Source organism: Klebsiella sp. 141153 (assembly GCF_032601995.1).
Lineage (GTDB): Bacteria > Pseudomonadota > Gammaproteobacteria > Enterobacterales > Enterobacteriaceae > Klebsiella > Klebsiella aerogenes.
In genome coordinates this window covers 57,672-115,342 of the sequence record NZ_JAQIRJ010000002.1, presented here as the reverse complement: position 1 = coordinate 115,342, position 57,671 = coordinate 57,672, and the positions used below count along the sequence as shown (strand labels likewise).

The 57,671-nt window shown below is 53.7% G+C and carries 52 protein-coding genes and 7 tRNA genes (2 of these 59 cut by a window edge); 47 read left to right on the top strand and 12 right to left on the bottom strand.

Going from position 1 to position 57,671, the window contains the following annotated elements; all coding sequences use genetic code 11:
- Positions 1-1,282, top strand: partial view of an MFS transporter gene (locus tag PGS10_RS03530; protein ID WP_047049261.1) — the 3' portion only. The gene continues 14 nt to the left of window position 1, outside the view; 1,282 of the gene's 1,296 nt are visible here — the last part of the coding sequence; the start codon falls outside the window, past its left edge; its stop codon occupies positions 1,280-1,282.
- A 52-nt stretch (positions 1,283-1,334) separates the two neighbouring features.
- On the opposite strand, the gene chiQ is transcribed toward PGS10_RS03530, so the two are convergent.
- From chiQ to nagE, 4 genes are all read right to left on the bottom strand, one after another.
- On the bottom strand, positions 1,335-1,667 hold the full coding sequence (chiQ, locus tag PGS10_RS03525) for a ChiQ/YbfN family lipoprotein (RefSeq protein WP_045392989.1): 333 nt from the start codon (positions 1,665-1,667) through the stop codon (positions 1,335-1,337).
- Positions 1,668-1,714: 47 nt separating this feature from the next.
- Positions 1,715-3,115: a chitoporin ChiP gene (gene chiP, locus PGS10_RS03520; protein ID WP_045392987.1), complete on the bottom strand. Its 1,401-nt coding sequence runs from the start codon at positions 3,113-3,115 to the stop codon at positions 1,715-1,717.
- Between the two features lie 434 nt (positions 3,116-3,549).
- Positions 3,550-5,217, bottom strand: a complete 1,668-nt coding sequence (glnS, locus tag PGS10_RS03510; protein ID WP_045381516.1) for a glutamine--tRNA ligase — start codon at positions 5,215-5,217, stop codon at positions 3,550-3,552.
- A gap of 177 nt (positions 5,218-5,394) precedes the next feature.
- Positions 5,395-7,347: a PTS N-acetyl glucosamine transporter subunit IIABC gene (gene nagE / locus PGS10_RS03505; RefSeq protein ID WP_047077885.1), complete on the bottom strand. Its 1,953-nt coding sequence runs from the start codon at positions 7,345-7,347 to the stop codon at positions 5,395-5,397.
- A 314-nt stretch (positions 7,348-7,661) separates the two neighbouring features.
- On the opposite strand from nagE, the gene nagB reads away from it, so the two are divergent.
- From nagB to PGS10_RS03445, 12 genes are all read left to right on the top strand, one after another.
- Positions 7,662-8,462 carry a glucosamine-6-phosphate deaminase gene (nagB, locus tag PGS10_RS03500; RefSeq protein ID WP_015367707.1) on the top strand — a complete coding sequence of 267 codons (801 nt, stop codon included), beginning with the start codon at positions 7,662-7,664 and terminating at the stop codon, positions 8,460-8,462.
- A 102-nt stretch (positions 8,463-8,564) separates the two neighbouring features.
- Positions 8,565-9,713: an N-acetylglucosamine-6-phosphate deacetylase gene (gene nagA, locus PGS10_RS03495; RefSeq protein WP_015367708.1), complete on the top strand. Its 1,149-nt coding sequence runs from the start codon at positions 8,565-8,567 to the stop codon at positions 9,711-9,713.
- Between the two features lie 8 nt (positions 9,714-9,721).
- Positions 9,722-10,942 (top strand): DNA-binding transcriptional regulator NagC, encoded by a 1,221-nt coding sequence (gene nagC / locus PGS10_RS03490; RefSeq protein ID WP_015367709.1) that lies wholly within the window; start codon positions 9,722-9,724, stop codon positions 10,940-10,942.
- A 45-nt stretch (positions 10,943-10,987) separates the two neighbouring features.
- On the top strand, positions 10,988-11,740 hold the full coding sequence (locus tag PGS10_RS03485) for an HAD-IIA family hydrolase (RefSeq protein ID WP_045392984.1): 753 nt from the start codon (positions 10,988-10,990) through the stop codon (positions 11,738-11,740).
- Between the two features lie 279 nt (positions 11,741-12,019).
- The gene (gene asnB, locus PGS10_RS03480; protein ID WP_015367711.1) at positions 12,020-13,684 is read left to right on the top strand and encodes an asparagine synthase B; all 1,665 of its coding nucleotides are present in this window, start codon (positions 12,020-12,022) and stop codon (positions 13,682-13,684) included.
- Positions 13,685-13,909: 225 nt separating this feature from the next.
- Positions 13,910-13,986: transfer RNA gene (locus PGS10_RS03475), tRNA-Met, on the top strand.
- A gap of 8 nt (positions 13,987-13,994) precedes the next feature.
- Positions 13,995-14,079: transfer RNA gene (locus tag PGS10_RS03470), tRNA-Leu, on the top strand.
- A 23-nt stretch (positions 14,080-14,102) separates the two neighbouring features.
- Positions 14,103-14,177: transfer RNA gene (locus tag PGS10_RS03465), tRNA-Gln, on the top strand.
- Between the two features lie 36 nt (positions 14,178-14,213).
- Positions 14,214-14,288: transfer RNA gene (locus PGS10_RS03460), tRNA-Gln, on the top strand.
- Positions 14,289-14,311: 23 nt separating this feature from the next.
- Positions 14,312-14,388: transfer RNA gene (locus PGS10_RS03455), tRNA-Met, on the top strand.
- A gap of 45 nt (positions 14,389-14,433) precedes the next feature.
- Positions 14,434-14,508 (top strand) — tRNA-Gln (locus PGS10_RS03450).
- A gap of 99 nt (positions 14,509-14,607) precedes the next feature.
- Positions 14,608-14,682, top strand: a tRNA-Gln gene (locus PGS10_RS03445).
- Positions 14,683-14,790: 108 nt separating this feature from the next.
- Here the strand turns inward: PGS10_RS03445 and ubiF are convergent.
- On the bottom strand, positions 14,791-15,966 hold the full coding sequence (gene ubiF, locus PGS10_RS03440; RefSeq protein WP_047077887.1) for a 3-demethoxyubiquinol 3-hydroxylase: 1,176 nt from the start codon (positions 15,964-15,966) through the stop codon (positions 14,791-14,793).
- 169 nt (positions 15,967-16,135) lie between these two features.
- Here ubiF and miaB point away from each other — a divergent pair, with 169 nt between their 5' ends.
- The 11 genes from miaB (at position 16,136) to PGS10_RS03385 (ending at position 29,320) form a co-directional block, all read left to right on the top strand.
- Positions 16,136-17,560: a tRNA (N6-isopentenyl adenosine(37)-C2)-methylthiotransferase MiaB gene (miaB, locus tag PGS10_RS03435; RefSeq protein ID WP_045381508.1), complete on the top strand. Its 1,425-nt coding sequence runs from the start codon at positions 16,136-16,138 to the stop codon at positions 17,558-17,560.
- Positions 17,561-17,716: 156 nt separating this feature from the next.
- The gene (locus tag PGS10_RS03430) at positions 17,717-18,763 is read left to right on the top strand and encodes a PhoH family protein (protein ID WP_045392978.1); all 1,047 of its coding nucleotides are present in this window, start codon (positions 17,717-17,719) and stop codon (positions 18,761-18,763) included.
- Positions 18,760-19,233 (top strand): rRNA maturation RNase YbeY, encoded by a 474-nt coding sequence (gene ybeY, locus PGS10_RS03425; RefSeq protein ID WP_042893289.1) that lies wholly within the window; start codon positions 18,760-18,762, stop codon positions 19,231-19,233. Before PGS10_RS03430 ends, ybeY begins: the two co-directional genes overlap by 4 nt.
- A 158-nt stretch (positions 19,234-19,391) precedes the next feature.
- Complete coding sequence (gene corC, locus PGS10_RS03420) at positions 19,392-20,270, top strand: CNNM family magnesium/cobalt transport protein CorC (RefSeq protein ID WP_015704743.1); 879 nt, start codon at positions 19,392-19,394, stop codon at positions 20,268-20,270.
- 22 nt (positions 20,271-20,292) lie between these two features.
- Positions 20,293-21,831: an apolipoprotein N-acyltransferase gene (lnt, locus tag PGS10_RS03415; protein ID WP_047077888.1), complete on the top strand. Its 1,539-nt coding sequence runs from the start codon at positions 20,293-20,295 to the stop codon at positions 21,829-21,831.
- Between the two features lie 427 nt (positions 21,832-22,258).
- Positions 22,259-23,170, top strand: a complete 912-nt coding sequence (locus tag PGS10_RS03410; protein ID WP_015367719.1) for an amino acid ABC transporter substrate-binding protein — start codon at positions 22,259-22,261, stop codon at positions 23,168-23,170.
- Positions 23,171-23,333: 163 nt separating this feature from the next.
- Positions 23,334-24,074 carry an amino acid ABC transporter permease gene (locus tag PGS10_RS03405; protein ID WP_045392974.1) on the top strand — a complete coding sequence of 247 codons (741 nt, stop codon included), beginning with the start codon at positions 23,334-23,336 and terminating at the stop codon, positions 24,072-24,074.
- On the top strand, positions 24,074-24,748 hold the full coding sequence (gltK, locus tag PGS10_RS03400; protein ID WP_045381494.1) for a glutamate/aspartate ABC transporter permease GltK: 675 nt from the start codon (positions 24,074-24,076) through the stop codon (positions 24,746-24,748). The genes PGS10_RS03405 and gltK overlap by 1 nt, the downstream gene beginning before the upstream one ends.
- The gene (locus tag PGS10_RS03395) at positions 24,748-25,473 is read left to right on the top strand and encodes an amino acid ABC transporter ATP-binding protein (protein WP_015367722.1); all 726 of its coding nucleotides are present in this window, start codon (positions 24,748-24,750) and stop codon (positions 25,471-25,473) included. The genes gltK and PGS10_RS03395 overlap by 1 nt, the downstream gene beginning before the upstream one ends.
- Before the next feature lie 340 nt (positions 25,474-25,813).
- The gene (locus PGS10_RS03390) at positions 25,814-27,487 is read left to right on the top strand and encodes a ShlB/FhaC/HecB family hemolysin secretion/activation protein (RefSeq protein WP_316422450.1); all 1,674 of its coding nucleotides are present in this window, start codon (positions 25,814-25,816) and stop codon (positions 27,485-27,487) included.
- A gap of 39 nt (positions 27,488-27,526) precedes the next feature.
- Complete coding sequence (locus PGS10_RS03385; RefSeq protein ID WP_316422449.1) at positions 27,527-29,320, top strand: filamentous hemagglutinin N-terminal domain-containing protein; 1,794 nt, start codon at positions 27,527-27,529, stop codon at positions 29,318-29,320.
- A gap of 44 nt (positions 29,321-29,364) precedes the next feature.
- On the opposite strand, the gene PGS10_RS03380 is transcribed toward PGS10_RS03385, so the two are convergent.
- Positions 29,365-29,847 (bottom strand): zinc ribbon-containing protein, encoded by a 483-nt coding sequence (locus tag PGS10_RS03380; protein ID WP_045393055.1) that lies wholly within the window; start codon positions 29,845-29,847, stop codon positions 29,365-29,367.
- Positions 29,848-30,073: 226 nt separating this feature from the next.
- Here PGS10_RS03380 and leuS point away from each other — a divergent pair, with 226 nt between their 5' ends.
- The 15 genes from leuS (at position 30,074) to lipA (ending at position 45,510) form a co-directional block, all read left to right on the top strand.
- Complete coding sequence (gene leuS, locus PGS10_RS03375) at positions 30,074-32,656, top strand: leucine--tRNA ligase (protein ID WP_015704739.1); 2,583 nt, start codon at positions 30,074-30,076, stop codon at positions 32,654-32,656.
- Between the two features lie 14 nt (positions 32,657-32,670).
- Positions 32,671-33,261: an LPS assembly lipoprotein LptE gene (gene lptE / locus PGS10_RS03370; RefSeq protein WP_047068301.1), complete on the top strand. Its 591-nt coding sequence runs from the start codon at positions 32,671-32,673 to the stop codon at positions 33,259-33,261.
- Positions 33,261-34,292: a DNA polymerase III subunit delta gene (gene holA / locus PGS10_RS03365; protein ID WP_047049285.1), complete on the top strand. Its 1,032-nt coding sequence runs from the start codon at positions 33,261-33,263 to the stop codon at positions 34,290-34,292. Before lptE ends, holA begins: the two co-directional genes overlap by 1 nt.
- Positions 34,285-34,935 (top strand): nicotinate-nucleotide adenylyltransferase, encoded by a 651-nt coding sequence (nadD, locus tag PGS10_RS03360; RefSeq protein ID WP_316422448.1) that lies wholly within the window; start codon positions 34,285-34,287, stop codon positions 34,933-34,935. The genes holA and nadD overlap by 8 nt, the downstream gene beginning before the upstream one ends.
- Positions 34,936-34,986: 51 nt before the next feature.
- Positions 34,987-35,595 carry an adenosylcobalamin/alpha-ribazole phosphatase gene (locus tag PGS10_RS03355; RefSeq protein ID WP_213292696.1) on the top strand — a complete coding sequence of 203 codons (609 nt, stop codon included), beginning with the start codon at positions 34,987-34,989 and terminating at the stop codon, positions 35,593-35,595.
- Positions 35,596-35,838: 243 nt separating this feature from the next.
- The gene (gene rsfS / locus PGS10_RS03350; RefSeq protein ID WP_002894623.1) at positions 35,839-36,156 is read left to right on the top strand and encodes a ribosome silencing factor; all 318 of its coding nucleotides are present in this window, start codon (positions 35,839-35,841) and stop codon (positions 36,154-36,156) included.
- Between the two features lie 3 nt (positions 36,157-36,159).
- Positions 36,160-36,627, top strand: a complete 468-nt coding sequence (rlmH, locus tag PGS10_RS03345) for a 23S rRNA (pseudouridine(1915)-N(3))-methyltransferase RlmH (protein ID WP_015367732.1) — start codon at positions 36,160-36,162, stop codon at positions 36,625-36,627.
- A 27-nt stretch (positions 36,628-36,654) separates the two neighbouring features.
- On the top strand, positions 36,655-38,556 hold the full coding sequence (gene mrdA / locus PGS10_RS03340; protein ID WP_045381467.1) for a peptidoglycan DD-transpeptidase MrdA: 1,902 nt from the start codon (positions 36,655-36,657) through the stop codon (positions 38,554-38,556).
- The gene (gene mrdB / locus PGS10_RS03335; RefSeq protein ID WP_008805635.1) at positions 38,556-39,668 is read left to right on the top strand and encodes a peptidoglycan glycosyltransferase MrdB; all 1,113 of its coding nucleotides are present in this window, start codon (positions 38,556-38,558) and stop codon (positions 39,666-39,668) included. Before mrdA ends, mrdB begins: the two co-directional genes overlap by 1 nt.
- Positions 39,669-39,678: 10 nt before the next feature.
- Entirely contained in the window at positions 39,679-40,824 is a 1,146-nt protein-coding gene (rlpA, locus tag PGS10_RS03330; RefSeq protein ID WP_049061571.1) for an endolytic peptidoglycan transglycosylase RlpA, read from the top strand.
- Between the two features lie 142 nt (positions 40,825-40,966).
- Positions 40,967-42,166 carry a D-alanyl-D-alanine carboxypeptidase DacA gene (dacA, locus tag PGS10_RS03325; RefSeq protein ID WP_015367735.1) on the top strand — a complete coding sequence of 400 codons (1,200 nt, stop codon included), beginning with the start codon at positions 40,967-40,969 and terminating at the stop codon, positions 42,164-42,166.
- Between the two features lie 113 nt (positions 42,167-42,279).
- Positions 42,280-42,543 (top strand): DUF493 family protein YbeD, encoded by a 264-nt coding sequence (ybeD, locus tag PGS10_RS03320; RefSeq protein ID WP_015367736.1) that lies wholly within the window; start codon positions 42,280-42,282, stop codon positions 42,541-42,543.
- Between the two features lie 99 nt (positions 42,544-42,642).
- Entirely contained in the window at positions 42,643-43,284 is a 642-nt protein-coding gene (gene lipB / locus PGS10_RS03315; protein WP_047049299.1) for a lipoyl(octanoyl) transferase LipB, read from the top strand.
- Positions 43,285-43,388: 104 nt separating this feature from the next.
- The gene (locus tag PGS10_RS03310) at positions 43,389-44,363 is read left to right on the top strand and encodes a YbeF family transcriptional regulator (RefSeq protein ID WP_228339439.1); all 975 of its coding nucleotides are present in this window, start codon (positions 43,389-43,391) and stop codon (positions 44,361-44,363) included.
- Positions 44,364-44,544: 181 nt separating this feature from the next.
- A complete protein-coding gene (gene lipA, locus PGS10_RS03305) occupies positions 44,545-45,510 on the top strand; it encodes a lipoyl synthase (RefSeq protein ID WP_015367739.1) in 966 nt (321 codons plus the stop codon).
- Positions 45,511-45,721: 211 nt separating this feature from the next.
- Here lipA and tatE read toward each other — a convergent pair whose 3' ends face one another.
- On the bottom strand, positions 45,722-45,928 hold the full coding sequence (gene tatE / locus PGS10_RS03300; RefSeq protein WP_045381457.1) for a twin-arginine translocase subunit TatE: 207 nt from the start codon (positions 45,926-45,928) through the stop codon (positions 45,722-45,724).
- A gap of 138 nt (positions 45,929-46,066) precedes the next feature.
- Positions 46,067-46,855: a deaminated glutathione amidase gene (locus PGS10_RS03295; RefSeq protein WP_047049305.1), complete on the bottom strand. Its 789-nt coding sequence runs from the start codon at positions 46,853-46,855 to the stop codon at positions 46,067-46,069.
- Positions 46,856-46,944: 89 nt separating this feature from the next.
- Between PGS10_RS03295 and crcB the strand changes: the two genes are divergently transcribed.
- Entirely contained in the window at positions 46,945-47,328 is a 384-nt protein-coding gene (gene crcB, locus PGS10_RS03290) for a fluoride efflux transporter CrcB (RefSeq protein ID WP_045381622.1), read from the top strand.
- 57 nt (positions 47,329-47,385) lie between these two features.
- Here the strand turns inward: crcB and cspE are convergent, their stop codons facing one another.
- Entirely contained in the window at positions 47,386-47,595 is a 210-nt protein-coding gene (gene cspE / locus PGS10_RS03285; protein WP_012542460.1) for a transcription antiterminator/RNA stability regulator CspE, read from the bottom strand.
- A 193-nt stretch (positions 47,596-47,788) separates the two neighbouring features.
- A complete protein-coding gene (gene pagP / locus PGS10_RS03280; RefSeq protein WP_161799856.1) occupies positions 47,789-48,364 on the bottom strand; it encodes a lipid IV(A) palmitoyltransferase PagP in 576 nt (191 codons plus the stop codon).
- Between the two features lie 291 nt (positions 48,365-48,655).
- On the opposite strand from pagP, the gene dcuC reads away from it, so the two are divergent.
- The 4 genes from dcuC (at position 48,656) to uspG (ending at position 52,128) form a co-directional block, all read left to right on the top strand.
- Complete coding sequence (gene dcuC / locus PGS10_RS03275; RefSeq protein WP_045392945.1) at positions 48,656-50,029, top strand: anaerobic C4-dicarboxylate transporter DcuC; 1,374 nt, start codon at positions 48,656-48,658, stop codon at positions 50,027-50,029.
- Positions 50,030-50,122: 93 nt separating this feature from the next.
- Positions 50,123-50,920, top strand: coding sequence for a ribonuclease I (gene rna / locus PGS10_RS03270; RefSeq protein WP_047049309.1), 798 nt, complete (start codon positions 50,123-50,125; stop codon positions 50,918-50,920).
- Positions 50,921-51,100: 180 nt separating this feature from the next.
- Complete coding sequence (rnk, locus tag PGS10_RS03265; RefSeq protein ID WP_015367745.1) at positions 51,101-51,511, top strand: nucleoside diphosphate kinase regulator; 411 nt, start codon at positions 51,101-51,103, stop codon at positions 51,509-51,511.
- A 188-nt stretch (positions 51,512-51,699) separates the two neighbouring features.
- Positions 51,700-52,128, top strand: coding sequence for a universal stress protein UspG (gene uspG, locus PGS10_RS03260; protein WP_015367746.1), 429 nt, complete (start codon positions 51,700-51,702; stop codon positions 52,126-52,128).
- Positions 52,129-52,214: 86 nt separating this feature from the next.
- Here uspG and ahpF read toward each other — a convergent pair whose 3' ends face one another.
- On the bottom strand, positions 52,215-53,780 hold the full coding sequence (ahpF, locus tag PGS10_RS03255) for an alkyl hydroperoxide reductase subunit F (protein WP_045392939.1): 1,566 nt from the start codon (positions 53,778-53,780) through the stop codon (positions 52,215-52,217).
- Between the two features lie 128 nt (positions 53,781-53,908).
- Complete coding sequence (gene ahpC / locus PGS10_RS03250; protein ID WP_004859485.1) at positions 53,909-54,472, bottom strand: alkyl hydroperoxide reductase subunit C; 564 nt, start codon at positions 54,470-54,472, stop codon at positions 53,909-53,911.
- A 402-nt stretch (positions 54,473-54,874) separates the two neighbouring features.
- Here ahpC and dsbG point away from each other — a divergent pair, with 402 nt between their 5' ends.
- From dsbG to PGS10_RS03235, 3 genes are all read left to right on the top strand, one after another.
- Entirely contained in the window at positions 54,875-55,627 is a 753-nt protein-coding gene (gene dsbG / locus PGS10_RS03245; protein WP_045392937.1) for a thiol:disulfide interchange protein DsbG, read from the top strand.
- Between the two features lie 193 nt (positions 55,628-55,820).
- Positions 55,821-56,723 (top strand): DNA-binding transcriptional repressor CitR, encoded by a 903-nt coding sequence (citR, locus tag PGS10_RS03240; protein ID WP_047077894.1) that lies wholly within the window; start codon positions 55,821-55,823, stop codon positions 56,721-56,723.
- Between the two features lie 151 nt (positions 56,724-56,874).
- A protein-coding gene (locus tag PGS10_RS03235; protein ID WP_316422446.1) for a phosphoadenosine phosphosulfate reductase crosses the window boundary here: on the top strand, positions 56,875-57,671 show its 5' portion. 427 nt of this gene lie beyond the right edge of the window; 797 of the gene's 1,224 nt are visible here — the first part of the coding sequence; its start codon is at positions 56,875-56,877; its stop codon lies off the right edge, out of view.

Genomic DNA, 57,671 nt, shown 5'->3' with positions numbered 1-57,671 from the left:
CTCGCGCGCCGGTACCTTCGGCGCAATTCTCCGCGTAACCAGCGGTAATTTTCTCGAGCAATTCGACTTCTTTCTGTTTGGTTTCTACGCCACCTATATCGCCAGAACCTTCTTTCCGGCAGAGAGCGAGTTCGCGGCGTTGATGCTCACCTTTGCCGTGTTTGGCTCCGGCTTCCTGATGCGCCCCATCGGCGCGGTGGTATTAGGGGCTTATATTGACAGGATCGGTCGCCGCAAAGGGCTGATGGTCACCCTGGCGATTATGGGCTGTGGCACGTTACTGATTGCGCTGGTGCCGGGCTACCAAACCATCGGCGTGCTGGCGCCGGTGCTGGTCTTAATTGGCCGTTTGCTGCAAGGATTCTCGGCCGGGGTCGAGCTCGGCGGTGTGTCGGTCTACCTGTCGGAAATCGCCAAACCGGGGAAAAAAGGGTTCTATACCAGTTGGCAGTCCGCCAGCCAACAGGTGGCCATCGTCATGGCGGCGCTGATTGGCTACGCGCTGAACGAAACGCTGGGTCACGACGAGATTGCAGAATGGGGCTGGCGCATCCCCTTCTTTATCGGCTGCCTGATTATCCCGCTGATTTTCGTACTCCGGCGTTCGCTGCAGGAGACCGAAGCGTTTCTGCAGCGTAAGCATCGTCCCGATACGAAAGAGATACTGACCACTATTGTTAAAAACTGGCGCATCATCAGCGCGGGCACCTTACTGGTGGCGATGACCACCACCACCTTTTATTTTATTACCGTCTATACCCCAACCTACGGCAGAGCGGTACTGCATCTGAGCGCGCGCGACAGCTTGCTGGTCACGATGCTGGTCGGTATTTCTAACTTTATCTGGTTACCGATTGGCGGGGCGCTCTCAGACAAGATAGGCCGCCGCCCGGTGCTGATGGGAATTACCATCCTGGCGCTGTTGACCACCTGGCCGGTGATGCAATGGCTCACCGCCGCGCCGGATTTCACCCGCATGACGCTGGTGCTGCTGTGGTTCTCGTTCTTTTTCGGTATGTATAACGGCGCGATGGTGGCGGCGCTAACGGAAGTGATGCCCGTTTACGTCCGCACCGTGGGCTTTTCGCTGGCATTTAGCCTCGCCACCGCTATCTTTGGCGGGCTGACGCCGGCTATTTCCACCGCGCTGGTCGAAATCACCGGTGATAAAAGCGCGCCGGGCTGGTGGCTGATGTGCGCGGCGCTATGCGGATTCGCCGCCACCGCCATGCTGTTCATGCGTCTAAGCCGCGGCTATCAGCCGGCGGAAATACCGCGTTAAAATAGCCACGGGCGGAGTGTGCGCTCCGCCCGTTTTCGCTTAACCGTCTGCTTTACTTCGTGGTGTTGTTACTGCGAATCTCCTGCCAGATTTTATCGCAGCGCGCTTTGACCGCCTGGTCATTACCGGTGCGCGTCGCCTGAATACAGGCCTGATAATCCAGCACTCTGACGCTCTCCTGCGTCGCAAACTGCTGATGCGGTTTCTCTTGTTTCAATACGTTCAGTACGCTCTGGCAGGCTTCGATCTTGTCCGGATTACCTTCCGCCGTGTTGATACAGGCGCTATAGGCATCTTTCAATTTGGAATCTTCTTTCGGCGCTGGCGACTGCGCGCAGGCGACCAGACCCGATGCCATGATGGCGATGAGCAGCAGTTTTTTCATAGTTATTCTCCCGGAGGGGCGGCAGGCTCACGCCCGCCGCGCAGGCATCAGAAAATGGTGAACGGCGCGATAACCATAAACTTCACGTCACGCTCATCCTGGAAGATGTTGCCGTAACCGCCGCTCCAGCTTGGGATGTCGGAGTGGTTGTCGTATTGCGTGAAGTGCAGTTTGAACATCGTTCCTTTCGCGCGGCCTTCCTGCAGGGTGTAGATGGCATCCAGGCTGTAGGCGGATTCTTTCAGACGATAGTTAGGATCGTAGTAAGCATCCGGGGATGCCATTCTGCCAGGCTTCGCATCCCAGGCGTAAACATAGGACGCGCCAAACGCCCAGCCCGGCATATCCCAGTTCTTCATGTCGTACATCGCGCCGAAGAACACCGCTTTCTCGCCGTTGGCGTTAAAGTCAGAGCGGTTATCCCACCAGATATCGAGACGACCGTTAGAGGAGGCATAGGTTGGCGTCATACGCTGCAGGAAGTAGCCCTGCTGGCCATCGGCTTTCACCCAGGTCCCTTCCAGACGCAGATCCAGCACATCGGCCGCTTTATAGCCGAAAGTGATCGCCTGCAGCCACGCGGTACCGTCGTAGATATCGTTGACGCCGCCGTTGCTGACTTTATCGCGGGTACCGTAGAACTGATAGCTGGTGCTCAACGGCGAACCCGCGATATCAAATTTGTAGCTGGCTTTAGCAAAGTACTGATCGATATAGCCCTGGGCCTGACCAAATGCGGCTTCCAGCACCAGATCGTTTTTAAAATCGTACTTCGCGCCAAGAGAGTGCAGATAGTCAACTTTGGTTTTCTTATCGTTCTGGTAAAAATCATCCATCTCGATATGCCACGGCGCTTTATATTCGTTCGTCCACATATAGGAGAAACTCAGCGCGCCGTTATCGCCGTAGTCGAAGTTCGCCCCGGCTTCAGCCCCCTGATAGGTACCCGGCATAAAGCTCCAGTGCGGCGCCAGCAGCGTTTGTCCGGTCGGCTGAATGTAGCCCGCGCGCGCCCACGCCGGGCCGAATTTAAATTTAGCCGCCGCTTTATACAGGCTTATCCCGCTCTTATCGCCGGTATAATCTTCGCTGTAGGCACGGTTGCTGGAGGAGAAAGCAATTTCGTTCGGGTGGCCGCTGTCGCCGTTTTCCGCCATTTCAATCGCGGTGAAGGCAGCAATATCCAGACCAAACATGTCGGCCGCGTAGCCGGACTGGAAATCCAGGTTGGCGTTCCAGGTAGAATGAGAAAGGTTAGTTTCGTATTTGTCGGTTTCTACGTTTTTACGGTCGCGCTCACGCTGCCAGTAATAGATACCGCCGGTTAAGGTAGAATCATCGATAAAACCTGCTGCGCTGGCCTGTGGGGCCACAACCCAACCCGACATCGCGGTGACGGCGGCAATAGCCAGCGCCAGCGTACTACGTTTGCCACTAAACGTACGCATGTGCATATCCTCTTTGACGTTTTAAAATTGCGATTGCCAAAGGCAGCTCGCTAAAAAAATAAAAAAATTTGAAAAGCGGTGCGGTTAAAAGGCCGCGAAACCACTATGGATAGACTATTTTTCGTGACGCGAATTATCAATCTCTTTCGCAGAGCAAAGCTTAAGATTATGACAAAGCGCACATAATTTATGTCGTTTTGTTACAGACTTACTTCTCAGTATTTTTAACGATAAGTCATGGTTATATCGGAAAAAAACTGATAATTGATGAAAGCTGAAACGGTTAAATGTAAATATGCAGGCAGGAAGAGATGGGTAATTATTACTGTGTTTTAATAAGATTAATTCGCATCGAAAAAATATCAGTTTTTAATCCACTGATTCTGCAATAAAAAAACGCCGCAGGGCGCGGCGTTTCATGAATACGGCGAGAATTACTCGCCGATTTTAGCCCAGGTGTCACGCAGGCCAACGGTGCGGTTGAAGACCAGATGGCTTTCGGTGGCATAGCGGCTGTCGAGGCAGAAGTAACCTTCGCGCTCGAACTGGTATGCTTTACCCGCCTGCGCTTTCGACAGGCTCGGTTCCGCAAAACCTTGCTTAATGACCAGCGATTCCGGGTTCATTACCGCCAGGAAGTCATCCGCCGCGCCCGGGTTCGGTACGCTGAACAGACGATCGTAAAGGCGGATTTCAACCGGCAGCGCGTGCGCCGCGCTCACCCAGTGGATAACGCCTTTAACCTTGCGGCCATCGGCCGGGTCTTTGCTCAGGGTATCGGCATCGTAAGTACAGAAGATGGTAGTGATATTACCTTCTGCATCTTTCTCAACGCGCTCAGCTTTGATCACGTAGGCGTTGCGCAGACGCACTTCTTTACCCAGCACCAGACGCTTGTACTGTTTGTTGGCTTCTTCACGGAAGTCCGCGCGATCGATCCAGATCTCAGCGCTGAACGGAACCTCGCGGCTGCCCATTTCCGGCTTGTTCGGATGGTTCGGCATCGCCACCATTTCACTTGCGCCCTGCGGATAGTTTTCGATAACCAGTTTAACCGGATCGATCACCGCCATCGCGCGCGGGGCGTTTTCGTTCAGATCTTCACGAATGCACGACTCCAGCGACGCCATCTCAATGGTGTTGTCCTGCTTGGTCACGCCGATACGTTTGCAGAACTCGCGGATGGATTCAGCGGTATAACCACGACGGCGCAGACCGGAAATAGTCGGCATACGCGGGTCATCCCAGCCTTCAACGTGCTTCTCGGTCACCAGCTGATTCAGCTTACGCTTGGACATCACGGTGTATTCGAGATTCAGGCGCGAGAATTCATACTGACGCGGATGCACCGGAATACTGATGTTGTCGAGCACCCAGTCGTACAGACGACGGTTGTCCTGGAACTCCAGGGTACACAGCGAGTGGGTGATACCTTCCAGCGCATCGCTAATGCAGTGGGTGAAGTCGTACATCGGGTAGATGCACCACTTGTTGCCGGTCTGATGGTGTTCCGCAAATTTAATGCGATACAGCACCGGGTCACGCATCACGATGAACGGCGACGCCATGTCGATCTTGGCGCGCAGGCAGGCTTTGCCCTCTTCGAAGCCGCCGGTGCGCATTTTTTCGAACAGCGCGAGGTTCTCTTCCACGCTACGATCGCGGTATGGGCTGTTTTTACCCGGCTCTTTCAGAGTACCGCGGTATTCGCGGATCTCGTCGGCGGACAGCTCGTCAACGTAAGCCAAACCTTTGTTGATCAGTTCAACCGCATACTGATGCAGCTGATCGAAGTAATCAGAGGAGTAGCAGACATCGCCGGACCAGTGGAAACCTAACCACTGCACGTCGTTTTTAATCGACTCTACGTATTCGATATCTTCTTTAACCGGGTTGGTGTCATCGAAACGCAGATTACATTGACCTTGATAATCCTGGGCGATGCCGAAGTTCAGGCAAATGGATTTTGCATGGCCAATGTGCAGATAGCCGTTCGGTTCCGGCGGGAAGCGGGTATGAACGGTGGTGTGCTTACCGGTAGCCAGATCTTCATCGATGATCTGACGGATAAAGTTAGTCGGGCGGGCTTCTGCCTCACTCATCACGGGTTCCTCAAAGCGTAAACAACGTATAACGGCACATGATCTTACAAGCAGGACGCAGAGACAACTATTAGTTACGCAAAATACGTATCTGTTGTTGGATATGGGGGTATTTGCTGCAAAAAAAAGCGGCGCAGGTTTCGCTGCGCCGCTGAGGCAAAACTCTACTCAGGAGCCTTACTTGCCTTTAATCTCGAACAACGGCGTTTGGCCGGCGACAACGTTACCCGTTGCCTGAATCACCAGCGCGCTGTAATCATCGCTGTTGCTGCAGACGACCGGACTAATCATCGAGCGAGCGTTGGCGTTGAGGAACGCCAGATCCATTTCCAGAATCGGCTCGCCGGCTTTCACCTGTGCGCCCTCTTCAACCAGACGTTTAAAGCCTTTCCCTTCCAGCGCGACGGTATCGATGCCCATATGGACGACGATTTCCGCGCCGTTATCGGTTTCCAGGCAGAACGCGTGGTTGGTGTTGAAGATTTTCACCACCGTACCGGCCGCCGGCGCGACAACGATGTTATCGGTCGGTTTCACCGCGACACCGTCACCGACGGCTTTGCTGGCGAAGGCTTCATCCGGTACCTGCTCAAGCGCCACCACTTCGCCGGTAATCGGGGAAACCAGCGCTTCGACGGTTTTAGCGTTGGCAACCGCCTGCGGTTTGGCCACAGGCGCGGCGGCTGGCGAGCTGTCAGTCGAGGCAGCCGCTGCGGCAACCGGGCCACGCGCCACCACTTTCTTCATCGCGTCGCCCACGGATTCCGCTTTCGCGCCAACGATGACCTGGATGGTCTGTTTGTTCAGTTTCACCACGCCGGAGGCGCCGAGACGTTTACAGGCGGCATCGTTGACTTTCGCCGAGTCGCCGACGGTCAGACGCAGACGGGTGATACAGGCATCAATAGCTTTCAGGTTATCGGTACCGCCTACGGCTGCGATGTAGTTGGTCGCCAGCTGAGTCAGACCTTCTTCGGTGTTGCTGTTAGCTTCTTCAGTCACGACGTCGTCGGTTTTATCTTCACGACCCGGCGTTTTCAGGTTGAACATGCGGATAACCGCGCTGAACAACAGGAAGTAAACGAAGAAGAACACCACGCCCATCACCAACAGCATCCAGACGTTTTTGCTGGCTGCCGGCAGGCTGTACATCAACACGTAGTCGATAGCGCCCGCGGAGAAGGAGAAGCCCGCATGGATACCCAGCGCCGTTGCGATGAACAGGCTGATACCGGTCAGGATTGCGTGCAGGAGGTACAGCAATGGCGCCAGGAACATGAACAGGAATTCCAGCGGCTCGGTCACACCGGTCAGGAACGCGGTGATGGCGACGGACAGCAGCATACCGCCGACCATCGGACGACGCTCTTTCGGCGCAGCCAGATACATCGCCAGCGCCGCGCCCGGCAGACCGAACATCATGATCGGGAAGAAGCCGGACATGAACATCCCCGCGGTGCCGTCACCGGCGTAGAAGCGGTTGATGTCGCCGTGGAAGACCGCGCCCGCGGCGTTGGTGAACTCGCCAATCTGGAACCAGGCAATGGTGTTCAGCACCTGATGCAGACCGGTTGGGATCAGCAGACGGTTGATGAAACCGAAGATACCGGAGCCCAGCGCGCCCGCAGAGACGATCCATTCGCCGCCCGCATGAATAGCGTGCTGTACCGGCGGCCAGACATAGCCGAAGATAGCAGCCAGCACCAGACAGAAGAAGCCGGTAGCGATCGGTACGAAGCGTTTGCCGCCGAAGAAGCTCAGGAAGTCTGGCAGTTTAATGCCGGCCCAGCGGTTATAAACAGCACCCGCGACCAGACCGGTAATGATACCCGCCAGCACGCCCATGTTAATTTCCGGGTTAATGGTGACCATCGCTTTGGTCATCACGAAATAACCTACCGCGCCGGCCAGCGCCGCAGAACCCGCATTATCCTTGGACCAGCTTGATGCCACGCCGATGGCGAAGATCAACGCTAAGTTGTCAAAGATTGCCCCACCCGCTTGCGCGATGAAGGGTACGTTCAGCAGATCTGGTTGCCCGAATCGCAGCAGCAATGCCGCGACCGGCAGCACTGCGATAGGGAGCTGTAAAGCCCTACCCAGCCGCTGAAAGAAACCTAAAATATTCATCTTATTCCCCCTATGAGACCCCGATGAGGCTCATTTCAAAGCCACTTTTTTATTGTGTAACAAGGTCGGATTTATCACTTACCGGCAAAGTGTGTGAAAAATTAATTCGTATCGCAAATTAAACGGGTATTTTTTGTGACTATAATCACCAAATATCGTATTCACCCCTCCCTTTGACTGGCTAACATCGAAAACTTATTTTATCATTCAAAAAATCAACACGGATTGACCCCGGTCGGCGCAGTTGCTGCAATACTCTTCATAGTATGCTGGCGCCAATCCGCCAGGTTCTAATTTAACTATAGAGGTGAAGAATGAGACTGATCCCCCTGGTAACAGCTGAACAAGTAGGTAAATGGGCTGCCCGTCATATCGTTAACCGCATTAACGCGTTCAAACCGACCGCGGACCGTCCGTTCGTACTGGGCCTGCCTACCGGTGGTACGCCTCTTACCGCTTACAAAGCGCTGGTTGAAATGCATAAAGCAGGCCAGGTTAGCTTCAAGCACGTTGTTACCTTCAACATGGATGAGTATGTTGGCCTGCCGAAAGAGCATCCGGAAAGCTATCATAGCTTCATGCACCGCAATTTCTTTGACCATGTTGATATTCCAGCTGAAAATATCAACCTGCTGAATGGTAATGCGCCGGATATCGATGCAGAATGCCGTCGTTATGAAGAAAAAATTCGCTCCTACGGTAAAATCCACCTATTCATGGGCGGCGTAGGTAACGATGGTCATATCGCGTTTAACGAACCGGCCTCTTCTCTGGCATCCCGTACCCGTATTAAAACCCTGACCCATGACACCCGCGTGGCCAACTCTCGTTTCTTCGATGGCGACGTGGATCTGGTGCCGAAATATGCGCTGACCGTGGGTGTGGGAACCCTGCTGGATGCGGAAGAAGTGATGATTCTGGTGCTGGGCCATCAGAAAGCGCTGGCGCTGCAGGCGGCGGTAGAAGGTAACGTCAACCACATGTGGACCATCACCTGTCTGCAACTGCATCCGAAAGCGGTTGTGGTCTGCGACGAGCCGTCCACGATGGAACTGAAAGTGAAGACCCTGAAATATTTCAACGAATTAGAAGCTGAAAATATTAAAGGTCTGTAATGTAGTCCGTCCCGCGCCCTGGCGTGGGACCATCTTTTTCTTTGTATGCAACGCCAGAACAATGCGAGTTGAGCTGGTGGGGCGTATATACCGGGGGTCGTAATGTATGCATTAACCCAGGGCCGGGTTTACACCGGTCATGAAATTCTCGATGACCATGCGGTTGTTATCGCCAATGGCCGTATCGAACGTCTCTGTCCGCTGGCTGATTTGCCGTCTGAAATTGAGCAACGCTCGGTCAACGGCGCGATTATTGCCCCCGGTTTCATCGACGTCCAGCTGAACGGCTGCGGCGGCGTGCAGTTCAACGATAGTCCGGATGCGGTCACCGTCGAAACGCTGGAAATTATGCAGAAAGCGAACGAACGTTCCGGCTGCACCAACTTCCTGCCGACGCTGATTACTTCCAGCGATGATCTGATGAAGCAAGGCATCCGCGTCATGCGCGAATACCTGCAAAAACACCCCAACCAGGCGCTGGGTCTGCATCTGGAAGGACCGTGGCTGAATATCGTCAAGAAAGGCACCCATAACCCGGACTACGTGCGTAAACCGGACGCCGCGCTGGTTGATTTCCTGTGCGACAACGCCGACGTTATCACCAAAGTGACGCTGGCCCCTGAGCGCGTCGAGCCGGAAGTGATCCGTAAACTGGTCGCCGCCGGCATCGTGGTTTCGGCAGGCCACTCTAACGCTACGCTGAAAGAAGCGAAAATCGGTTTCCGCGCCGGTATCACTTTTGCGACGCACCTTTATAATGCCATGCCGTATATTACCGGCCGTGAACCGGGCCTGGCCGGCGCCATTTTCGACGAGCCGGATGTCTACTGCGGTATCATCGTTGACGGCATGCACGTCGACTACGCCAACGTGCGTAACGCGAAACGGCTGAAAGGCGATAAACTATGCCTGGTGACCGACGCCACTGCGCCGGCAGGGGCTAATATTGACCAGTTCATTTTTGCTGGTAAAACAATATACTACCGTAATGGTCTGTGCGTGGATGAAAACGGCACTCTCAGCGGTTCTTCGCTGACCATGATTGAAGGGGTACGTAACCTCGTTGAACATTGCGGCGTGGCGTTGGATGAAGTGTTGCGTATGGCGACGCTCTACCCGGCGCGCGCGATTGGCGTGGACAAGCAGCTCGGTAGCATTGCGCCGGGTATGGTCGCTAACCTGACCGCTTTCAGCCGCGATTATAAAATCATCAAGACCATCGTTAATGGTAACGAGGTCGTCACTGAGTAAGTAAAAGTATGACAGCAGGCGGACAAGCTCAAATTGGTAACGTCGATCTGGTAAAACAGCTGAACAGCGCGGCCGTCTATCGGCTGATTGACCAACATGGTCCCATCTCGCGCATTCAGATAGCGGAACAAAGTCAGCTTGCCCCTGCCAGCGTAACCAAAATTACGCGTCAGCTTATTGAGCGCGGCCTGATCAAAGAAGTCGATCAGCAGGCCTCCACCGGGGGGCGCCGCGCCATCTCTATCATCGCGGAAACCCGCAATTTCAACGCTATCGGCGTGCGGCTAGGCCGCTATGACGCCACCCTGACCCTTTATGATTTAAGCAGTAAAACGCTGGAAGAAGAGCACTTCCCGCTGCCGGAGCGTACCCAGGAAACGCTCGAGCACGCGCTGCTGAATATCATCGCCACCTTTATTGAAAATTGTCAGCGCAAAATCCGCGAGCTTATCGCCATTTCGGTCATTCTGCCGGGGCTGGTCGACCCTGAAAGCGGCGTTATCCGCTATATGCCGCATATTCAGGTGGAGAACTGGGGGCTGGTCGAAGCGCTGGAAAAACGCTTTAACGTCACCTGTTTTGTCGGCCACGACATCCGCAGCCTGGCGCTGGCCGAGCACTATTTTGGCGCAAGCCAGGATTGCGAAGACTCTATTCTGGTGCGCGTACACCGCGGTACCGGCGCGGGCATTATTTCCAACGGGCGTATTTTTATCGGCCGTAACGGCAACGTTGGCGAAATTGGCCATATCCAGGTCGACCCGTTAGGCGAGCGCTGTCACTGCGGCAACTTCGGCTGTCTGGAAACCGTCGCCGCGAACGCCGCTATTGAGCACCGTGTCCGCCATCTGCTTGAGCAGGGCTATCAAAGCCGTATCACGCTTGATGACTGCAATATCAAAACTATCTGCAAAGCGGCAAATAAAGGCGATGCGCTGGCCTGCGAAGTGGTCGAATACGTTGGCCGTCATCTGGGCAAAACCATCGCCATCGCTATCAACCTGTTTAACCCGCAAAAAGTGGTGATTGCCGGTGAAATCGTCGAGGCGGAAAAGGTGCTGCTACCGGCCATTGAAAGCTGTATCAACGGCCAGGCGTTGAAAGCGTTTCGCCACAATCTGCCGGTGGTACGCTCGACGCTCGATCACCGCTCAGCCATCGGCGCCTTTGCGCTGGTCAAGCGCGCGATGCTCAACGGCATCCTGTTACAGCATTTGCTGGAAAGTTAATCCAGCTTTATAGTTTCGCCTTTCGTTAATGATGTTGGACTGTTCATGACCATTCAAAACGTAATTTGTGATATCGACGGCGTGCTGATGCACGATAACGTGGCTGTTCCCGGCGCCGCTGAATTTATCAAGCGCATCCTGGATAAAGGTATGCCGCTGGTGATGCTGACCAACTATCCTTCGCAAACCGGACAGGACCTGGCCAACCGCTTCGCCACCGCCGGTATCGAAGTGCCGGATACCGCGTTCTACACTTCCGCCATGGCCACCGCCGATTTCCTGCGTCGCCAAGAAGGTAAGAAGGCCTACGTGGTTGGCGAAGGCGCGCTCATCCACGAATTGTATAAGGCTGGCTTCACCATCACCGACGTTAATCCTGATTTCGTCATCGTTGGCGAGACCCGCTCCTTTAACTGGGAAATGATGCATAAAGCGGCTTTCTTTGTCGCCAACGGCGCGCGCTTTATCGCCACCAACCCGGATACTCACGGTCGCGGCTACTACCCTGCTTGCGGCGCGCTCTGTGCGGGGATTGAAAAAATCTCCGGCCGGAAACCGTTTTATGTCGGTAAGCCGAGCCCGTGGATTATCCGTTCCGCGCTCAACAAAATGCAGGCCCACTCCGAGCAAACGGTGATCGTCGGCGATAACCTGCGTACCGATATCCTCGCTGGTTTCCAGGCGGGCCTTGAGACCATTCTGGTGCTCTCCGGAGTCTCCACGCTGGACGATATCGATAGCATGCCGTTCCGCCCGTCGTGGATTTATCCGTCGGTCGCCGAAATCGACGTTTTTTGAGCCGAAACCACGTCCCAGGACGTGGTTTTTTATTTATAGCACCGCAAAAAATAGATTCATCTAATGAAAACGACTTATTGCTAAACATTCATCAATAAAGCTGCGCTAAACATACGCATTTTTCAACATTCGACAATCAGTATTGCACTTTTTACTTTTCCGCCGGTAAATCTCTTGCGCCCCACTCTCCTTTACGGCATTTTCTTTAACACGCACTAAGACCTTGCAAGAGACGAGGTCTGCACAACATCACCACATGACAGGGTAACGGAGAAGGCTATGTGTTCTATTTTTGGCGTACTGGATATTAAAACTGACGCAGGCGAACTGCGTAAAAAGGCACTGGAACTTTCCCGCCTGATGCGCCACCGCGGACCGGACTGGTCCGGCGTTTATGCCAGCGATAAAGCGATTCTCGCCCACGAACGTCTGTCGATAGTCGACGTCAACGCCGGGGCCCAGCCGCTCTATAACCAACAAAAAACCCATGCGCTGGCGGTCAACGGTGAAATCTACAACCACCAGGCGCTGCGCGCCGAATATGGCGACCGCTACCAGTTCCAGACCGGTTCCGACTGTGAAGTGATCCTCGCGCTGTACCAGGAAAAAGGGCCGGAGTTCCTCGATGAACTGCAGGGAATGTTTGCCTTCGCGCTGTATGACAGCGAGAAAGACGCTTACCTGATTGGCCGCGACCATATCGGTATTATCCCGCTGTATATGGGCCACGACGAACACGGCAACTTCTACGTAGCCTCCGAAATGAAAGCGCTGGTGCCGGTTTGCCGCACGATTAAAGAGTTCCCTGCAGGTAGCTACCTGTGGAGCCAGGATGGTGAAATTCGCCAGTACTATCAGCGCGACTGGTTCGACTACGACGCGGTAAAAGACAACGTCACGGATAAAAACGAACTGCGTCAGGCGCTGGAAGAGTCGGTGAAAAGCCACCTGATGTCGGATGTGCCTTACGGCGTGCTGCTTTCCGGCGGCCTGGACTCTTCGGTGATTTCGGCCATTACCAAAAAATACGCCGCACGCCGCGTTGAAGATCAGGAGCGCAGCGAAGCCTGGTGGCCGCAGCTGCACTCATTCGCGGTCGGCCTCGAAGGCTCCCCTGACCTGAAAGCGGCACAGGAAGTCGCAAACCACCTCGGCACCGTGCATCACGAAATTCACTTTACGGTGCAGGAAGGGCTGGATGCGATCCGCGATGTTATCTATCACATCGAAACGTATGACGTGACCACCATTCGCGCCTCGACGCCGATGTACCTGATGTCGCGTAAAATTAAAGCCATGGGCATTAAAATGGTGCTCTCCGGCGAAGGCTCCGATGAAGTATTCGGCGGGTATCTCTACTTCCACAAAGCGCCGAATGCCAAAGAACTGCATGAAGAAACGGTGCGTAAACTGCAGGCGCTGCACATGTTTGACTGCGCCCGCGCCAACAAAGCGATGTCCGCCTGGGGGGTAGAGGCCCGCGTACCGTTCCTCGATAAGAAATTCCTCGATGTGGCGATGCGCATCAACCCGCAGGATAAAATGTGCGGCAACGGCAAAATGGAAAAACATATTTTGCGCGAATGCTTTGAGTCCTATCTGCCGGCCAGTGTCGCCTGGCGCCAGAAAGAGCAGTTCTCCGACGGCGTAGGCTATAGCTGGATTGATACGCTGAAAGAGGTGGCGGCAAAACAGATTAGCGACCAGCAGCTGGAGACGGCGAGCTTCCGCTTCCCGTACAACACGCCGACCTCTAAAGAAGGCTATCTGTACCGCGAAATCTTCGAAGAGCTGTTCCCGCTGCCAAGCGCGGCGGAATGCGTCCCCGGCGGCCCGTCCGTCGCCTGCTCTTCGGCGAAAGCCATCGAGTGGGATGAAGCGTTCAAAACCATGAACGATCCATCAGGACGCGCGGTCGGCGTCCACCAGTCGGCTTATAAGTAAGCCATTCTGGCGAATAACGGATCCTACGGGGTCCGTTTTTTTATGCCGAATTTGGCAAATAAAAACGATAAATAATCAATTCTTGCCGATTATTGCAGCATGCTGTTCGCAACCTAACCAAACAGTCACATTACGACGATTTTCCTTGAAAAAGTGGTTGACGCTCGCAGGCCCAATACGCATAATGCGCCCCGCAACGCCGATAAGGTAACGCGAAAAAAAGATGGCTACGTAGCTCAGCTGGTTAGAGCACATCACTCATAATGATGGGGTCACAGGTTCGAATCCCGTCGTAGCCACCATCTTTTTTGCGGGAGTGGCGAAATTGGTAGACGCACCAGATTTAGGTTCTGGCGCCGCAAGGTGTGCGAGTTCAAGTCTCGCCTCCCGCACCATTCACTAAAAAGCGTTGCACGGATGGGGTATCGCCAAGCGGTAAGGCACCGGTTTTTGATACCGGCATTCCCTGGTTCGAATCCAGGTACCCCAGCCATATTTCTTCGATATTTGCGGTTAGCCGCGACGGTATTGGGGTATCGCCAAGCGGTAAGGCACCGGTTTTTGATACCGGCATTCCCTGGTTCGAATCCAGGTACCCCAGCCATCGAAGAAACAGCATGACAATTTGGCTACGTAGCTCAGCTGGTTAGAGCACATCACTCATAATGATGGGGTCACAGGTTCGAATCCCGTCGTAGCCACCATATTCAGGACTATCGGTTAACATCGGTAAATCCGTAAAAATTTGTTGGGGTATCGCCAAGCGGTAAGGCACCGGATTCTGATTCCGGCATTCCGAGGTTCGAATCCTCGTACCCCAGCCAAATTCAAAAGACGTTCCTCCGTGAACGCAACCTGTTGGGGTATCGCCAGGCCGTAAGGCCACCGGGCTGAGTCCGGCACACGAAACACCAGCAGACAATTGGGGTATCGCCAAGCGGTAAGGCACCGGATTCTGATTCCGGCATTCCGAGGTTCGAATCCTCGTACCCCAGCCACTTATTAACAAAAAAGCTCACTTCGGTGAGCTTTTTTGCTTTCTGCTGATGGCTATTTCCCCGCCGGGGACTGCAAAACCTGCCCGCAGTCCCATGGGTATAGACTTACTACAATCCTAATGCATACTTCAATGCCTGGCGTTTCAATACTCCGGCACGTTCGGCTGCCATCAGGCCAATATTACGCAGCACGCGTACCGGCGCTAAATCGTTGCTGAAGCCCGCATAGAACAGATCCATGCCGGATTGCATAATAAAGTTATCCGCCCGGCGCCGCGCCTGATAGCGCTTCAGCACCGGCAAACTGGACCAGGCCTCACCGCGCCCGCGGGCTTCCGCCAAAATATCCAGCAGCGCGTCAACGTCGCGATAGCCAAGGTTGACCCCCTGCCCCGCCAACGGATGAATGGTATGCGCCGCATCCCCAACCAACGCCAGTCCCGGTTGCACGTACTGCAACGCATGACGGCGGGTTAACGGGAAGGCGCCGGCGCTCATCGGCGTCACGCTGCCCAGACGTTTTGGGAAATGCGCGGTGATTTCCTGCTGCAGTTGGGTCATCGACATCGCCTGCAGCTGGCGGATGCGCGCCGGGGTGTCGTACCACACCAGCGACGCCCAGTTATCAAATAGCGGCAGGAACGCGCGCGGCCCGCTGGGGGTAAACTGTTGCCAGGTACTATCGCCGGGATCGTCGGCGCACTGCACGCTGATTAGCATACAGGATTGCTGATATTGCCACGCCTGCACGCCAATGCCGGCCAGCTCGCGCACCTGCGAATTCGCGCCGTCGGCGCCGATCGCCAGTTGCGCCGCGCAAACGCTCTCATCACTCAGGCGCAGCGAAACGCCCTGCGGCTCACGATTAAGCTCGCTTAACGTCACGCCAACCCGCAAGGTCACCTGCGGATGGGCTTCGAGCGCCTGCCACAGCGCCAGCTGTAGCACGTTATTTTCCACCATATAGCCAAGCTCAGGCAGCTTCAGTTCGGCGGCATTAAAGTCAACGTGCGCGCTTTCCCACTCCCAGGTTTCAAGTCGCCGATAAGCATGCGCGCGCATACCACGCACCGCCTCCCAGACGCCGAGGCTTTTGAGCAGGCCGACCGACGACGCGCTGATCGCCGAAATACGCACATCCGGCGCCGCAGCGGCATCAAAGGCCGGAGGCGCGTGTTTTTCTATCACCGCTACCGAAAACCCGTGTTGCGCCAGCCCCAGCGCCAGCGCACCGCCGACCATTCCGCCGCCGACGATGGCGATATCTGTTGCATGAATTGTCATGGCAATTATCCTTAAAGCTGATTTCCTTAAGTTTACCGGATTTTTTGAGCCTTGCGGGGATCGTGGTCGCACTGGTCAGGTGGCAACCAAAGCATTACAATGCGTACCCTGCAAACGAATTCTAATTCTTAACTTATACCCGTCTTTATAATTGAGCATGAGCAAGTCGATGACAAAAAAACTCCATATTAAAACCTGGGGCTGTCAGATGAACGAATACGATTCATCCAAGATGGCCGATCTGCTGGATGCCACCCATGGGTATCAACTCACAGAAGTGGCCGAAGAAGCGGACGTGCTGCTGCTCAACACCTGCTCAATTCGCGAGAAGGCGCAGGAAAAAGTGTTCCATCAGCTTGGCCGCTGGAAACTGCTAAAAGAGAAAAAACCCGGAGTCATTATCGGCGTCGGCGGCTGTGTCGCCTCCCAGGAAGGTAAGCTGATTCGCCAGCGCGCCCATTACGTTGACATTATTTTTGGCCCGCAGACGCTGCACCGCCTGCCGGAGATGATCGACGCGGTGCGCAACAACCATAAACCGGTTATCGACGTGAGCTTCCCGGAAATCGAAAAATTCGATCGCCTGCCGGAACCGCGCGCCGAGGGGCCGACCGCCTTCGTTTCCATCATGGAAGGCTGCAACAAATATTGTACTTACTGCGTGGTGCCCTATACCCGCGGTGAAGAAGTGAGCCGTCCGTGCGACGATATTCTGTTTGAAATCGCCCAACTGGCGGCGCAAGGGGTGCGTGAAGTCAACCTGCTGGGGCAGAACGTTAACGCCTGGCGCGGTGAAAACTACGACGGCACGACCGGCAACTTTGCCGATCTGCTGCGTCTGGTCGCCGCCATCGACGGTATCGATCGTATTCGCTTCACCACCAGCCACCCGATTGAGTTTACTGACGATATCATCGAGGTCTATCGCGATACTCCTGAACTGGTGAGCTTCCTGCATTTGCCGGTACAGGCCGGTTCCGATCGCGTACTGAACCTGATGGGCCGTACCCACACCGTGCTGGAATATAAAGCGATTATCCGCAAGCTGCGCGAAGCGCGCCCGGATATTCAGATTAGCTCCGATTTTATCGTCGGCTTCCCTGGCGAAACGACGGAAGACTTCGAAAAAACTATGAAGCTGATTGCCGAGGTTAACTTTGACGTCAGCTACAGCTTTATCTTCTCTGCCCGCCCGGGCACCCCGGCGGCGGATATGGTCGACGATGTTTCTGAAGCCGATAAAAAACAGCGCCTGTACATTCTGCAGGAGCGTATTAATCAGCAAGCGATGGCGTGGAGTCGCCGCATGCTCGGCACCACCCAGCGTATTCTGGTAGAAGGCACGTCGCGTAAGAGCCTGATGGAGCTCTCCGGGCGCACCGAGAACAACCGCGTGGTGAACTTCGAAGGCACGCCGGATATGGTCGGTAAATTCGTCGACGTGGAAATCGTCGATGTCTACACTAACTCATTACGCGGCAAAATCGTCCGCACCGAAGACGAGATGGGGCTGCGCGTCGTGGAGTCGCCGGAGTCGGTCATTGCGCGTACGCGTAAAGAAAACGATCTGGGCGTCGGCATCTATCAGCCGTAATCCCCGCAGGCCTGTCGGTTCCGGCAGGCCTTGCATTTCCCCTCCTCGCCCCTATATCTACAGCAATGCTTGCGCCATATTCCCGTGACGTGAATAATTTCCTTATTGGCCGGATGACGAACGCCCTCCGGCAACACGCGTAATAAGAGGAACAGTTTGAACATAGAAACCCGTGAAATTACCCTGGAGCCAGCGGACAATACCCGCCTGTTAGCGCTGTGCGGCCCGTTTGACGACAACATCAAACAGCTGGAGCGCCGGTTGGGGATTGAGATCAACCGCCGCGACAATCATTTTAAACTGACCGGCCGCGCGATCTGCGTGCACGCCGCGGCCGATATTCTGACAAGCCTGTATGTCGATACCGCGCCAATGCGCGGCCAGATTCAGGATATTGAACCGGAACAAATCCATCTGGCTATTAAAGAAGCTCGGGTGCTCGAGCAGAGCGCCGAGAGCGTGCCGGAATACGGTAAGGCCATCAATATCAAAACCAAACGCGGGGTTATCAAACCGCGTACGCCAAACCAGGCGCAGTACATCGCCAACATCCTCGACCACGACATTACCTTTGGCGTCGGGCCGGCGGGTACCGGTAAAACCTACCTCGCGGTTGCCGCGGCGGTCGATGCTCTGGAACGCCAGGAGATTCGGCGTATTCTGCTGACTCGTCCTGCGGTCGAAGCGGGCGAGAAGCTTGGCTTCCTGCCGGGCGACTTAAGCCAGAAGGTTGACCCCTATTTGCGCCCGCTGTATGACGCGCTGTTCGAGATGCTCGGCTTTGAGAAAGTCGAGAAGCTGATTGAGCGCAACGTGATTGAAGTCGCGCCGCTGGCCTATATGCGCGGGCGTACGCTGAATGACGCCTTTATCATTCTCGACGAAAGCCAGAACACCACCATCGAACAGATGAAGATGTTCCTGACCCGTATCGGCTTTAACTCGAAAGCGGTTATCACCGGCGACGTTACCCAGATTGACCTGCCGCGTAATACCAAATCAGGCCTGCGTCACGCCGTTGAAGTGCTGGCGGAAGTCGATGAAATCAGCTTCAACTTCTTCCACAGCGAAGATGTGGTTCGCCATCCGGTGGTCGCCCGCATCGTCAATGCCTATGAGGCATGGGAAGAAGCCGAACAAAAACGTAAAGCAGAACTGGCCGCCGAGCGCAAACGCGAAGCCCAGGAACAGGAGCAAAAATGAGTCAGGTGATTCTCGATTTACAGCTGGCCTGCGAAGACACCAGCGGTCTACCGGACGAAGCCCTCTTTCAACGCTGGGTGGATGCCGTCATCCCGCAATTCCAGGAAGAGTCAGAGTTAACGATTCGCCTGGTGGATGTCGCCGAAAGCCACGAGCTGAACCTGACCTATCGCGGCAAGGATAAGCCGACTAACGTCCTCTCCTTCCCTTTCGAAGCCCCGCCGGGCATTGAGATGCCGCTGCTCGGCGATCTGATCATCTGCCGCCAGGTGGTTGAACAGGAAGCCAAAGAGCAGGAAAAACCGCTGGAGGCCCACTGGGCGCACATGGTCGTGCACGGTAGCCTGCACCTGCTGGGCTACGATCATATCGAAGACGACGAAGCGGAAGAAATGGAAGGCCTCGAAACAGAGATAATGCTTGCTCTGGGCTATGAGGATCCGTACATTGCCGAGAAGATTGCTGAATAGTAACTTGCCGGATGACGGCGCGAGCGCCTTATCCGGCCTACATTCATGCGTATCGAAGGCCTGACAGGCGTAGCGCCATCAGGCTAAACATGCCGTACGACGCTGAGTTTACGCGCGACGAGCGACAATTAAATCAACACGAGAACCCATACGACGCCATGAGCGACGACAATTCACACAGTAGTGACACAGTAAACAGCAAAAAGGGATTTTTCTCCCTCTTACTCAGCCAACTTTTTCACGGTGAACCGAAAAACCGTGATGAATTATTGGCGCTGATCCGTGACTCCGGGCAGAACGAGCTTATCGATGAAGATACGCGCGACATGCTCGAAGGGGTAATGGATATCGCCGACCAGCGCGTCCGCGATATTATGATCCCGCGCTCGCAAATGATTACCCTGAAACGCAACCAGACGCTGGACGAGTGCCTCGATGTGATCATCGAATCCGCCCACTCGCGTTTCCCGGTCATTAGCGAAGATAAAGATCACATTGAAGGGATTCTGATGGCTAAGGATCTGCTGCCGTTTATGCGCAGCGACGCCGAAGCTTTCAGCATGGAAAAAGTGTTACGCCCGGCGGTTGTCGTGCCTGAAAGCAAGCGGGTTGACCGCATGCTGAAAGAGTTCCGCTCGCAACGTTATCATATGGCGATCGTCATCGACGAGTTCGGCGGCGTCTCCGGCCTGGTGACGATTGAAGACATCCTTGAGCTTATCGTCGGCGAAATCGAAGACGAGTATGACGAAGAGGAAGATATCGATTTCCGTCAGCTAAGCCGTCATACCTGGACGGTACGCGCGCTGGCATCGATTGAAGACTTCAATAAAGCCTACGGCACCCACTTCAGCGATGAAGAGGTCGATACCATCGGCGGGCTGGTGATGCAGGCCTTTGGTCATCTGCCGGCCCGCGGCGAGTCGATTGACATTGATGGTTACCAATTCAAGGTCGCAATGGCTGACAGCAGACGTATTATTCAGGTCCATGTAAAGCTTCCTGATGATGCGCCGCAGCCGAAGCTGGAAGACTAATTTAACGGGACGATTAACCTAAATGGTATTTGCCTCTTTACTTGAACGCCAGCGCGTACGTCTGCTGCTGGCGCTGTTATTCGGAGCCAGCGGAACGCTGGCTTTTTCACCTTACGACTTCTGGCCGGCGGCCATCGTCTCGCTATTTGGTCTGCAGGCGCTCACTCTTAACCGTCGCCCGCTACAGAGCGCCTGGATTGGCTACTTCTGGGGGCTTGGGCTATTCGGCACCGGCATCAACTGGGTTTACGTTAGCATCGCGCAGTTCGGCGGCATGCCGGGCCCGGTTAACGTTTTCCTCGTTGCCCTCCTGGCGGCCTATCTATCGCTGTATACCGGCCTTTTCGCCGGGATCCTCGCGAAACTGTGGCCGAAAACCAACTGGATCCGTCTGGCCATCGCCGCGCCTGCGGTCTGGCAAATTACCGAATTTCTCCGCGGCTGGGTATTGACCGGTTTCCCGTGGCTACAGTTCGGCTATAGCCAGATTGACGGCCCGCTGAAAGGTCTGGCGCCAGTGATGGGCGTTGAGGCGATAAATTTTCTGTTAATGGTGGTCAGCGGTCTGCTGGCGCTGGCTATTGTGCAACGCAGCTGGAAACCGCTGCTGATCGCCGCGGTGCTGTTTGCCCTGCCCTTCCCGCTGCGTTACATTCAGTGGTACCAGTTGCTGCCGGCACGCGCGACGGAAGTCTCGCTGGTGCAGGGCGATATCCCGCAGGCGATGAAATGGGATGAAAACCAGCTGGTTAATACCCTGAAAACCTACCTCGATCTCACCCAGCCGCATATGGGTAAATCGCAGCTGATTATCTGGCCGGAATCTGCGATCCCGGATCTGGAAATCAATCAGCAGCATTTCCTCAGCATGGTTGATGACCTGATGCGGGCCAAAAATAGCTCGCTGATTACCGGTATTGTCGATGCGCGGCTCAATAAACAAAACCGCTACGATACCTACAACACCATCATTACGCTGGGTAAAGATAATCCGTACAGCTACGACTCGACCAACCGCTACAACAAGAACCATCTGGTGCCGTTCGGCGAATTTGTGCCGCTGGAGTCGATTTTACGCCCGCTGGCGCCGTTCTTCGATTTGCCGATGTCCTCGTTCAGCCGCGGTCCTTACGTGCAGCCGCAGCTGGTAGCGCATAACCTGAAACTCACGGCGGCAATTTGCTACGAAATTATTCTCGGCGAACAGGTCCGCGATAATTTCCGCCCGGATACCGATTACCTGCTGACCATCTCCAACGATGCGTGGTTTGGTAAATCGATCGGCCCGTGGCAGCACTTCCAGATGGCGCGGATGCGCGCGCTGGAGCTGGCGCGCCCGCTGCTGCGCAGCACCAACAATGGTATTACCGCCGTTATCGGCCCGCGTGGTGAAATTCAGGACATGATCCCGCAGTTTACCCGCGCGGTGTTGACCACTAAGGTCACGCCAACCACCGGCCTGACGCCGTATGCCCGTACCGGCAACTGGCCGCTGTGGGCGTTAACCGCCCTCTTCGGCTTTGCCGCGCTGGTGATGAGCCTGCGCCAGCGTCGTCGCTAACCTTCTCCGCCGGGCTGCCGCCCGGCCAACTCCCGGCGGCGTTTGTCGCCGGTGACTCTTCCCAGCTTTACGCTCCCTTGCGCCAATCTGGCACGCCCATTGCTTAATTTCCCCCTGTAGACGATTTTGACCGCGGTTGCACCGGGGTTGCACCGAAAGCGTTCGCACTTCGCGCCATGTTGGTGCAACAAACCATTTTTGCCCATAAATGGTGCGGAGTGCTTCGCAAAAATAAACAATAACGCATCAAAATCTTTACATTAAGCCAAACTAAATGCTAACAAGCTCATACAAATACTGCACTTTAAGATTGCAGACGATTCCCGAAAGCGCCGCCTTACGGCAGAGCTAACGGGAATAACAACACATACACACAATCACAATGGGTATCACTAGCGTCCCTGGCGTTAAGGATAAGGAGTTGGATATGCAATTACGTAAACTGGCCGCCGCAATGCTGGTCATGGGAGTGACCGCCGGTCTGGCGCACGCTGAAGATGCCGCCCCGGCCGCAGGTCAGAGCACGCTGGATAAAATCGCTAAAAATGGGGTGATCGTCGTCGGCCACCGCGAATCTTCCGTACCATTCTCCTACTACGATAACCAACAGAAAGTGGTGGGTTACTCTCAGGATTACTCCAACGCTATCGTTGAAGCCATCAAGAAAAAACTGAACAAACCCGATCTGCAGGTGAAGCTGATTCCGGTCACCTCGCAGAACCGTATCCCGCTGCTGCAGAACGGCACCTATGATTTCGAGTGCGGCTCCACCACCAACAACCTGGAGCGCCAGAAACAGGCCGCCTTCTCTGACACGATCTTCGTCGTCGGCACCCGTCTGCTGGTGAAAAAAGGCGGCCCGATTAAAGACTTCCCGGATCTGAAAGACAAAGCGGTGGTCGTCACCTCCGGTACCACCTCGGAAGTCCTGCTGCATAAGCTCAACGACGAGAAGAAAATGAACATGCGCATCATCAGCGCGAAAGATCACGGTGACTCCTTCCGTACTCTGGAAAGCGGCCGCGCGGTGGCCTTTATGATGGATGATGCCCTGCTGGCCGGCGAGCGCGCAAAAGCGAAGAAACCGGATAACTGGGAAATCGTCGGTACGCCGCAATCGAAAGAGGCCTATGGCTGCATGCTGCGTAAAGACGACGCGTCGTTCAAAACGCTGGTCGATGACACCGTCGCCCAGGCGCAGACCTCCGGCGAAGCGGCAAAATGGTTCGACACCTGGTTCAAGAACCCGATTCCGCCGAAAAATCTGAACCTGAACTTCGAACTGTCCGACGACATGAAGGCGCTGTTCAAATCACCGAATGATAAAGCTCTTAACTAATTAAAAAAACAGGGGCTCGACAAAGTAGCCCTCCCGATTGTTGCCTTCGCACGGACAGACTATACGGCGGCTGGTCGTTCCCCAGCCGCCGCGAATACCGAAACAAGCAGGGCAACAATCTTCGAGGGTAGCGCTGCTACCCTTTTTTTTCTGGAGTTTATTTATGTCAATAGACTGGAACTGGGGAATATTCCTGCAACCCGCCCCGTTCGGCAACACCACTTACTTAGGCTGGTTATGGAGCGGCTTTCAGGTTACCGTCGCACTGTCGATTAGCGCCTGGATTATCGCTTTCCTTGTCGGCTCGCTGTTCGGCATTCTGCGTACCGTCCCTAACCGCTGGTTAGCCGGGATTGGTACCTGTTACGTCGAACTGTTTCGTAACGTTCCACTGATCGTGCAGTTCTTTACCTGGTACCTTGTTATTCCGGAATTTCTGCCGGAAAACGTCGGTATGTGGTTTAAATCCGAGCTGGATCCCAATATTCAGTTCTTTGTCTCCTCAATGCTGTGCCTCGGGCTGTTTACCGCCGCCCGCGTCTGCGAGCAGGTCCGCGCCGCGATACAGTCCCTTCCACGCGGGCAAAAAAATGCCGGCCTGGCGATGGGCCTGACCCTGCCGCAAACCTATCGCTACGTGCTGCTGCCGAACGCTTATCGCGTTATCGTGCCGCCGATGACCTCGGAAATGATGAACCTGGTAAAAAACTCGGCCATCGCTTCCACCATCGGCCTGGCGGATATGGCGGCGCAGGCCGGCAAGTTACTGGATTACTCTGCCCACGCCTGGGAATCGTTTACCGCGATCACCCTCGCCTATGTCTTCATCAACGCCGTCATTATGCTGGTGATGTACGTGGTTGAACGTAAAGTTCGTCTGCCGGGCAATATGGGAGGCAAATAATGTACGATTTTGACTGGAGTTCAATTGTTCCTTCCATGCCCTACCTGCTGGCAGGATTGGTCATTACGCTGAAAATCACCGTCACGGCGATTATTTTCGGTATCGTTTGGGGCACCATTCTGGCGGTGATGCGCCTGTCAAGCTTCCTGCCGCTGGCGTGGTTTGCCAAAACTTACGTTAACGTTTTCCGCTCGATTCCGCTGGTGATGGTGCTGCTGTGGTTCTATCTGATCGTTCCCGGATTCCTGCAAAACGTGCTGGGGCTGTCGCCGAAAACCGATATTCGCCTGATTTCGGCAATGGTGGCATTTTCGATGTTTGAAGCGGCCTACTATTCGGAAATTATTCGCGCCGGTATCCAGAGCATTTCCCGCGGTCAATCAAGCGCCGCGCTGGCGCTGGGAATGACCCACTGGCAATCGATGAAGCTGGTGATCCTGCCGCAGGCCTTCCGCGCGATGGTCCCGCTGCTATTAACCCAGGGGATTGTGCTGTTCCAGGATACCTCACTGGTGTATGTCCTGAGTCTGGCCGATTTCTTCCGTACCGCCTCTACTATTGGCGAGCGCGACGGAACCCAGGTGGAAATGATCCTGTTCGCAGGCGCCGTTTATTTTGTATTTAGTCTCAGCGCATCGCTGTTGGTCAGCTGGTTGAAGAAAAGGACTGTGTAATGATTACCCTGAAAAATATTTCAAAATGGTATGGTCACTTTCAGGTGCTGACCGATTGCTCCACCGAAGTGAAAAAAGGCGAAGTCGTCGTGGTCTGCGGGCCGTCTGGCTCCGGTAAATCGACGCTGATTAAAACCGTTAACGGCCTGGAGCCGGTCCAGCAAGGCGAAATTATCGTTGATGGCACCCAGGTTAACGATAAGAAAACCAATCTTGCTAAATTGCGTTCCCGCGTCGGCATGGTATTCCAGCACTTTGAACTGTTCCCGCATCTGTCGATCATCGACAATCTGACGCTGGCGCAAATTAAGGTTCTTAATCGCGATAAAGAATCTTCCCGTAAAAAGGGTCTCAAATTATTGGAGCGCGTGGGCCTGGCGGCTCATGCGGAAAAATATCCGGCGCAGCTCTCCGGCGGTCAGCAGCAGCGTGTCGCGATCGCCCGCGCGCTGTGTATGGATCCGATTGCGATGCTGTTCGATGAGCCGACCTCAGCGCTTGACCCGGAGATGATCAACGAAGTGCTGGATGTCATGGTCGAACTGGCTAACGAAGGCATGACCATGATGGTAGTGACGCACGAAATGGGCTTTGCCCGTAAAGTAGCCAACCGGGTCATCTTTATGGATGAAGGTAAAATTGTCGAAGATGTCGATAAAGAAGCCTTCTTCGCCAACCCGCAATCAGAACGCGCGAAAGATTTCCTCGCCAAAATCCTGCACTAAAATCCCAGCGCGCACCTCATGTGCGCGCCTTCTTTCCCCCTGCAATATTGCACACATATATTAGTGGTTTATTTTAAGACTATCTCTATTAAGTCAGTAAATGAATCAGCCGCCGCGCCCAATAATTCACATTCTAAATTAGTTTAATTCATATAAAATTCAGTTTCCTTCGCATAGCTAAGCGTTACCGCCACAGCTAACATACCCCCCGTTAAAAACGGCTTCAGGGAAAATTTCTCTACATAACATTACGCTTAAATAAAAATAATTTTTCTAAAGATGCACCTGCGCGCTTAAAAACACGACACACCCATTCAATGAAACAAATGGATCTTGCTTCATGTTTAATAAACACAATCTGATTCACGCCCTGCTAATTTTATTTTTATATCAGCAGCAGGCTATTGCCAGCACCATTGCCTCGGCCACAACGAATCAAAATGAGCAGGATAAAGCGCGTCAGGCGGCGCTAACGCCACAGCACCAGGGCACTCAAGCTTCGCAAATTAATACCGACAGACAAACGCTAACGTTTCCCGAGGAAAAAAACTGTCGGTTAATCAACACCATTCGTATCGATTCCGCCGAGCCGGGGCTCACACATAAGCTACTGGATAATCTCACGTCTCAAGCTCTGCATCGTTGCCTTGGGATTAACGGCATTCAGTACCTCGCCATGGCATTACAAAATGAGTTAATCGCCCGCGGTTATATCACTTCATTAGTGACTATCCCGGAACAGTCATTGACGCAAGGGACACTAAAGCTCGAGCTGGCGTATGGCAGAATCGGTGAAATACTCTGGTCAACGACAAGTGAGCAACCCACCAGTATCTGGAACAATATCCCCGCGAGTGAGGGAGATATTCTGCGCCTCTCTGACCTGGAACAGGGGATGGAAAACCTGCTTCGCCTGCCGGGAAGTTCAGCGAATATGCAAATCTTGCCGGGACAGCGGGAGGCGGAAAGCAATCTGATGCTTACGCGTCGTCTGGATAAAAAGTGGCAGGTCGGCGCCTGGGTTGATGATGCTGGCAGCCGCGCCAGCGGCCGCTATCAGGCCGGCGGCGCGCTCTATTTGTATGATGTCACCACGCTCAACGATATTTTCTATGTCTCCGGCGGCGGCGATATTGAATTTAATCAGCATAATGACGGCAACCAGAATGGCAGTCTTTATTACTCGATCCCCTTCGGCTACTGGTCATTAAGTCTTTACGGTTCGCAGAGTCAATATAGACAGCTGTTCAAAGGCGCCTGGTCGCAAACGGACTATAAAAGTAAAAACCGCTACTACAGCGCTACGCTGTCGCGACTCCTGTCGCATACTCGTCAGCAACAGACATCGCTGGATTTACGCATCGCAAAAAGCGCTTCACGCTACTACTTTGGCGGTGAGGAGCTCGGGGTGATGCGCAAACAAAACCCGACATGGGAGCTGACGCTACGCCAGCAACGTTATTTCGATAAAAAAGTCGTCGCCGCCAGTCTGGGGCTACAACACCGCCTTCCATGGCTAAGCTCCGTCGCTACGCCAGAAGAAAAAGCAGGCCTGTTCAGCAAGCGTTCACGCGTCGTGCACGCCGACTTGCAGGCTTTGATGAAATTCGATTTAACCGGCGACAAATTCAGTTACGCACCGCATTTTAATGCGCAATACAGCCCGGATATTCTCTCTTCGGATAACCAATTTAATATTGGCAACCGCTGGACGGTCCGCGGATTTGATGGCGAATATACTCTCTCAGGCAATCAGGGCTGGTACTGGAGTAATGATTTTATCTGGGATATTGCCGGCCCGGAACAGCAATTTTATTTAGGATTAGATATTGGTCGTATTATTGGCAGCGAACAATATCGGCAAGGGAAAGTGATTTCAGGTGCGGTTAGCGGATTACGTGGCAAGCTGCTTTCCACGCAATATGATCTTTTTATCGGTACGCCGCTAAGTAAGCCGGATAACTTTCAGAGCGACTCGATCAATATGGGCTTCGCATTGAAATGGAAGTATTAAAACCAACATATTGCCAATCATATTTAAAGGAATGAATTCATGTTTAAGTTTAAATTAACCTATGTTGCTTTAGCAGCAGCGTTAAGCTCGACGGTAGTGTATGCCGACCCGACGACTTATACCCATCTATCAGGCGCAAAGGTAGTGGATATTGAAGCGCCAAATGCTGCAGGCGTTTCGCACAACCTGTATCGTGAATTTAACGTTGACGGCAACGGTTTAATACTCAATAACAGCAGCAGTGATATTGATCACGCGACTTTTGGCAATATCGCTAAAAACAACAATCTGACCAACGGCGGGGCGTCGGTGATCCTCAATGAAGTCACCTCCAATAAAGCCAGTTCACTGAATGGTTTTATTGAAGTCGCCGGTCTAAAAGCCGACGTCGTCATTGCCAACCCCAATGGCATTACCTGCTCCGGGTGTAGTTTCGTTAACACCAACAAGGCGGTATTAACCACCGGCCAGGTCAATCTGACCGATGAAGGCGCTATCGGCAGCTATACCATTACCAAGGGCAAAGTCACTATCGGTGAAAAGGGTATGGATGCTTCCACCAGCTATGCCGCATTGCTGGCAGACGCCGTCGCCATCAATGGTATGGTCAACGCCGGTAGTTCCGTGGTCGGTGGCGGTAATTTCACCTTCGATAACAGCACGGGCGTTATGACATCCGCAGGAAAAACCGCCACCATGCTGCAAATGCTCAATCCGGTATATAGCATTGATATCAGCAGCCTTGGTGGCATTAAAGCCAACAGCATCAGTATGGTCGGAAACAATCTAGGCTTCGGCGTACGTAATAAAGGCTCTATCACCGCCAACTCTTCACTTTCCATGACCAACAATGGATTACTGACCAACGATGGGTCCATCACCAGTAATGGCCTTCTCACCAGCATCGCCGCCTCCGGTAACTTCACCAATAACGGTACGCTGACGACTAAAAACTTGACGAAAATCACCACCTACGGCGCACTCACTAACGGCGGTAAGGGCACTATCAGCTCCACTAAACAATTAGTTCTGAGTGCCGTAGGCAATTTACAAAATAGTGGAACGATTAGCGCTACCTCCAATCTGATCGCCGCCAGCAACGGAGCGATAACCAACAACGCCGGGGCTAAAATCACTTCGGGCGCCCAGATTACCGCCACATCAATAGGTAATTTCACCAATGCCGGCACCATCAGCGGTAAAAATACCGTATTGAACTTTGTCGGCAGCAACTTTAAAAATACCGGCGCTATCAGCGCGACAGGTAAGGTTACCGTCAAGTCGTTAAATCAGGACAACACCACCAACACCGGTGAGATTTATAATCAGGGCAGCATGACCGGTGAAAATATCGATATGCTAACGAATGGGACTCTGGCGCAAAGCGCCAATGGAACAATGACGGCCACCAACGCCATTACCGCTCACAGCTATTGGCTGAATAATAATGGCGCGATGAACGCCGGCAGTATTACAACCGACCACGGCCCGGTAAACAATACCGGCACCATAATAGCAAATACAATTTCGATCACCAGCACCGGAGATATTGTTAACGAAGGCACTATCTACAGCACCGGTGATTTGCTGCTGGACACGCAAAACAAAGCGAATATCTACAACTATTATTTACTACAGGCGGATGACACCCTGACCCTGACCGCGAAAAAAATCGTTAATAGCGGTCGCGGCTGCGGCTGGTTAAAGTGGAGTACCTGTGATATCGGCACCATTCGTACTAACAAGCTGATACTAAACTCATCGCATAACTATACCAATGAAATGGGCGGTTATCAGTACTTTAAGATTGCGGAAATCAATACCGTTCTGTAATAACTCAGCGATGCGCAGCACAATGCGCATCGCTGCTTTACCGATTACGGTTCAAAGGGTCGACGCTGGAACTGGTCATGCCCACATTTTGGGCAGCGCGGCAGCACATCCGGTGTGTACACCGCCAGATGGTAATGACACTTTTCGCATACCAGATTACCCAGCCCCACCACCTCTCCACTGTGATAAACCCCGTGGTGGTTCAAGTCCTGGAATACTTCGCGCCATTCAAGCTGCGTTTTATCCGTAATATCCGCAAGTTCCTGCCACAGGCTCTCTTTGATGACCCGCATGAAGACGCTGTCGCTATCGTCTTCATGGCTCTCTTCGTAGCTGCGGGCAAATTCTTCTAAATCGCGCTTTACCGCCGCGATCAGCGACTCGACCTCGCTCTGCGTCAGATCGCCTGCCTGGGTGATTTTCTCCCTCGCCTGCTTCACCAGCGCGTCAATGTCACGCTCTCCATTGCGCAGCCGTTCACTGAGCGAGGAGACCAGTTCCCGGTAATATTGAGCAACCTTGTTCATCATTTCGCCTCCGGTGTGATTAACTGCTTCTAATAATAGACGTTATCTGCGGTTTGCTTTGCCAGCCGCGCCACAGAGTCGTGAAAAATTCTGCTTCGCTTTTGCCGATGTTAATGTGCGAAAGGCTGTTTTGACGTGGACGTTTGGGCTATGCTATGCCGATCTGAAATAACACATCCATTGGCTACATTTTGTAGCTGTATTGAAAACAGGACCACTGGCTGCCATGCAAGAGCAATACCGCCCGGAAGAGATAGAATCGAAAGTCCAGCTTCACTGGGACGAAAATCGTACATTTGAAGTAACTGAAGACGAGAGCAAAGAGAAGTATTACTGCCTGTCGATGCTTCCTTATCCTTCTGGTCGACTACACATGGGTCACGTGCGTAACTACACCATCGGCGACGTCATCGCGCGCTATCAGCGCATGCTGGGCAAAAACGTCCTGCAGCCGATCGGTTGGGATGCGTTTGGTCTGCCTGCGGAAGGCGCGGCGGTGAAAAACAATACCGCCCCGGCGCCGTGGACCTACGACAACATCGCATACATGAAAAACCAGCTGAAAAAGCTGGGCTTCGGCTATGACTGGAGCCGTGAAATTGCGACCTGCACCCCGGAATACTACCGCTGGGAGCAAAAATTCTTCACCGAGCTGTATAAAAAAGGCCTGGTGTACAAGAAAACCTCCGCGGTCAACTGGTGTCCGAATGACCAGACCGTGCTGGCTAACGAACAGGTTATCGACGGCTGCTGCTGGCGCTGCGACACCAAGGTTGAGCGTAAAGAAATCCCGCAGTGGTTTATTAAAATCACCGCCTACGCCGATGAACTGCTCAACGATCTGGACAATCTGGACCACTGGCCAGACACCGTTAAGACCATGCAGCGCAACTGGATCGGCCGCTCTGAAGGGGTGGAAATCTCCTTTGACGTCAACGACTACGCCGATAAGCTGACCGTCTACACCACCCGCCCGGATACCTTTATGGGCTGCACCTACCTGGCGGTCGCTGCGGGTCACCCGTTGGCCCAGCAGGCTGCGGCTAACAATCCGGCGCTGGCCGCCTTTATTGACGAATGCCGTAACACCAAAGTTGCCGAAGCCGACATGGCGACAATGGAGAAAAAAGGCGTCGACACCGGCTTTAAAGCTATTCACCCGCTGACCGGCGAAGCGATTCCGGTATGGGCGGCGAACTTCGTGCTGATGGAATACGGTACCGGCGCGGTGATGGCCGTCCCGGGTCACGACCAACGCGACTACGAGTTTGCCAGCAAATACGGCCTGAACATCAAGCCGGTTATCCTCGCCGCCGACGGTTCCGAGCCGGATCTCTCCGAGCAGGCGCTGACTGAAAAAGGCGTGCTGTTTAATTCCGGCGAATTTAGCGGCCTGGATTACGAAGCGGGCTTCAACGCCATCGCCGATAAATTGGCCGCGATGGGCGTTGGCGAGCGCAAAGTTAACTACCGCCTGCGCGACTGGGGGGTTTCCCGCCAGCGTTACTGGGGCGCGCCAATTCCGATGGTGACCCTGGAAGACGGTACCGTGATGCCGACGCCGGAAGATCAGCTGCCGGTTATTCTGCCGGAAGACGTGGTCATGGACGGCATCACCAGTCCGATCAAAGCCGACCCGGAGTGGGCGAAAACCACCGTTAACGGCATGCCGGCGCTGCGTGAAACCGACACCTTTGACACCTTTATGGAGTCTTCCTGGTACTACGCGCGCTATACCTGCCCGCAGTACGATAAAGGCATGCTGGACCCGAATGCCGCGAACTACTGGCTGCCGGTGGATATCTATATCGGCGGTATCGAACACGCGATTATGCACCTGCTCTATTTCCGCTTCTTCCACAAGCTGATGCGCGATGCCGGTATGGTGAACTCCGATGAGCCAGCCAAACAGCTGCTGTGCCAGGGCATGGTACTGGCCGATGCGTTCTACTACGTCGGCGAAAACGGCGAGCGTAACTGGGTATCACCGATTGACGCTACCGTTGAGCGTGATGAAAAAGGCCGCATCGTTAAAGCCTTCGATCCGCAGGGCCGCGAGCTGGTGTACACCGGCATGAGCAAAATGTCCAAGTCGAAGAACAACGGTATCGACCCGCAGGTGATGGTTGAACGCTACGGCGCGGATACCGTACGTCTGTTCATGATGTTCGCGTCTCCGGCGGAAATGACCCTGGAGTGGCAGGAATCCGGCGTAGAAGGCGCGAACCGCTTCCTGAAACGCGTCTGGAAACTGGTTTACGAGCATACCTCTCAGGGCCCGGCTGTCGCTCTGGATGTGGCAAGCCTCAGCGAAGATCAGCAAGCGCTGCGTCGCGACGTGCATAAAACGATTGCCAAAGTGACCGATGATATCGGCCGTCGTCAGACCTTCAATACCGCCATTGCCGCGGTGATGGAGCTGATGAACAAACTGGCGAAAGCGCCGCAGGAAGGCGAGCAGGATCGCGCGCTGATGCGTGAGGCTCTGCTGGCAGTCGTACGTATGCTCAACCCGTTCACCCCGCATGCCTGCTTCACCCTGTGGCAAGAACTGGGCGGCGAAGGCGATATCGACAACGCGCCGTGGCCGGTAGCGGACGAAAGTGCAATGGTTGAAAACACGACTCTGGTCGTCGTCCAGGTAAACGGTAAAGTTCGTGGTAAAATTACCGTTGCGGTAGATGCAACCGAGGAGCAGGTTCGTGAACGTGCAGGCCAGGAACATCTGGTCGCAAAATACCTTGAAGGCGTGACCGTACGTAAAGTGATTTACGTTCCGGGCAAACTGCTCAATCTGGTCGTTGGCTAAGCGCGGGAGGAAGCGTGCGATATCTGGCAACAATGCTGTTATCTCTGGCGGTGTTAATCACCGCCGGTTGCGGCTGGCATCTGCGTAGCAATACGCAGGTTCCAACCACAATGAAAACTATGATTTTCCAGTCAAGCGATCCGAACGGTCCGTTAAGCCGTGCGGTACGTAATCAGCTGCGTTTGAATGGCGTTGAGCTGATCGATGCCGATACGCTGCGTAAGGACGTTCCGTCCCTGCGTCTGGGTAACTCATCCATTCAGAAAGATACGGCATCCATTTTCCAGGATGGTCGTACTGCTGAATACCAGATGGTGCTGACCGTTAACGCCACCGTATTGATCCCGGGTCATGACATTTACCCAATCAATACCAAGGTTTATCGTTCATTCTTCGATAACCCGCAGGCGGCGCTGGCGAAAGATGCCGAGCAGGACATGATTGTTCGTGAGATGTACGACAAGGCCGCGGAGCAGCTGATCCGCAAATTGCCGAGCGTGCATGTTGCGGATGTCGAAGCCACCAAAGAGGCTGAGCAACCGGTGTCTGGAACCCCGGCCGCCTCGACCTCCGGCAACCGCGTTTCCACTACGCTGGGTAACTGATGATTCGGTTGTACCCGGAACAACTCCGCGCGCAGCTCACTGAAGGGCTGCGCGCGGCGTATTTATTGCTTGGTAACGATCCGCTGTTGTTACAGGAAAGCCAGGATGCCATCCGCGAAGCCGCGGCCGCCCAGGGCTTTACCGAACATCACACCGCGACCATCGATGCCAGCACCGACTGGCCCGCCCTTTTCTCCTTAAGTCAGGCGCTGAGCCTCTTTTCCAGCCGCCAGACGCTTCTGCTTATTCTGCCGGAAAACGGTCCGAATGCGGCGATTAACGAACAGCTAGCCACGCTGGTCGGTATGCTGCATGAAGATCTGCTGCTGATTGTCCGCGGCAATAAGCTTACCAAAGCCCAGGAAAACGCAGCATGGGTGACCGCGCTTGCCAGCCGCGCCGTACAGGTCAGCTGTCAGACGCCGGAATACGCGCAGCTACCGCGCTGGCTGGCCGCCCGCGCTAAGCAGAACAAGCTGCAATTAGATGAAGCCGCCAGCCAACTGCTGTGCTACTGCTATGAAGGTAATCTGCTGGCGTTAGCGCAGGCGCTGGAGCGGCTCTCGCTGCTGTGGCCTGACGGCAAGCTGACGTTGCCTCGCGTTGAACAGGCGGTGAATGATGCCGCCCACTTCACGCCATATCACTGGGTCGATGCCCTGCTGGCCGGCAAGAGCAAGCGCGTACTGCACGTCCTGCAGCAACTGCGCCTTGAAGGCTGCGAACCCGCCATTTTGCTGCGCACGCTGCAGCGCGAACTGCTGCTGCTGGTGAACCTGAAGCGCCAGTCGGCGCATACGCCGCTGCGTACGCTGTTTGATAAACACCGGGTCTGGCAGAACCGCCGTCAACTGGTGGGTGACGCGCTCACGCGCCTCAGCGCCGAGCAACTGCGCCAGGCCGTCACGTTATTAACCCGCGCCGAGCTCACCTTCAAACAAGATTATGGCCAGTCAATATGGCCCGAGCTGGAAAGTCTTTCGTTACTGCTCTGCCATAAAGCGCTGGCGGACGTTTTCATTGATGGTTGATATGACTCAGTTGCAGGCGATGTACGGCGGCACCTTCGATCCGGTGCATTATGGCCACCTGAAGCCGGTAGAAATTCTGGCGAACCAGATCGGTCTTAACCGGGTGATCATCGTCCCCAATAACGTCCCGCCGCATCGTCCGCAGCCGGAGGCCACCAGCGCCCAGCGCGTACATATGCTCGAGCTGGCGATAGCGGATAAACCGCTGTTTGTCCTCGATGAGCGCGAGCTGCGGCGCGATACCCTCTCCTGGACGGCGCAAACGTTGCAGGAGTGGCGACAGGAACAGGGTCCCGACCGACCGCTGGCGTTTATTATTGGTCAGGATTCGCTGTTGACCTTCCCCACCTGGCATAACTACGCCACGATCCTCGATAACGCCCATCTGATCGTCTGCCGGCGTCCGGGATATCCACTGGCGATGAATCGCGAAGAAGATCAGCAATGGCTCGATAAACATCTCACCCACGATATCGAGCTGTTACATAACCGCCCCGCCGGCGCTATCTATCTGGCGGAAACGCCGTGGTTCGATATTTCCGCCACGCTGATTCGTCAGCGTCTGCAGCAGGGGGTCTCCTGCGCCGATATGCTGCCCGCGGCCGTGCTGGACTACATTCACCAGCAGAAGCTCTATTGCTGAGAACCCGCTGCGGGGATATCGTTACGCTACGCGATTTCCACGGAGTGCATCATGAAATTATGGCTGGTTCGCCACGGCGAAACGCAGGCTAACGTCGACGGGCTGTATAGCGGTCACGCCCCAACCCCGCTCACCGAACGCGGTATCCAGCAGGCGCGCTCGCTGGGTGACTGTCTGCGGGAGGTACCTTTCGAGCTGGTATTGTGCAGCGAGCTGGAGAGGACCCAGCATACCGCCGACCTGGTGCTCGCTGGTCGGCTAATCCCACGGCAAGTGATTCCTTCGTTGAATGAGATGTTTTTTGGCGATTGGGAAATGCGCCACCATCGCGATCTGCAAAAAGAAGATCCGCAGAACTACGCCGCATGGTGCAAAGACTGGCAGAACGCCGCGCCGACCAATGGCGAAAGCTTCCAGGCCTTCGCGCAGCGTATCGCGGCTTTTGTCGCCACCCTCGGGCAATATCAGCCGCGGGATAACCTGCTGATCGTCGGCCACCAGGGCGCTTTAAGCCTGTTAATCGCACTCTTATTGCAGATGCCTGCCTCAGCAATGTGGCATTTTCCCCTCGCCCACGGCTGCTGGAGCCTTATCGAACGACGCGACGATTTTACAACCCTGCGGGTATTAAATAGCCAGGCGCAGTGGCGCGCGGAATAAGAATTCATGACCGCCCATTGACAGCCCCGAGCAGGCTGCTATTCTCCGCAGCCAGGCTACACCCGCTATACGCATCTTACAGAAATTGTTTTACAAAAATGGCGATGCATTCGTCGGCAAGGGATGGGATGATAGCCCGCTTTCAAGGGCTGAAAGCTGACTTTTCTCCCGACATTGCCATGACTTCGGGTATACTGTCAGGCTCGTTATTGTTATCACTCTTCACGCACCCAGGGGGAACACTTGCAGGGTAAAGCACTCCAGGATTTTGTTATCGACAAAATTGATGACCTGAAAGGTCAGGACATCGTCGCCATTGATGTACATGGCAAATCCAGCATCACCGATTGCATGATTATTTGCACCGGCACGTCTACGCGCCACGTGATGTCCATCGCCGACCATGTGGTGCAGGAATCCCGCGCCGCCGGGATGCTGCCGCTGGGCGTTGAAGGTGAAGCCGCCGCCGACTGGATCGTGGTCGATCTGGGCGACGTAATGGTTCACGTCATGCAGGAAGAGAGCCGTCGTTTGTACGAGCTGGAAAAACTCTGGAGTTAATGCGTGAAGCTACAATTGGTGGCCGTTGGCACCAAAATGCCGGACTGGGTTCAGACCGGCTTTAGCGAATATCTGCGCCGTTTTCCAAAAGATATGCCGTTCGAACTGGTAGAGATCCCTGCCGGTAAGCGCGGAAAAAATGCCGATATCAAACGCATCCTCGAAAAAGAGGGCGAAATGATGCTGGCGGCCGCAGGCAAGAACCGTATCGTGACCCTGGATATTCCCGGTAAGCCCTGGGATACGCCGCAGCTGGCGCGAGAACTGGAACGCTGGAAGCAGGATGGCCGGGACGTCAGTTTACTCATTGGCGGCCCGGAAGGTCTCTCTCCGGCCTGCAAAGCGGCAGCGGAACAGAGTTGGTCCCTTTCCACGCTCACATTGCCTCACCCGTTAGTTCGCGTGCTGGTGGCTGAGAGCCTGTATCGTGCGTGGAGCATTACGACTAACCACCCTTACCACCGTGAGTAATGATGACCTGGGTAGACTAAGCAGCGAATGAAATTACAGAATTCTTTCCGCGACTATACGGCTGAATCCTCGCTGTTTGTACGCCGGGCGCTGGTCGCTTTTACGGGCATTTTGTTGCTTACCGGCGTGCTGATTGCCAACCTCTACAACGTACAGATTGTCCGTTTCAACGACTATCAAACGCGTTCCAATGAAAACCGTATTAAGCTGGTCCCCATTCCGCCCAGCCGCGGCATTATCTACGATCGCAACGGCACGCCGCTGGCGCTGAACCGCACCATCTATCAGTTAGAGATGATGCCGGAAAAAGTCGATAACGTGCAGCAGACGCTGGATGCGCTGCGCGACGTCGTCGACCTGACCGACGACGACATCGCCGGCTTTAAAAAAGAGCGCGCGCGCTCTCACCGCTTCACCTCAATTCCGGTGAAGGTCAATCTTAATGAAGTCCAGGTGGCGCGCTTCGCCGTAAACCAGTACCGCTTCCCCGGCGTCGAAGTCAAAGGCTACAAGCGCCGCTACTATCCCTATAACTCCGCCCTGACCCACGTTATCGGCTACGTCTCTAAAATTAACGATAAAGACGTCGATCGCCTGGATAAAGAGGGCAAGCTGGCTAACTACGCGTCGACCCACGACATCGGTAAGCTGGGAATCGAGCGCTATTATGAAGACGTGCTGCACGGGCAAACCGGTTATGAAGAGGTTGAAGTCAACAACCGCGGCCGCGTTATTCGCCAGTTAAAAGAAGTGCCTCCGCAGGCCGGACGCGATATCTACTTAACCCTTGATTTGAAGCTGCAGCAGTATATCGAAACGCTGCTGGCGGGCAGCCGCGCGGCGGTAGTGGTCACCGACCCGCGCAGCGGCGCGATTCTGGCGCTGGTTTCAACCCCGAGCTACGATCCCAACCTGTTTGTCGATGGTATCTCCAGCAAAGATTATTCCGGACTCCTCAACGATCCGAATACCCCTCTGGTTAACCGCGCCACGCAGGGGGTCTATCCACCCGCCTCGACGGTAAAACCCTACGTCGCCGTCTCGGCCTTGAGCGCCGGCGTCATTACCCGCAATACCAGTCTGTTCGACCCCGGCTGGTGGCAGTTGCCTGGCTCGGAAAAACGCTATCGCGACTGGAAGAAATGGGGCCACGGTCACCTGAACGTCACTAAAGCGCTGGAAGAGTCCGCGGATACCTATTTCTATCAGGTCGCCTATGATATGGGCATCGACCGCCTTTCCGAATGGATGAGTAAATTCGGCTACGGCGACTACACCGGCGTCGACCTGGCGGAAGAGCGCTCCGGCAACATGCCAACTCGCGAATGGAAGCTCAAGCGCTTTAAGAAACCCTGGTACCAGGGCGACACCATCCCGGTCGGTATCGGCCAGGGCTACTGGACCGCTACGCCGATTCAGATGAACAAAGCGCTGATGATCCTGATAAATGACGGTGTGGTTAAAGTCCCTCACCTGCTGCAAAGCACGCTTGAAGACGGTAAACAGGTACCGTGGGTTCAGCCGCATGAACCGCCGGTCGGCGATATTCATTCCGGCTATTGGGAAATCGCTAAAGACGGGATGTATGGCGTTGCCAACCGCGGCAACGGTACCGCGCACAAATACTTTGCCAGCGCGCCGTATAAGATTGCGGCGAAGTCCGGTACCGCGCAGGTATTCGGCCTGAAAGCCAACGAAACCTATAACGCGCACCGAATTTCCGAGCGTCTGCGTGACCACAAGCTCATGACGGCGTTTGCGCCTTACAACAACCCCCAGGTCGCGGTGGCGATGATCCTGGAGAATGGCGGCGCCGGCCCGGCGGTCGGTACCATTATGCGCCAGATCCTCGATCACATCATGCTGGGTGATAACAACACCAATCTGCCGAGTGAGAACCCGGCGGTGACGGCGGGGGAGGATCAATAATGACCGATAATCCGAACAAAAAATCGCTATGGGATAAAATCCATCTTGACCCAACGATGCTGCTCATTCTGCTGGCGCTGCTCACCTACAGCGCGCTGGTTATCTGGAGCGCCAGCGGCCAGGACGTAGGCATGATGGAGCGCAAAATCGGCCAAATCGCCATGGGCGTGGTGATTATGATCGTGATGGCGCAGATCCCGCCGCGGGTATATGAGGGCTGGGCGCCCTACCTGTATATTTTCTGTATTATTTTGCTGGTTGCCGTAGACGCCTTCGGCGCTATCTCCAAAGGCGCACAGCGCTGGCTCGATCTCGGTATTGTGCGTTTTCAGCCCTCGGAGATTGCCAAAATAGCGGTGCCGCTGATGGTGGCGCGGTTCATAAACCGCGATGTCTGTCCGCCTTCACTGAAGAATACCGCCATCGCGCTGGTCCTGATCTTCCTGCCGACCCTGCTGGTTGCGGCGCAGCCAGACCTCGGCACTTCAATTTTGATCGCCCTCTCCGGCCTGTTTGTTCTGTTCCTCTCCGGCCTGAGCTGGCGCTTAATCGGCATCGCGGTGGTACTTGTCGCCGCCTTCATTCCGATTTTATGGTTCTTCCTGATGCACGACTACCAGCGTCAGCGCGTAATGATGCTGCTCGATCCGGAGACCGATCCGCTGGGCGCGGGCTATCATATTATTCAGTCCAAAATCGCTATTGGTTCCGGCGGATTACGCGGTAAAGGCTGGTTGCATGGTACTCAGTCGCAGCTCGAATTCCTGCCAGAGCGCCATACCGACTTTATCTTCGCCGTACTGGCGGAAGAGCTGGGGCTCATCGGGGTGTTGATCCTGCTGGCATTGTACATTTTGCTTATCATGCGCGGACTATGGATCGCCGCCCAGGCGCAAACCACCTTTGGCCGCGTCATGGCAGGCGGTTTAATGTTGATTTTATTCGTTTATGTCTTCGTAAATATTGGTATGGTAAGTGGTATTTTGCCGGTGGTGGGGGTACCTTTGCCGCTGGTCAGCTACGGGGGCTCAGCCCTAATCGTATTGATGGCCGGGTTTGGTATCGTTATGTCGATCCATACCCACAGAAAAATGTTGTCGAAAAGCGTTTAAGGGGTTCGCAATGCGTAAGCAATGGCTGGGGATCTGCATAGCAGCAGGGCTGCTGGCGGCATGTTCAGGTGAAGACGTTCAGCAGAAGACGGTTAGCGTCCCGCAGCCGGCTGTCTGTAATGGTCCGACGGTAGAAATCAGCGGCGCCGATCCGCATTTCGAAACGCTGAATGCCACGGCCAATCAGGATTATGAGCGCGACGGCAAAAGCTATAAAATCGTCCAGGATCCGGCTAACTTCACCCAGACCGGTCTGGCGGCAATTTATGATGCCGAACCGAACAGCAACCTGACCGCCTCTGGCGAAGCGTTCGATCCGACACAGCTTACCGCCGCGCATCCTACGTTGCCTATCCCAAGCTATGCGCGTATCACTAACCTGGCCAATGGCCGGATGATCGTAGTGCGCATTAACGATCGTGGCCCGTACGGCAATGACCGGGTCATTTCCCTGTCCCGCGCCTCAGCGGACCGCCTGAACACTTCTAACAATACTAAAGTTCGTATCGATCCAATTATTGTCTCTCAGGACGGCGCGTTATCCGGTCCAGGTATGGCGTGCACCACCGTCGCCAAACAGACCTATGCCTTGCCTTCGCGTCCAAACCTTGATGGCGATGGTTCCGCGGCCATCTCACCGGCCGACCAATCAAACGTTCATGCCATTAGCAACTCAACGCTTAAGCCTGAAGATAACGTGGGCGCGCCGGTTAACGGTAGTGGATTCCTCGGCGCTCCGACGCCGCTGAATAATGGCGTACTGGAAGGTAGCGAACCCGCTACTGCTGCGCCTGCCGCCGTCGCCGCAACGCCTGCAACGCCCAGCGCGCCGGTTACCGCGCCTGGCTCGATTCAAGGTAGCGTCGCGCCTGCCGCGACCGCAACAGCAGCAGCAACCGCCGCTGTTGCCGCGCCAAACGCCGGCACCAGCGGCGAGTTCGTCGTGCAGGTCGGCGCCGTTAGCGACCAGGCTCGCGCCCAGCAATATCAGCAGCGCCTGAGCCAACAGTTCGCCGTTCCCGGCCGTGTGATGCAAAACGGCGCCGTATGGCGGATTCAACTGGGTCCATTTGCCAGTAAGTCGCAAGCGACGACGGTACAACAGCGTCTGCAAAACGAAGCGCAGCTACAATCATTTATTACTCGCGCCAACTAAACGTGACGCCGCGGTATCTCCCGCCACAGCATATGTAAAAGTCGTTAACAAAGTCATATGCAATGTCGGATGCCGCTGCGAAACGCATTTGTTATAGTAAGGCACTTTTTTTAATTTCATCACGGATGCCGTTGTTCTAACCATGAAGACCTCTTTCACCGCTCGTTTACTCGTTACGGCCCTCTCCGTTGCGGCACTGTCTACCGCTGCCCGCGCCGATGACCTGAATATGAAAACCATGATCCCAGGCGCTCCGCAGATCGATGCTGAATCCTGGGTTCTTATCGATTACAACTCAGGTAAAGTGCTGGCGGAAAACAACGCCGACGCCCGCCGCGATCCGGCGAGCCTGACCAAAATGATGACCAGCTATGTCATAGGCCAGGCCATGAAGGCGGGCAAATTCAAAGAATCCGATCTGGTCACCGTGGGTAACGACGCGTGGGCAACCGGTAACCCGGTGTTTAAAGGTTCTTCCCTGATGTTCCTGAAGCCGGGCATGCAGGTGCCGGTTTCGCAGTTGATCCGCGGCATCAACCTGCAATCCGGTAACGATGCCTGCGTGGCGATGGCCGACTACGTCGCCGGCAGCCAGGACGCATTTGTCAGCCTGATGAACAACTACGTAAACGCGTTGGGCCTGAAAAATACCCATTTCCAGACCGTTCACGGCCTGGACGCCGACGGCCAGTACAGTTCCGCGCGTGACATGGCGCTGATCGGCCAGGCGCTGATCCGCGACGTACCGAATGAGTATTCCATCTACCGTGAGAAAGAGTTCACCTTTAACGGTATTCGCCAGCTGAATCGTAACGGCCTGCTGTGGGATAACAGCCTCAACGTCGACGGCATTAAAACCGGCCATACCGACAAAGCCGGCTACAACCTGGTTGCCTCCGCTACCGAAGGCCAGATGCGCCTGATCTCCGCGGTGATGGGCGGGCGTACTTACAAAGGTCGTGAGTCCGAAAGCAAGAAACTGCTGACCTGGGGCTTCCGCTTCTTCGAAACCGTGAACCCCATTAAAGCAGGTAAAGAGTTCGCCTCTGAACCGGCCTGGTTCGGCGATAGCGATCGCGCTTCTCTGGGCGTAGATAAAGACGTCTATCTGACTATCCCGCGCGGGCGCATGAAAGACCTGAAAGCCAGCTATGTACTGAACAACACCGAACTGCACGCGCCGCTGCAGAAAAACCAGGTGGTCGGTACCATTAACTTCCAGCTGGATGGCAAAACTATCGATCAGCGTCCGTTAGTGGTGCTGCAGGAAATTCCGGAAGGGAATTTCTTCGGCAAAATCATTGATTACATTAAGTTAATGTTCCATCACTGGTTTGGTTAAAAATTGAACACTTGAAAGTGTGATTTCTATCCCCATATACTATTCATCAAAGAAACCTGATAACTCCCACATCACGTGGGAGTTATTATTTTAGTCGTCACACCGGAGCTGACATGAAAACCAAACTTAACGAACTGCTTGAATTCCCTACGCCATTTACTTACAAAGTAATGGGGCAGGCGTTGCCTGAGCTGGTTGATCAGGTGGTGGAAGTGGTACAGCGCCATGCGCCTGGTGATTACTCTCCGTCAGTAAAACCGAGCAGCAAAGGTAACTACCACTCGGTCTCCATCACCATTAACGCCACCCACATCGAACAGGTCGAAGCCCTGTACGAAGAGTTGGGCAATATCGAAATCGTGCGGATGGTGCTGTAATCCCTCGCCTTACCCGGCCTCAAGCGCCGGGTAATTCTCCTTCTTTCGCTGTGATATACTCTCCCCACTTAAGTCATCCCTCTCGGCGGAGACGTTGTTTTGCAGCACAATACCATTCTTATTCGACAACTCGGCCTGCAACCTTACGAACCCATCTCGCAGGCAATGCATGAATTTACCGACAGTCGTGACGACACGACGCTGGATGAAATCTGGCTGGTAGAACATCACCCGGTGTTTACTCAGGGTCAGGCCGGCAAAGCCGAACACGTACTGGTACCCGGTGATATCCCGGTCATTCAGAGCGACCGCGGCGGCCAGGTGACCTATCACGGGCCAGGCCAACAGGTGATGTATGTCTTGCTGAATCTTAAACGGCGTAAACTCGGCGTGCGCGAATTAGTGACGCTGCTGGAGCAGACCGTGGTCAATACGCTGGCGGAGTATCAGATTGAATCTCATCCTCGCGCCGATGCGCCGGGAGTTTACGTTGGTGAACAGAAAATCTGCTCGCTGGGACTGCGTATTCGTAAAGGTTGTTCTTTCCACGGGCTGGCGCTGAATGTGGCAATGGATTTGACGCCGTTCCTGCGTATTAATCCGTGTGGCTATGCCGGCATGGAGATGACGCAAATGCGCCAGTGGCAGCCGCAGGCCGCTACAGAAAACGTCGCGCCGCGGCTGGTCGCCAACCTGCTGGCGCTGCTGAACAACCCACCGCATGAATATGTCGCCGCTTGATGCGCACCGCGCTCTGAACCTTCAGAGCGCAACTCCTTATTAATACTTCATATTTGCAATCAATTGTCACGCAACGCCACATCATCGCCCGCTATAATAAGCCTATGACCCAACGACCGGATCCGCGAGTGGCCGACAATCATCCCCCATTGGAAAACAACGAACAGCCAGAAGATCGGCAGATCTTTCGTATTCTGCGTAATATCGATCTTAATCTGTTAACTATCTTCGAAGCCGTGTACGTCCATAAAGGCATCGTCAATGCGGCGAAGGTGCTCAATATCACGCCTTCGGCCATTAGCCAGTCGATCAATAAACTACGGGCTCTGTTCCCCGACCCTCTCTTTATTCGAAAAGGACAGGGGGTGACGCCGACGGCTTTTGCGACTCACCTGCATCAATATATCAGCCAGGGGATGGAAGCCTTTCTCAATGCGCTGGATTTGGGCAGCAGCTCGCAGCAGCAGCGCGTGCTCACCATCGCTACCGCGCCGACCATCGGCGCATTGGTGATGCCAACCATCGCCAACGCGTTAAAAGCGCGGTTTCCTCAAGTATTGCTGCACAATATTGCGATTACCGATGCCGCCAGCCAGCTCAACCAGCGGCAGGTTGATTTGCTAATCGATACCTATAACCATAGCGGGCTGGCCATTGCGCATCAGGTGCTGTTTTCCGAGCCGGTTGTTATGTTTTGCCGCGAAAATCACCCAATTTTGCCTCTTCCGCTGACGCGGGAAAATCTACAGCAGTTTGAGTTTGCGCTGCTGCTGCCGGAAGGACAGCGCTACCCTGCCCTGCATCGGCAACTTGATGAATTCATCGGGGAACGGAGGTGCGGTTTTAGCAGCTATAACCTGTTGACTCAGGCGGCGATGATGAATAATAGCGATTTGCTGGGGCTGACGCCTGAGAGTATGTTCGCGCTGGTGGCGAAGATCTGGCCTCTACAGGCGATGCCTTTCCCGCCGTTACAAGACCAGCGCATTGATTTCTCGCTACATTACAACCGGCAAAGCGCCCAGGAGCCGTTACTGAAAGAGATTATCGACACTATTCTGCAAACTTATTCCCGCTAACCGCACGCGAGGGAAAAGGATAAAACAACAACTATTTTACAATTTGCCGGGCAACCAGGCTGCTTTCAACCCCGTATCAATGATATACTGCCTGTCCTTAGTTCAAAAATAGTTGATAAATACAACATTTGATTGAATTAATTCGCTTTCCTTCGTGACTCGCAACTGGAACACGCACGCTATGAGTAAACCCATTGTGATGGAACGCGGTGTTAAGTACCGCGACGCCGATAAAATGGCCCTTATCCCGGTGAAAAACGTGGCAACTGAGCGTGAAGCTCTGCTCAGAAAACCGGAATGGATGAAAATCAAACTTCCGGCTGACTCGTCCCGTATTCAGGGGATCAAGGCAGCGATGCGTAAGAATGGCCTGCACTCCGTGTGCGAAGAAGCCTCTTGCCCGAACCTTGCCGAGTGCTTCAACCACGGCACCGCGACCTTTATGATCCTCGGCGCTATCTGTACTCGCCGTTGCCCATTCTGCGATGTGGCCCACGGTCGTCCGGTGACGCCTGATGCCAACGAGCCGCAAAAACTGGCGCAAACCATCGCCGATATGGGGCTGCGCTATGTGGTGGTGACTTCCGTTGACCGCGACGATCTTCGTGACGGCGGCGCGCAGCATTTCGCCGACTGCATCAGCGCTATCCGCGAGAAGAGCCCGAATATCAAAATTGAAACGCTGGTACCGGATTTCCGTGGTCGTATGGATCGCGCGCTGGATATCCTGAAAGTGACGCCGCCGGATGTGTTTAACCACAACCTGGAAAACGTACCGCGCCTGTATCGTCAGGTACGTCCGGGCGCAGATTATAACTGGTCGCTGAAGCTACTGGAGCGCTTTAAAGAAGCGCATCCGGAAATCCCGACCAAATCGGGTCTGATGGTCGGTCTTGGCGAAACCAATGAAGAGATCATCGAAGTGATGCGCGATCTGCGCCGTCATGGCGTTACCATGTTGACGCTGGGTCAGTATCTGCAGCCGAGCCGCCACCACCTGCCGGTACAGCGCTACGTCAGCCCGGAAGAGTTTGAAGAGATGAAAGCTGAAGCCATGGCGATGGGCTTTACCCATGCCGCCTGCGGCCCGTTCGTCCGCTCTTCCTATCATGCCGATCTGCAGGCAAAAGGTATGGAAGTAAAATAACCTCTGCCTTTCTCTGGCCGTCGTTCGCGGCGGCCTGATTTCTCCAGTTCCCCCCAACTTCCAACTTCCCGTTGTCACACTTCGTTTCATCTTTTCATCGCCAGAGTACCGGCAATAAAAAAGGCGACAACGAATACGCTGCCGCCTCTTTGCCGCCAGAGCTTCACACCCGGCCGCGACGCGCCCCCGTTCATCGGGAGCCCGTGATTAATTACTCTTTATGAGAGAGTTTCTGTGCCGGCGCTTCTTCCTCAGCGCTGGTCTTTTTGGCACTGTCATCGTCATCATTCATGGCTTTCTTGAAGCCTTTGATAGCCGAACCCAGGTCTCCACCCAGCGTGCGTAATTTTTTGGTACCAAACACTAAAATAATCAGCGCTGCGACTACCAGCAGTTTGGTAATACTAATCTCACCCATAGCTAACCTTCTTCTCTATACAAGCTCAAGCTGCGAATACGCCATCATACACATATACGCATACAATTAACGGCTATTTGACGCGCCGACACAATAGCAATCTGTAACAAGGTGAATCAAGCCTTGTTTAAAAAAACGTCACAATAATTGCGGTGGCGCAAATCTGCGATTACGCAGCACCGGCAAACTCTCACGCACCTGACGAATATAATCTGCGGATATCTCAGCAAAAATCAGCTGCGGTTGAGCGGCGGCGCCAGCAATAGTGGTACCGAGCGGATCGATAATCCGGCTCTGGCCGATATTACGCGTTCCGCACTCGCCTGCCGCAATAATATAGCAGGTAGTATCCAGCGCCCTTGCCGCCAGCAGCGTCGCCCAGTGATGTTCCTTCATAGGCCCGCGAACCCAGGCGGTCGGCAGCACCAGGACATCGGCCCCCTGTAACGCTAACGATAGCGCTAATTCGGGAAAGCGTAAATCGTAGCAGGTCATTAAGCCGATTCGCATCCCATTTACCTCTATTAAAGGAGGGATTTGCTCACCGGCATCCACCAGCCGTGACTCCTGCATATTAAACGCATCGTACAAATGGAGCTTCTGGTATTGTGCGCAAATTGCCCCTCGGCATATCGCCACCAGCGTATTGCTCGCGCGCCCTTCAGCAGAGGGCACGTGCAGCGTTAATATCGTGGTTAAGTCATTACGCCGGCTTTCGGCCAGCAGTTGCTGCATGAAACCGCCGTCCAGCGCCTGCGCTGATTTTACCGACATATCCGGATCGTTATCGGCCCGCGCCAGTAACGCCTCAGGCAAGACCAGTAACGAAGCGCCGCAGTCTGCCGCCTGACGCATCAGCTCAACGCAGATCTGCGCATTAGTTTGCCACTGCGCCGTGACGGCGAATTGCCCTGCTGCTACCCGCATCTCTTTCTCCCACTTGCGAATCCATAGCCAAAAACGCCTTTGTCGCGCTACACTCGACCCTCTACCTAACCAAATAGCAGGAAATGACCGTGTTACAACTCCTTTTAGCCGTTTTTGTTGGCGGCGGAACCGGCAGCGTGTTGCGCTGGTGGCTGGGCATGAAATTTAACCCAATGCATCATGCAATTCCCATTGGCACGCTAGTCGCTAACCTGCTGGGCGCATTTATAATCGGCGCCGGGTTGGCGTGGTTCAATCGCCTGACGCATGTTGATCCGATGTGGAAACTGCTTATTACCACCGGCTTCTGCGGTGGCCTGACGACCTTCTCCACCTTTTCCGCGGAGGTCGTGTTTCTGCTCCAGCAGGGACGTTTCAGCTGGGCGTTGCTAAACGTTCTCGTCAACCTACTTGGTTCTTTCGCCATGACCGCGACGGCATTCTGGCTGTTTTCACAGTCAGCCGCCCGTTAACGTCAGGCAAAAAAAAACCCGCTATGAGCGGGTTTTTATATTCTACTGACGTGTTGGTTAGATAGCCATTACGTTTGCAGCAGAAGGGCCTTTGGCACCGTTAGTGATTTCGAACTCTACGCGCTGACCTTCAGCCAGAGTTTTGAAACCGTTGGACTGGATTGCAGAGAAGTGTACGAATACATCTTTGCTGCCATCTTCCGGAGTAATGAAACCGAATCCTTTGGACTCATTAAACCACTTAACGTTACCTTTAATCTTAGACATCAAAATTACCTTTAAATTAAAAAACGACACTAATGCTGTGTCGGATACCAGTACATCAATTGTGATGCCTTTTGTCCAGCGTAACTTTCTTAAAAAGTGATAAAAGTCTCTATCTTTATAGCCGACAGTTACGTTAGTCATTGTTTTTCAACAAGACAAAGAACTTATCACTTTTGTCACTACGTTATAACGATTAAAACTGTATGCGCGCCCAGGCAAAATAAACGTTGCCGTTGTTATAAGTCCCGGGGATGTAGGTCATCTGGAACGTCGCCGGACCGTAGCCAATCGAGGCCAGGGGCAGCACCACCGGGATCGGGATATAGTTCCAGTTGTCGCGCGCCGTTACGCCAAGGGTGTAACCAAGGCCAAGGTGGAAGTTGTCATCGGCTAGCGGACGCCAGGTTTTCTCCCAGCCATAGCCGCCAATCGGCTCCCACTTATTAAAGGAATCTTTAAACGCCATCAGATACAGGCCGTGCCAGTTACCTTTATCGTCCCAACGCGACATGCCAAAACCCGCGCCCCATGGACGTTCGTTATACTTGTCGGTTTTCTCTTTGTCATAGGCAAAGCGGGCGTGCCAGGTGATCGCCGGAACGTACAGATCGTAGTGCTCAGGCTCGTTCCAGGTTTGTGCGACATTGTCCGTCAGCGTATTGTAGCCATCACGGATCGTTGACGAGAACGAAGCGTTAGCATAGCCGGACGACAGCAACAGGCCGGACAGCGCGACAATAAACAATGCAAATTGGCGTAGTTTCAACACTTCTCTATTACCGATTTCAATTTTAAAAACGAAGTAAAGTAACAAATGTAATCTTAATAGACTGTTAACGGAATAAGGTAAAATCCTGAATTGCGCCGTGGCAAAAACTTCACTCTGGTAGACGACTTTTGTGATGTTAGCCGCGCCACGGGTTCCGATTAGTCAATTCTCAGTATTTTATTGATTTGGGTCAGCAAGTTCTGCCCGTTTTTTGGGCACATTCCCTCACTTAATTTTTGTAGTGCTTTAGATATCAGCAGATTCTTTGGGTTAATGGCTTAGGGGTAAAGTATGCTTACGCTTGTTGAGATCCTTATCGGGGTCGTGGTTATTGTGGGCGTCGCCCGCTACATTATAAAAGGCTATTCTGCGACAGGCGTGCTGTTTGTCGGCGGTTTAATCTTGCTTATCGCCAGCGCCATCATGGGGCATAAGGTTCTCCCGGCTAGCGCCGCCAGCACGGGTTATACCGCGACCGATATCTTTGAGTATATTAAAATACTGCTCATGAGCCGCGGCGGCGACCTCGGCATGATGATAATGATGCTCTGCGGTTTCGCCACCTACATGACCCATATCGGCGCTAACGATATGGTGGTTAAACTGGCCTCTAAACCGCTGCGATATATTAACTCGCCTTATCTGTTGATGATTGCCGCCTACTTCCTCGCCTGTCTGATGTCGCTGGCGGTCTCCTCGGCGACCGGCCTCGGCGTGCTGCTGATGGCGACGCTGTTCCCGGTAATGGTCAACGTCGGCATTAGCCGCGGCGCCGCGGCGGCGATTTGCGCCTCCCCTGCCGCGTTGATCCTGTCGCCGACCTCCGGTGACGTCGTGCTGGCCGCCAAAGCTGCCGAAATGCCGCTGATAGATTTCGCTTTCAAAACCACTTTACCTATCTCGATTGCCGCTATCGTCTGTATGGCTATCGCTCACTTCTTCTGGCAGCGCTACCTCGATAAAAAAGAGAACGCCTCACACGAGATGCTCGATGTCAATGAGATAACCACCACCGCCCCGGCGCTGTACGCCATTTTGCCTTTCACGCCAATTATCGGGGTGCTGATTTTTGACGGCAAATGGGGGCCAGAGCTACACATCATCACTATTCTGGTGCTCTGTATGGTACTGGCTTCGATACTGGAATTTCTGCGCAGTTTCGATACAAAAAAGGTCTTCGCCGGGCTGGAGGCCGCCTATCGCGGCATGGCTGACGCCTTCGCCAGCGTCGTCATGCTATTGGTCGCGGCGGGCGTATTTGCCCAGGGGCTGAGCACTATCGGTTTTATCGACGGTCTTATCTCCATAGCCACCTCGTTCGGTTCCGCCAGTATCATTCTGATGCTGGTGCTGGTGATCCTGACCATGCTGGCAGCGATGACCACCGGTTCCGGCAACGCGCCGTTTTACGCCTTCGTTGAGATGATCCCGAAACTTGCCCACTCTTCCGGCATCAACCCGGCCTACCTGTCGATCCCTATGCTGCAGGCGTCGAATCTGGGCCGCACTATTTCACCGGTTTCCGGCGTGGTGGTCGCGGTGGCGGGAATGGCGAAGATTTCTCCGTTCGAAGTCGTTAAACGCACCTCGGTTCCCGTTATCGTCGGTCTGTTGGTGGTGATCATCGCCACCGAGATTCTGGTCCCCGGCGCCGCGATTCAATAAACCACAAACCACACTGAAAAGGCGCCAGCAGGCGCCTTTTTTATGCTTTAATAAATCCCAGCAATTAATCATCTCCCACTATCAGGAATAAAAATGTTCAGGAAGGATGTCGTCGCCATTGCCCTTTTACTCGGCGCAACGCAGGTTGGCGCAGAACCGCTTACCGCGACGAAATACGGTGATTTCGATCGTTACGTGCTGGCACTGTCCTGGCAAACCGGTTTTTGTCAAAGCATGCTGGATAGTAACCGTAATGAGCCTGAGGAGTGTCGGCTACAGCAGGACGAACGTAATAAAGCCGATTTTCTGACGGTACATGGCCTGTGGCCGGGCCTGCCGAAGTCGATCGCCTCGCGCGGCGTCGACGAGCGCCGCTGGATGCGCTATGGCTGCGCGACGCGCCCTATCCCCAATATGCCGGAAGTCAAAGCCGGGCGTAAATGCCAGGCGGCGGAAACCGGGCTGTCGCTGGAAATGGCGAATAAGCTGAACAGCGTGATGCCGGGTTCCGGCGGGAACTCTTGTCTGGAACGCTATGAGTATGCCAAGCATGGCGTCTGTTTCGGCTTCGATCCGGATAACTACTTCGGCACGATGGTGCGCCTGAATGGCGAAGTGAAGCAAAGCGCAATCGGTGATTTCCTGGCGAAGCACTACGGACAAACCGTTAGCCGTAGCGATTTTGATGCCGCCGTCGCCAAAGCGTATGGCGCGCAAAACGTCAAAGCCTTTAAATTAACCTGCGACGGCAACCCGGCTTATTTAACGGAAATGCAAATTTCCATTAAAGCTGGCGCTATCAATGCCCCGTTGGGCGCAGATTCGTTCCTGCCTCAGCCGCATCCGGGCAACTGTGGGAAGCAGTTTGTGCTGGATAAAGTGGGTTCTTGATAGCAGGACCAGCCATCTTATCGTCCACTTCATCTGCTTTTGCTCACGATGCGCTGAATGTGCGCTTAATCACTTCAAACATCAGGCAAGTCTCAGTATGATGAAGGGACATTAACCCTTGCCCCTTTCGGCGAGGGTTTTCTTTTACGGAAAAGGTTCCTGGATAACATGGAGTATGCAATGACCAGACCCGCAATCATTATTAATGAATTCGATGCTGAACGTATCGATAGACTGCTTGAGCAACCGGCTTACGCGAATTCGCCGGTCGCCGATGCCCTGAACGACGAACTGGATCGCGCGCAAATGTTGGCGCCGGAAGCGATGCCGCACGATGTCGTGAGCATGAACAGCAAAGTCCGCTTCCGCGATTTAACCAGCGGTGAAGAGCGCGTGCGGACCCTGGTCTTCCCGGCTCAGGCGACCGATAGCGCCACTCAGCTTTCCGTTCTGGCGCCGGTTGGCGCGGCGCTGCTTGGGCTGAAAGTCGGCACCTCCATTCACTGGGAGTTACCCGGTGGCGCATCGGCACACCTGGAAGTACTGGAATTGTTGTACCAGCCGGAAGCCGCAGGCGAATTCCATCGCTAAGTTTCCCGCTGCCTGAGGCGTTTGACGCTTTATTCAGAGGATGCCTCGCCATCCTCTTTCTGTTTCCCTCCCGCTATGACAAATTTTTACCTCATCCCGTGACGGGGCATACAGTTTTGCGACCTGAATGCCACATTATCCTTGTATAATATGTTGATATAGAAACAGACAAACAAGGAGAAATGCATATGTATAAAACTATCATTATGCCGGTTGATGTCTTTGAAATGGAGCTGAGCGACAAGGCTGTCCGCCATGCAGAGTTTCTCGCCCAACAGGACGGCATTATTCATTTGCTTCACGTGTTACCCGGTTCATCGAGTTTCACCATGAGCCGTTTTACTGCCGATCTGCGCCGCTTTGAAGAGCATCTGCAGCATGAAGCGGAGACCCGCTTACAGACCATGGTCGGCCATTTTAGCATCGACCCCTCTCGTATTAAGAGCCATGTGCGTTTCGGCAATGTCCGCGATATGGTTAATGAACTGGCCAATGAAATAAAAGCTGACGTAGTGGTGATTGGCTCACGCAATCCGTCGATCAGCACCCATTTGCTGGGTTCAAACGCCTCAAGCGTCATCCGTCATGCGCATATTCCGGTAATGGTCGTGAGATAACGGAACGGTGAAATAAGCAAAAAAAAGAGGCGACCACAAGGTCGCCTCTTTGCTGTGTGCAGGGAATGTCTTACAACTTTTTATGATTATGCGGTTTTGGTGCGAATCAGATAATCGAATGAGCTCAAAGAAGCTTTCGCGCCTTCGCCAGTGGCGATAATAATTTGTTTGTACGGCACGGTAGTACAGTCGCCGGCCGCAAACACGCCTTTCACGTTGGTTTCACATTTGGCATCAATGATGATTTCACCCATGCGGTTACGCTCAACCGTACCTTCCAGCCAGTTGGTATTCGGCAACAAACCGATCTGGACAAAAATACCGGCTAACGCGACATGATGCTCATCGCCACTGACGCGGTCGCGGTACTGCAGCCCCGTCACCTTACTGCCATCGCCAACCACTTCGGTGGTCTGGGCGTTGAGAATAATATCGACATTTTTCAGGCTACGTACTTTGTCCTGCAGCACCTGGTCGGCTTTCATTTCTGGTGCGAATTCCAGTAGCGTTACGTGTTCAACGACGCCCGCCAGATCGATCGCCGCTTCAACGCCGGAGTTACCGCCGCCAATCACCGCCACGCGTTTACCTTTAAACAGCGGGCCGTCACAGTGCGGGCAGTAGGTTACGCCTTTAGTCCGGTATTGGTCTTCACCCGGGACGTTCATGTTACGCCATTTAGCGCCCGTTGCGATGATCACGCTGCGCGCTTTCAGCACCGCGCCGGAGGCGGTTTCAATCTGATGCAAGCCGCCTTCGACAGCTGCCGGGATCAGTTTTGCCGCGCTTTGTGAATCAATCACATCAACATCATATTCACTGACGTGCGCTTTCAGCGCGCCGGCCAACTTTTGACCTTCGGTTTTCGGTACGGAAATATAGTTTTCGATATCTACGGTATCCAGCACCTGACCGCCGAAACGTTCGCCCATCAGGCCAGTACGAATGCCTTTACGCGCGGAGTAAACAGCCGCCGCGGCACCAGACGGGCCGGAACCAACAATCAAAACGTCATAAGCATCACGTTTGTTCAGCTCTTCCGCCGCACGTTTTTCCGCGCCGGTATCCACTTTGGCAACGATTTCAGTCAGCGTCATACGGCCTTGACCAAATTCCTGACCATTCACAAACACCGCCGGAACACCCATCACGTTGCGTTCAGTGATTTCATTCTGGAAGGTTCCGCCATCAATCGCCGTGTGTTTGATGCGTGGGTTAAGCACCGCCATCAGGTTCAACGCCTGCACCACGTCCGGACAGTTGTGGCAAGAGAGCGAGTAGTAGGTCTCAAATTCAAAATCACCGTCAAGATTGCGGATCTGCTCGAGCAGCGACTGGGCTTCTTTCGACGGATGACCGCCGGTCCACAGCAGCGCCAGCACTAATGAGGTGAATTCATGTCCCAGAGGAGAACCTGCGAAACGCGGCCCCTGGTTAGAACCTGGATTAGTAATCAGGAACGATGGCTTACGTACCGCCAGCGTGTTGTCTTCTTTAAAGGTGACTTTGTCTGACAGTTCAGCGATTTCAGCCAACAGTTCCTTGATCTCTGCCGATTTAGCGCTGTCATCCAGCGTGGCAATCAGCTCAACAGGTTTGGTCAGCTTCTCAAGATAGGCCTTGAGCTGGGTTTTCATGTTGGTGTCGAGCATTTTTATCTCCTGGGCTTAAAACATCATCATGCAAGCGGCCTTTATCAGGCAGCCTGAATGCGCTTGCATCATGGTGTTGGAATAAAACGGGCGCGGGTACGCCCGTTGATTAGCGGGAATAAAACGAATTAGATCTTACCAACCAGATCTAAAGAAGGAGCCAGGGTCGCTTCACCTTCTTTCCACTTAGCCGGGCACACTTCGCCTGGGTGGGAAGCAACGTACTGAGCAGCCTTGATTTTACGCAGCAGGTCAGACGCATCACGGCCGATACCTTCAGCGGTAACTTCGATTGCCTGGATGATACCCTGCGGGTCAACGACGAAGGTCGCGCGGTCAGCCAGACCTTCATCTTCACGCATGTTGTCGAAGTTACGGGTCAGGGCGCCAGTCGGGTCGCCGATCATCGCGTATTTGATTTTAGCGATGGTGTCAGAGCTGCTGTGCCACGCTTTGTGGGTGAAGTGGGTGTCGGTAGAAACAGAGTACACGTCTACGCCCAGTTTCTGCAGCTCTTCGTAATGGTCAGCCACGTCGCCCAGCTCGGTCGGGCAAACGAAAGTGAAGTCAGCCGGGTAGAAGAAGAAGACGCTCCAGCGGCCTTCAGTATCTTTTTCGGTAACTTCGATGAATTCACCGTTTTTGAATGCCTGGTTTTTGAAAGGTTTGATTTTGGTATTAATTAAAGACATCGATACTTCCTCCGTGTTTTTGTTGAGGTCTAAGTTAACGAATTTTTCCTGACTCGACCAATGCGTTTGCATTATCAAATCAATAAGCGTTATCTAACAACCGTAACAAGACAACTTTGTGAACCTGCCTTCGCGATCGCGGTTTTTCTCCGTTTTTCGCCTCATTTCGCTGAAAGTAAAAAGGCCGCCCTCTCAGGCGGCCCCGTTACCTGAAATACCCGCAGGTAGCTTCAGCGCCAGAATGGCTGGCAATATGTTGCGCTCTACACCTTAATGTAACAGCATGAGGGATTACATCATTCGCCGAACTAAAGGGCAACCAAACGCCCGGCAGGTCTTATCTATGACTGCGATAGGTTTGACCACTACTTCGCATTATCTTCTGATTTAAAAGGAATACTCATGTTAAAACGACTACTTTTCCTGAGCCTGCTGCCGTTATGTAGCTATGCCGAAGACCTCCCCGCCCCCGTAAAAGCAATAGAGAAACAGGGTATTACTATCATTAAGCCCTTTGAGGCGCCGGGCGGCGTCAAAGGCTGGCTCGGGAAGTATCAGGATATGGGCGTTGCTATTTATCTCACTCCCGACGGTAAACACGCCATTTCCGGCTACATGTACGACGAAAACGGCAACAATCTGAGCGAACAGCTTTTCCAGAAAGAGCTCTATACCCCGGCGGGACAGGCGATGTGGAAAAAACTCGAGTCCGCTAACTGGCTGCTGGAAGGCAAAAAAGAGGCCCCCATCGTCCTTTATGTGTTTGCCGACCCTTTCTGTCCTTATTGTAAACAGTTCTGGCAACAGGCGCGGCCGTGGGTTGAATCCGGTAAGGTGCAACTGCGTACCTTATTGGTCGGCGTGATAAAACCTGAGAGCCCGGCCACCGCGGCAGCGATTCTGGCAAGCAAAAACCCGGCGCAAACCTGGCATGATTACGAACAGTCCAACGGCAAAATGAAGCTCAACGTCCCGGCAGATATCCCTGCGGACTTGATGAGGACGCTAAATATCAATCAGCAGTTGATGGATGACCTCGGCGCTAACGCCACCCCGGCTATTTACTATATGAATAAAGACAGCATGCTGCAGCAGGTGGTGGGATTACCCGATAAAGAGAAACTGCAGGTGATGATGGGTGAAAAGCAGCAGTAAAAAATAACGCATTTCCGCCAGAAGCTTAAGGACACAAAAGGATCTGGCGGAAAGCGATCGCTTGGTATACATTAAGTAGGGGTTAATTGTATATTTAGCTATAGTAATGATAATTCACGATATCACTTCAAATTTATTACGATAAGTAATAGTAATCCGTTCGCCTCGACGCAACATAAACAGGACGTTAAGCATGGCTAACCTTTATGACTTAAAAAAATTCGACCTAAACCTGTTGGTTATTTTTGAGTGTATTTATCAACATCTTAGCATCAGTAAAGCGGCAGAAACGCTGTTTATTACGCCTTCTGCAGTAAGTCAGTCGCTACAAAGGTTACGCAATCAATTAAACGATCCGCTATTTGTCCGTTCCGGGAAGGGGATAACTCCGACGACCGTTGGTGTGAATTTACATCATCATTTGGAACAGAATCTCAACCAATTAGAAAAAACGATTAATATTGCCAATCATTCTGAATTAAGTAAAAAATTTGTTATTTATAGCCCACAACTTCTTATATCACCAGGAACAATGGATTTAATAAATAGATTAAATATGGATCCTAACTTGCAAATCGATCACCGCGATCTTCTTCTGTCGCCAGAAAGCGTCGAAGATCTTCTGGCCTACCGTAAAGCAGACTTAATCTATAGCGTTACCCCACTGTCAAATCATAGTACGATTTGCCAGCCTTTTCTGGAATTACAGATTGTGCTCGTTTGCCGCGAAGGTCACCCCCGTGCGGACCACCTTAACTCATATGAAGCTATTTCACGTGAGGGATTTACGCTTTACGCTTCTTCAGATCCTAAATTAAAGGCCTTTCAACAGAATAACGACGAACGAATGCCTGAAAGAAGAATTGCGTTTCGCAGTAACTCTCTGATAGCTATTTTAACCATGATCAATCAGAGCGATCTGCTAGGATTTGTACCTAAGCATGCGATAGATTATTTTAGCGCTTCATTTAATTTTCGTGAGCTTTCACTTCCCCACCCTATTCCTACCATAACAACCTATATGATTTATAATCGTTCATCATTGAACAACCCCAAATTCGCCGAATTTATTACGCTAAGTACCGCAGCTAATTAATTTGTCATTTCAAACATATTCACAAAGTGAATATGTTTGTGTGAATTACATTGACCTCGCTTAAAACATTACTATTTCATATTAACCTTACCATTAATGTGTTCTACACTACCTGAAAAAGCGTACCTATCACATTAAAGGATTAATGGTAATGTCATTAATAAAAATTCCATTACCCGAGTCCGTTCTTCAGGCTAGCCAGCAGCGGATACAGTGGGTATTAGAAAATTTTTCACGCATCTGCATCTCTTTCTCCGGCGGAAAAGACTCCACCACCATGCTGCACCTGGCGGCGCTTTGCGCCCGGCAAATGGGTAAAAAATTCAGCGTGCTGTTTATCGATTGGGAGGCGCAATTTTCCTGTACCATCCAGCATTGCGAAAATATCCGCGCCGAATACCGGGATGTTATTGAAAAATTTTATTGGGTTGCCCTACCGCTCACCACGCAAAATTCACTGACTCAGTTTTCGCCGGAGTGGCAATGCTGGGAACCTGGCGTCAACTGGGTACGCCAGCCCCCCGCTGACGCCATTACCAATCCCGGCTATTTCCCGTTTTATCGTAGCGGAATGAGCTTTGAAGAGTTCGTTCGCGATTTCGCCGACTGGTTTTCGCAAAACCGCCCGGCGGCGATGATGGTGGGTATCCGGGCAGATGAATCGCTTAATCGTTTTATGACCATCTCATCGCAGCGCAAACTGCGCTTTGCCGACGACAAGCCATGGACAACTTCGGCGCCGGGCGGTCATACCTGGTACATCTATCCGATCTATGACTGGAAAACCGCCGATATCTGGACGTGGTTTAGCAAAAGCGGCCATACCTATAACCCCCTCTACGATCTGATGTATCAGGCCGGGGTGCCGCCACGCTATATGCGGATTTGCGAACCTTTTGGCCCCGAGCAGCGCCAGGGGCTCTGGCTGTATCACGTGCTGGAACCTGA

Bases quoted from the DNA above. Each gene is read 5' to 3' on its own strand.
- uspG (WP_015367746.1), top strand. From the start codon at position 51,700: ATGTATAAAACTATCATTATGCCGGTTGATGTCTTTGAAATGGAGCTG.
- nagA (WP_015367708.1), top strand. From the start codon at position 8,565: ATGTATGCATTAACCCAGGGCCGGGTTTACACCGGTCATGAAATTCTC.
- PGS10_RS03310 (WP_228339439.1), top strand. From the start codon at position 43,389: ATGACCCAACGACCGGATCCGCGAGTGGCCGACAATCATCCCCCATTG.
- dcuC (WP_045392945.1), top strand. From the start codon at position 48,656: ATGCTTACGCTTGTTGAGATCCTTATCGGGGTCGTGGTTATTGTGGGC.
- chiQ (WP_045392989.1), bottom strand. From the start codon at position 1,667: ATGAAAAAACTGCTGCTCATCGCCATCATGGCATCGGGTCTGGTCGCC.
- dacA (WP_015367735.1), top strand. From the start codon at position 40,967: ATGAAGACCTCTTTCACCGCTCGTTTACTCGTTACGGCCCTCTCCGTT.
- ybeY (WP_042893289.1), top strand. From the start codon at position 18,760: ATGAGTCAGGTGATTCTCGATTTACAGCTGGCCTGCGAAGACACCAGC.
- rlpA (WP_049061571.1), top strand. From the start codon at position 39,679: ATGCGTAAGCAATGGCTGGGGATCTGCATAGCAGCAGGGCTGCTGGCG.
- PGS10_RS03405 (WP_045392974.1), top strand. From the start codon at position 23,334: ATGTCAATAGACTGGAACTGGGGAATATTCCTGCAACCCGCCCCGTTC.
- asnB (WP_015367711.1), top strand. From the start codon at position 12,020: ATGTGTTCTATTTTTGGCGTACTGGATATTAAAACTGACGCAGGCGAA.
- corC (WP_015704743.1), top strand. From the start codon at position 19,392: ATGAGCGACGACAATTCACACAGTAGTGACACAGTAAACAGCAAAAAG.
- lnt (WP_047077888.1), top strand. From the start codon at position 20,293: ATGGTATTTGCCTCTTTACTTGAACGCCAGCGCGTACGTCTGCTGCTG.
- mrdA (WP_045381467.1), top strand. From the start codon at position 36,655: ATGAAATTACAGAATTCTTTCCGCGACTATACGGCTGAATCCTCGCTG.
- dsbG (WP_045392937.1), top strand. From the start codon at position 54,875: ATGTTAAAACGACTACTTTTCCTGAGCCTGCTGCCGTTATGTAGCTAT.
- ubiF (WP_047077887.1), bottom strand. From the start codon at position 15,966: ATGACAATTCATGCAACAGATATCGCCATCGTCGGCGGCGGAATGGTC.
- PGS10_RS03390 (WP_316422450.1), top strand. From the start codon at position 25,814: ATGTTTAATAAACACAATCTGATTCACGCCCTGCTAATTTTATTTTTA.
- chiP (WP_045392987.1), bottom strand. From the start codon at position 3,115: ATGCGTACGTTTAGTGGCAAACGTAGTACGCTGGCGCTGGCTATTGCC.
- PGS10_RS03355 (WP_213292696.1), top strand. From the start codon at position 34,987: ATGAAATTATGGCTGGTTCGCCACGGCGAAACGCAGGCTAACGTCGAC.
- citR (WP_047077894.1), top strand. From the start codon at position 55,821: ATGGCTAACCTTTATGACTTAAAAAAATTCGACCTAAACCTGTTGGTT.
- PGS10_RS03395 (WP_015367722.1), top strand. From the start codon at position 24,748: ATGATTACCCTGAAAAATATTTCAAAATGGTATGGTCACTTTCAGGTG.
- PGS10_RS03485 (WP_045392984.1), top strand. From the start codon at position 10,988: ATGACCATTCAAAACGTAATTTGTGATATCGACGGCGTGCTGATGCAC.
- nagE (WP_047077885.1), bottom strand. From the start codon at position 7,347: ATGAATATTTTAGGTTTCTTTCAGCGGCTGGGTAGGGCTTTACAGCTC.
- holA (WP_047049285.1), top strand. From the start codon at position 33,261: ATGATTCGGTTGTACCCGGAACAACTCCGCGCGCAGCTCACTGAAGGG.
- nadD (WP_316422448.1), top strand. From the start codon at position 34,285: ATGGTTGATATGACTCAGTTGCAGGCGATGTACGGCGGCACCTTCGAT.
- tatE (WP_045381457.1), bottom strand. From the start codon at position 45,928: ATGGGTGAGATTAGTATTACCAAACTGCTGGTAGTCGCAGCGCTGATT.
- ahpF (WP_045392939.1), bottom strand. From the start codon at position 53,780: ATGCTCGACACCAACATGAAAACCCAGCTCAAGGCCTATCTTGAGAAG.
- nagC (WP_015367709.1), top strand. From the start codon at position 9,722: ATGACAGCAGGCGGACAAGCTCAAATTGGTAACGTCGATCTGGTAAAA.
- ahpC (WP_004859485.1), bottom strand. From the start codon at position 54,472: ATGTCTTTAATTAATACCAAAATCAAACCTTTCAAAAACCAGGCATTC.
- rna (WP_047049309.1), top strand. From the start codon at position 50,123: ATGTTCAGGAAGGATGTCGTCGCCATTGCCCTTTTACTCGGCGCAACG.
- PGS10_RS03380 (WP_045393055.1), bottom strand. From the start codon at position 29,847: ATGAACAAGGTTGCTCAATATTACCGGGAACTGGTCTCCTCGCTCAGT.
- gltK (WP_045381494.1), top strand. From the start codon at position 24,074: ATGTACGATTTTGACTGGAGTTCAATTGTTCCTTCCATGCCCTACCTG.
- mrdB (WP_008805635.1), top strand. From the start codon at position 38,556: ATGACCGATAATCCGAACAAAAAATCGCTATGGGATAAAATCCATCTT.
- ybeD (WP_015367736.1), top strand. From the start codon at position 42,280: ATGAAAACCAAACTTAACGAACTGCTTGAATTCCCTACGCCATTTACT.
- PGS10_RS03410 (WP_015367719.1), top strand. From the start codon at position 22,259: ATGCAATTACGTAAACTGGCCGCCGCAATGCTGGTCATGGGAGTGACC.
- miaB (WP_045381508.1), top strand. From the start codon at position 16,136: ATGACAAAAAAACTCCATATTAAAACCTGGGGCTGTCAGATGAACGAA.
- cspE (WP_012542460.1), bottom strand. From the start codon at position 47,595: ATGTCTAAGATTAAAGGTAACGTTAAGTGGTTTAATGAGTCCAAAGGA.
- leuS (WP_015704739.1), top strand. From the start codon at position 30,074: ATGCAAGAGCAATACCGCCCGGAAGAGATAGAATCGAAAGTCCAGCTT.
- nagB (WP_015367707.1), top strand. From the start codon at position 7,662: ATGAGACTGATCCCCCTGGTAACAGCTGAACAAGTAGGTAAATGGGCT.
- PGS10_RS03295 (WP_047049305.1), bottom strand. From the start codon at position 46,855: ATGCGGGTAGCAGCAGGGCAATTCGCCGTCACGGCGCAGTGGCAAACT.
- glnS (WP_045381516.1), bottom strand. From the start codon at position 5,217: ATGAGTGAGGCAGAAGCCCGCCCGACTAACTTTATCCGTCAGATCATC.
- rnk (WP_015367745.1), top strand. From the start codon at position 51,101: ATGACCAGACCCGCAATCATTATTAATGAATTCGATGCTGAACGTATC.
- PGS10_RS03385 (WP_316422449.1), top strand. From the start codon at position 27,527: ATGTTTAAGTTTAAATTAACCTATGTTGCTTTAGCAGCAGCGTTAAGC.
- lipA (WP_015367739.1), top strand. From the start codon at position 44,545: ATGAGTAAACCCATTGTGATGGAACGCGGTGTTAAGTACCGCGACGCC.